Origin of the sequence: Granulicella pectinivorans (assembly GCF_900114625.1) — a bacterium.
Classification (GTDB): Bacteria; Acidobacteriota; Terriglobia; order Terriglobales; family Acidobacteriaceae; genus Edaphobacter; species Edaphobacter pectinivorans.
This window is the reverse complement of the sequence record NZ_FOZL01000001.1, coordinates 2,012,224-2,069,894: the sequence shown is the minus strand read 5'-3', so window position 1 is coordinate 2,069,894 and position 57,671 is coordinate 2,012,224. Positions and strand designations below refer to the sequence as shown.

The following is a 57,671-nucleotide window of genomic DNA, read 5'->3' as shown; positions in this document are numbered from 1 at the left end:
CGAAGTTCTGGAGGGCGCGTTCGGCGGGAGGGAGATGGGCGAGGTCGCGGTAGTAGAAGTCGAGGGGAAGGAGGGTCGCGTCGAGCTGGCTGGTGAGTTCGCGGGCGAGGGTGGTTTTGCCGGAGCCACTACAACCGGCGATGCCGATGACGAGAGGACGGCTGGGTAGGGTGAGTTGCATGGGTGGTTTGTTGCCCTCTGGTTACAGAGTATCGCCCACACACCCACATCTCAAACGTGAGATGTGGGCATCCGGTCTGGAGACCATGCGGCGTCGATCTGGGGGATGAGCGCGAGAAGGAGTGAGGTGAAGCGGGCTTCGGCTTTGAGGCCGAACTCCATGACCTCTTCGTGGTTGATGGCCTGGTCGAGTACGCCGGCGGCCATGTTGGTGACGAGCGAGAGGCCGAGGACCTGGAGGCCCATGTGACGGGCGATGATGACCTCATGGACGGTGGACATGCCGACGAGGTCGGCACCGAGGGTGCGGAAGGCACGGATCTCAGCGGGAGTCTCGTAGGAGGGGCCGAGAACGGCGAGGTAGACGCCTTCGGGGAGGTCGATTCCCTGCTTCGCGGCTTCCTTCTGAGCGAGTTCGCGCAGGGTCCTGGAGTAGGCGGCGCTCATGTCGAAGAAGCGCTGGGCGGCTCCGGGAACGAGAGCGAAGCGGGGCTCATTGGGGCCGAGGGCGGCGTTGGTTCCGGTGAGGTTGATGTGGTCGGAGAGTGCCACGAGGCCACCCTGGGTGTACGACGTGTTGATGCCGCCGGCGGCGTTGGTGACGATGAGGGACCTGCAGCCGAGTTGGCCGAGGACGCGGGTGGGAAAGGTGACCTCGGGCATGGCGTAGCCTTCATAGGCGTGGACGCGGCCCTGCATGACGGCTACCGGGATGCCCGCGATTGTCCCGATGACGAGCTTGCCGGAGTGTCCGGCGACGGTGGACTGCGGGAAGTGGGGGATGTCGGCGTAGGGGATCGCCGTGGCGTTTTCGACCTGGGAGGCGAAGTTACCGAGGCCGGAGCCGAGGATGATGCCGAGGACCGGGGCGGTCGAGGTCTGGGACTTGATGTAAGCGGTGGCGAATTGGGCGCGTGCGTAGAGGTCGGTCATTTTGGTTGCTCTGATTGTAAGCGGTTGCGCTGGGAGCCTCGCGCATCGACGCGTACGGTTCAGCGAAGTCTTCCACTATGTGCAGAATTGCTCAGTCTGGGTGAGTTTTAAATGTCATGCTGCTTACATATAGCATTCTCGATCTTTGGAGATGCGTTCTCCGCTGCCCTACGAACTCTGGAAAGAGGCACAGCAACGATGAACGGGGCCCGGGAAATGAAGTTCGATCCAGCCGATTTCCTCACGAAGGTGGGGTTGGGGCGAAGACTTGTCCAAGTTAAGGCCAAGCATGCCTTTTTCGTGCAGGGTGCGCCGGCAGACTGCGTGTTTTACCTGCAAAGTGGACGAGCCAAGTTGACGGTGGTGTCGAAGAACGGCAAAGAGGCGACGATTACTTTGCTGACTGCCGGGGAGTTTGTAGGCGAGGAATCGATAGCCGGAGCGGCGGGCTTGCGGATGGCCTCGGCGACGGCGATTACGGCCTGCCTGGCGATGAAGATCGAACGCGACGAGATGATCCGGATGCTGCATGCGGAGCACGCGTTCTCGGATCTTTTTCTGAAGTTTCTGCTGCAGCGCAGCATGCGGACGCAGGCGGACCTGATCGACCAGTTGTTCAACTCGAGCGAGAAGAGACTGGCGCGGATTTTGCTATTGATGGCGGAGTTCGGCAAGGTGGGTGAGCCGGAGACATTGATTCCGCAGATTACGCAGGAGACGCTGGCCGAGATGATCGGCACGACGCGGTCGCGGGTGAGCTTTTTTATGAACCGGTTCCGGAAGCTTGGGTTCATTGAGTACAACGGCAGGATCCGGGTGCATAAGTCGCTGTTGAATGTAATCCTGCATGACCAACTGCCAGAGCAGGGGAACGCGTCGCGTCCCACTCTTACAGAAGAAAATGAGCCGGTGAAGTCGGTGCGACGTGCGAAGAAAGTGCTTCTATCCTGAGCAATTTGGGGCATACAAGGGTTTTTGTGCATGGAAGACTGAGTTGGTCATGATAAACCTTTGTGCCGGGGGATCCCGATGCCGATAGCGAAGAAAAGAGTTTTGATCGTCGACGATGAACCCGCAACGCGGCTTCTGCTCGGGCAGATCTTTAGCGGCATGGGGCACGACGTGGCGGTCGCGGAGGACGGATTTACTGCGCTCGAAGCGATCCGGCAAGCAGAACCGGACCTGATTCTTTCCGACTTGAATATGCCTGGGATGTCAGGTTTTGAGCTTTTGTCGGTGGTACGGCGACGGCTGCCGTCGATTTATGTGATTGCTTCGAGCGGAGCGTATACGGGGGACAGCGTGCCGGAGGGCATCTCGGCGGATGCGTTCTACGAAAAGGCGACGACGCTGAAGGCTTTGTTCGAGATTGTAAAGGGGGCACTGGGAACGGAGGCTAGAAAGACGAGGCGTATCGGGTCCGAGGTCCCTGTCTGGCTGACGATGGAGGAGGGGCATTCGGCGGATAAAGAGTACTTCGTGATCTCGTGCACGGAGTGCCTACGGACGTTCTCGCATGTGCATGAGAAGGTCTTTGGCGTGGTCCACCATGCGGATTGCGTGCATTGCAAATCGCCAACGCCGTACGCGGTGGTGCGGCTTCTGGCCAAGGTGAATGAGCAGGCCTACCAGATGGAGTTGGATACAGCGGGACGCAGCCTGAGGGCCTAAGACGTTTGTACTGCCGAACGATCGCCCTGCACAGGCGGCGTTTCACCCGATTCTCGGAGTATGTTAAAGCCACGAGGTTTCCCCCTTATGGCTTTGCGCACCCTGTTTCTTGGCTGCCTGCTGGTTTCTCCGGCTGGCTTGATGGCACAGAAGTACCCGGCGATGCCTTCGGAGATGCCGTCCGAAGTGAAGATTCCGGCGGACGCGGCGGACTACACGCGGCGCGTGGTGATGATTCCGATGAGGGACGGGGTGAAGCTGAACACCGTGATCCTGGTGCCGAAGGGGGCAAAGGGCGCGGGGATTCTGCTGACTCGGACGCCTTATAGCGCGGTGGCGCTGACGACGAACAGCCTGAGTTCTCATCTTGGATCGTCGCTGTACGGGTATGACAATGCGACGGACGTGATTGTCGATGGCGGGTACATCCGGGTGGTGCAGGATGTCCGCGGCAAGTACGGGTCGGAGGGCGACTATGTGATGAACCGGCCGTTCAAGGGGCCGCTGAATCCCACGCCGGTGGACCACGCCACCGACACGTACGACACGATCGACTGGCTGGTGAAGCATGTGCCGGAGTCGAATGGAAGAGTCGGCATTATCGGGATCTCGTACGACGGGTTTACGTCGCTGGCGGCTCTGGTGCATCCGCACCCGGCGCTGAAGGTAGCGGTGCCGATGAATCCGATGGTCGATGGCTGGAAGGGCGACGACTGGTTCCATAACGGGGCGTTCCGGCAGCAGAACATGAGCTACATCTACGAGCAGGATGGTACGCGCGCGAACGATGCGCGGTGGTGGACCTCGACCTTCGACGACTACGACATGTTCATGCGCGCTGGGAGCGCGGGGGCGCTGGGACGCGAGCGCGGGCTGGAGCAGATGGGCTTCTGGAGGAAGATACTGGCGCACCCGGCGTATGACAGCTTCTGGCAGGAACAGGCGATGGACCGGATTCTGGGGGCACAGCCGGTGACCGTGCCGACGCTGCTGGTGTCGAGCCTGTGGGACGCAGAGGACATCTATGGGGCGATGGCGGTGTACCGGGCCATCAAGCCGAAGGACACGGCGGGCGATAAGGTGTTTCTGGCAATCGGCCCGTGGCACCATGGCGGGTCGATCGACGAGGGAAGCCAGGTGGGGAATCTGAAGTTTGGGGCGGATAGCTCGTACTACTTCCGGCAACATGTGCTGGGACCGTTTCTGGCGAGGTATCTGAAGGATGAGCCCACCGCTGCGAAGATCGCTCCGGTGACGGCGTTCGAGAGCGGTGCGAATGTGTGGCAGGAGCTTCCGTCGTGGCCGGTGGCGGCTCCTTCGGCGAAGCTTTATCTGCATGCCGGTGGCGGGGCTGGTTTTGAAGCTCCGAAGGCGGGAGACGCGGCGTTCGATGAGTATGTGTCGGACCCGGCCAAGCCTGTGCCATTTCGTGCGAGACCGATTCAGCCGGTGGGGTACGACCATGGGCTGACTTGGCCGGACTGGCTGACGGATGACCAGAGGGAGGCCTCCGGGCGCACGGATGTGGCGGTGTTTACGACCGACGTCCTGACCGCGCCGGTCACGATTGGCGGGGAGCCGATCGCGAATCTGGTGGCCTCGACGAGTGGGACGGATTCGGACTGGGTGGTGAAGCTGATCGATGTCTATCCGGACGAGGTAGCGGGACAGCCGAAGATGGGCGGATACCAGTTGATGATCGCTGCCGACATCTTCCGGGGGCGGTATCGCGAGAGCCTGGAGAAGCCGGCGGCGATTCCGGCGGGCAAGGCGGAGACCTACCGCTTTGCGCTGCCGACGGCAAACCATGTGTTTCTGCCGGGGCACAGGATCATGGTGCAGGTGCAGTCGAGTTGGTTTCCGCTGTATGACCGGAATCCGCAGACCTTCGTGCCGAGCATCTTCGAGGCGAAACCTGGTGATTATCAGAAAGCGACGCAGCGGATTTTTCATGCGGCGGGGGAGGCGAGTTTTATCGAGATGCCAGTGGTGGCGGGGAGATAAGCCTGGGCTAATATCTGGTATATGAAAAAGACGCGGCGGCAGTTTGCGGTAGAGGCTTCTCTGGTGGCGATGGGAGCCCTTGGGATTTCGGGCGAGGCGCAGGTTCCGGCTCCGCAGCAGCCGACTCCGGGAGCGCCACCGGCGTTTGGGACGGCTCCGCCGGTGGGTCCAGAGGTAACGGTGTCCACGTTCGCGGAGGCGGAGAAGCTGATGCAGTCGCCGCTCTCGGCCAAGGACAGGGCGGAGGCAGCGGGCAACTGGCGGCAGTCGATGGCAGCGGTGTACGAGCGGCGGGTTGGGCCGAGGAAGCTGATGCCGCTCGATGGGGAGGCTCCGGCTACGGTCTGGGATCCATCGCTGGGGATGCATGCAGGGGTGGGTGCGGCGAAGTTCGTGCGGAGCGCGGCTTCGGGAGCGGCTCTGCCGAAGGATGATGCGGCGATTGCGTTCTCTACCGTAACGCAGTTGTCGCGATGGATCGAGACGAAGCAGATTACTTCGGAACGGCTGACTCGGATTTATATCGCGCGGTTGAAGAAGTATGACCCCACGCTGCGATGCGTGATTACGCTGTGTGAGGAGCACGCGCTGGCGCAGGCGAAGGCCGCGGACAAGGAGATGGCGGCGGGTAAGTACCGGGGACCGCTGCATGGGATTCCATGGGGCGCGAAGGATTTGCTGGATACGGCGGGGATCAGGACGACGTGGGGAGCGGAGTTTTATCGAGACCGCGTGCCGGCTGTCGACGGTGCGGTGACGAAGAAGCTGAACGATGCCGGCGCGGTGCTGGTGGCGAAGCTGAGCCTGGGCGCGCTGGCGCTGAACGACGTGTGGTTCGGCGGGCAGACGATGAATCCGTGGCTGACCGAGGAGGGTTCGAGCGGGTCGAGCGCGGGGCCGGGGTCGGCGGTGGCGGCGGGGCTGGTGGGGTTTGCGATTGGCTCGGAGACGCAGGGGAGCATCGTGAGTCCGAGCATGCGATGCGGAGTGACGGGCTTCCGGCCGACGTATGGGCAGGTGCCGCGGACGGGCGCGATGGCGTTGAGCTGGACGTGCGACAAGCTGGGACCGATGGCACGCGGGGTCGAGGATACGATGCTGGTGTTGGCAGCGATCAGCGGGGATGACCCGGGCGATACGGCGAGTGCGGCCAAACCGGTGAGGTTCGATGCGGAAGCTTCGCTGGCGGGGCTGAAGGTGGGGTATATCCCTGCGTGGATGAAGGAGGCTCCGGCTACGGATGTGGACAGGGCGGCGCTGGAAGCGGTGACGAAGCTGGGGATGACGGCGGTGCCGGTCTCGCTGCCGGACTGGCCGTATGACTCGCTGAACGTGATCCTGTTTGCGGAGGCGGCGGCGGCATTTGAGGCGGAGACGCTGGACGGGCGACTGGATCAGTTGAGGATGCAGGTGCCGGATGCGTGGCCGAATACGTTTCGACAGGCGCGGTTTTTGAGTGCCGTCGACTTTGTGCAGGCGGACCGGATGCGACGGAAGGTGGCGCTGGAGATCGCGCGGATCTTTAGGGAGGTCGATGTGCTGCTGGTGCCAAGCCTGCGGGATGAGCAGTTGGTGATCTTCAACTTCACGGGACACCCGTCGCTGACGTTGCGGGCGGGGTTTGTGGAGGTGGGCGAGGCCCGGAGCGACTGGGCTCCGGATCCGGCGAGGCCACTTCCGAAGTTCACTCCGAAGCGGCGGGTTCCACATGGCGTGACGGTGGTGGGACGGCTGTTTGAGGATGGGTTGGTGGGGCGGGTCGGGATGGCGATGGAGAAGAAGTTTGGGGTAAGCGGGGAGAGGCCGAGGGGCTTTTAGGGGCGGGTGTACAGGACGCGGCCGGTGCGGATGGTCGTGCGGACGTCGGAGAAGGCCAGTGGATTCTGGGCGGGGTCGGAGCCGAGGACGACCAGGTCGGCAAGCTTGCCGGGGGCGATGGTTCCCTTCTCTGCCTGAACTCCGAAGCGAGCGGCAGGGGCGGTAGTGAGCATGCGGAGGATGTCCTGCGGGGTGAGGCCGGATTGGGTGAGGGCCTGGAACTCGTCCTGGGTGGTGTAGTCGGTCATGTAACCGACGTCGGTGCCGAAGAGGAGCTCACCGTGCAGGGCGTGGAACTGACGGACCTCGGCGTAGATGGGGTCCAGGTAGCGGGGGTTGGTGGTGACGGTGGTGCGGAACATCTTGAGGGTGGGGACCATGGCCATGTGGTGGTCGACGATGGTCTGGAGGAGCGCGGCGGTGACACCGTCGGTGGTGTCGGCTGCGTGGGCGAGGACATCGACACCGGCGTCGCGGGCGATGGTGACGCCCTCGAGATCGGATGGATGGGCGAAGACGAGCTGACCGTGCTGATGAGCGACGGATGCGGCTGCGGAGGCGTTCGCGAGGGGCATGGGTTTCACAATGCCGTGCTCGATGTAGGAGCCGGTGAAGAGCTTGAGGAGGTCGGCTCCGGAGGCGAAGTTGCGCTGCTCATCGCGGGCGGCCTGGGCAGGGGTGTCGGGCTGGGGCATGAGCCGGAGGATGAACCACGGGAGGGTGTCGCGGAGGTAGAAGGGGATGCCGTGCGGCGGGTACTGGGCGGCACCGGCTGTGTAGATATGCGGGCCGAGGAGCGTGCCGGTCTCGATACGGCGGCGCAGCGAAACGGTATCGGCCAGATTGGAGCCGAGATCGGCGACGGTGGTGAAGCCGCGGCTGGTGAGCATGTCGGCGAGCTGGGCGTTGAGGATGGCGGCAGGTTGGTACGCCGCGTTGGACCACTTGCGCTCGGTGAAGTGGACGTGGACGTTCCAGAACCCGGCGGTGACGGTGCAGGCATTGCAGGGGATGAGCTGGGCGTCGGCGGGAATGTTGATGGTATGGCCGACGGCAGCGATGCGGCCGTTGCGGATGAGTATGTTTGCGTGGTCATGCGGGGGTTCGTCAGGGGAGAGGTAGACGCGGGCATCGCGAATGGCGAGGGTTGTGGTGGGGAGTTGGAGGGGCGGGTGGGGGTTGCGGAGGGGATAGACGGCAAGGGCGTAAAAGGCGAGGGCAGCGATGCAGAGGGTGATTGCGAGTGTCTTGAAGAAGATTCTGGCGAAGCGGCGCATGGCAGTCTCCAGGGGGGCACTCTCAGGATGACGGGGAATGGCGGGTTTGGGAAGTGATGGATGTCATCTTCTTCGAAGAAGCAAGGCTAGAGCCACTCTTTCCCAGTTCGTCCACATGAGGAGGACGATGTTGGCTTCGACGGTGTCGCAACTGCGCACCCCGTGACCTGATGGAACAGTGCGCTACCAAGCCGAAACCGCCGCGTGGACTGCTCGAGAGCTGTCATGGGCGTGATTGCAGGACTTCGCCGATTACTTGAGAAGCATGGAGACGATGCTGGCGGACATGAGATTCGCCATCGTTCCGGCGAGCATCGCTCGGAGGCCGAGTTGGGCGAGGTCGTTGCGGCGGTTGGGGACCAAGGCTCCGATGCCACCGATCTGCATGCCGATCGAGCCCACGTTGGCGAAGCCGCAAAGGGCGAAGGTGGCGATCGAGAAGGAGCGTGGATCGAGGGTGGATTTAAGCTTGCCAAGCTCGGCGAAGGCAAGGAACTCGTTGATGATGGTGCGGGTGCCGAGCAGGTTGCCGATGGCCCGACAGTCGTGCCAGGGGATGCCGATGAGCCAGGCGATGGGGGCTCCCACGACGCCGAGAACGTTGTTGAGTGAATGCGGGAACGGGATGTGGCCGTGAGCCCAGGTGAAGTTCGAGATGCCGAGCATGATGGCGTTGAAGAGGCCCACCAACGCGACGAAGCTGATGAGCATAATGGCTACGTTGAAGGCGAGCTGGCCTCCGTCGATGGTGCCGCGTGCGATGGCGGCGATGAAGTTCTCGTTGGCGTGCTCTTCGTTGGGCGGCATCTTGACCGTGCCGGCGGTGGCGGGGACTTCGGTCTCGGGAACGAGCATCTTGGCGACGAGGATGGTGCCGGGAGCGGTCATGATGACGGCCGAAAGCAGGTCTTTCGCGTTGATACCGAAGAGGATGTACGCGGCCATGATGCCGCCCGAAACATGAGCCATGCCGGAGGTCATGATGGTCATGAGCTCGGAGCGGGTGGCTCCGGCGAGGAACGGGCGGATGGTAAGCGGGGCTTCGGTCTGGCCCATGAAGATGCTGGCGGCTACGTTGGTCGATTCCGCTCCGCTGGTGCCCATCGTGCGCTGCATGATGAAGGCGACCACCTTGATGATCTGCTGCATGAGACCGATGTGGTACAGGATGGCGAAGAAGGCACTGACGAAGATGATGGTCGGCAGCACGGCGAAGGCGAAGACCGCCGCCGGGGTGCCGGGGATGCCAAGATAGCCGAAGACGAGGCCGGAGCCGTCGGCGGCGTGGCCCAAGAGGCCGGTGATGAAGTCGGAGACGGACTTCAGGATGACCTGGCCGGTGTTCCACTTGATGACCGCGAAGGCGAAGAGAATCTGCAGGCCAAGACCCCAGGCGATGGTGCGGAGCTTGATGGCGCGGCGGTTCGTCGAGAAGGCGTAGGCGAGACCAAGAAAGGTGATGAGACCTAGAAGTCCGGTGAAACGGGCCAAGGAGTACTCCTTATTCGAAAGACGCAGCCACGTAAAGACGAAGATGTCGTTTCACAGGAGTGTAACGGATGCGACAGGCGAAGCGGGAGATTTGCTTCGGCTATGGCGCAGGGTGGAAGTGGATGCTGGCTTCGAGACGGGCGAGCATGGGGGTGAGGATGAGGACCAGGAGCGGTACGGCGATGACGGAAAAGACCGCCCAGACGATGAGGGCGTGCCACTCCCAGGTCCAGAGGAGACGGGTGGTGTCGATGGGGTGATGGCGCACGGCGGAGAGGAGCGCCTCACGATGGAGGGGCATGTGTCCGGTGTGAAAGACGTGGTTGCCGATGCGGATGAAGACAAAGAACAGGGCGATTTCAAGGGGATACGACAGGTGCGTGGCGAGCTGGGAGGCTACGAGGTTGAGGCGGAAGAGGCCGGCGGCGAGGAGCGAGAGGAGCGTCGTCGAGCCGAGCAGTGGGTTGACGCCGATGGCAAAGCCGACCGCGATGCTCCAGGCGAGCTTGCGCGGGGTGGAGCCGCGACGGAGAAGGTCGACGAGGGGGTGGACGACGCGACGTTGGAAGAGGCTGCCGGTGGGCGGGGTCGATTGCGTCGGGAGGTAATTTGCCACAGAGACAGGATAGACTGCGCGGGAGGGGTTTGCCGTTAAGATGGCGACCGAGGGGGTTCCATTTGTTGCGTGTGACGCGAGGGGTGAGGTTCTTTCGTTCGGCGGGGCGAACCGTGATTTTGCTGGGCATGTTTTTTTATGCGGCCATGGAGCTGATCATCGGCCGGCCAAAGACACGGGTGGAACGGGCGGAGTGGCTGCACCGCTTTTGTGCGCGGGCGATGAAGCGGCTGGGGGTGAAGGTCGATGTGACGGGGCGGCCTCCGGAGCGCGGAGCGGTGATCTCGAACCATCTGAGTTACGTCGATATCGTGACGATGGCGGCGCTGCACCGGGTCGTGTTCTGCTCGAAGGCCGAGATTGAGCACTGGCCGGTGATCGGGTGGATGACGACCATGGCGGGGACCGTGTATGTCGAGCGCGGGCGCGGTGGATCGGCTTTGAAGGCCTCCGCCGGGATGAAGAAAGCTGCCGATGCCGGGTTGCCGGTGGTGTTCTTTCCCGAGGGCACGACATCGAATGGGACAGGTCTGTTGAAATTTCGGTCGGGGCTACTGGCGCAGGCGATGTTGAGCGGCGAGTCCGTGACGGCGGCGTTCATCCGGTTTTCTCTGGACGAGGACAATGGCCCGGATGTGTCGGTTGCGGACGACATCTGCTACTGGGGCGACCGCAATATGCTGGCGCATATCTGGAAGTTTCTGGGGCTGCGTGGGGTGAGGGTCGCGGTAAAGTTTGCCGATGCGCCGATCCAGTTCTCGAGCGATACGCTCCACAGGAAGGCTGCGGCGGCGGAGGCCGAACTGGCGGTGGCGGAGCTGGGTGGGATTAATGTGAAGGTGCTGGAAGAAGCTTTGATGACTTCGGACTAAGGCGTGTCCTCGCGTTGCGAGGGAGCTGCAGCTTGCTACGCGGGGTGGGAAGTTTTACCCTAACAACCTTATGTCGAATAACCATCCAAGCGGGCTGACCCACGGCGAAATCGCCGATCTGCGGGCTGCGGCTGCGCGTGTTGCAGAGAACTCCTATTCGCCCTACAGCCATTTTCGGGTTGGGGCCGCGGTTTTGTTGACGGATGGCACCGTCGTGACGGGCGTGAACGTAGAGAATGCGTCGTACCGGTTGACGACCTGCGCGGAACAGACGGCGATCAGCGCAGCGGTCGCAGCGAAGGGACCGGGGATTCGGCTGAAGGCCGTCGCGGTAGCGAACCTGAATGGCTCGGCGTGCATGCCGTGCGGGGCCTGCCGGCAGACGATTCTGGAGTTCGCGGATGCGAACGTGCCTGTCTTCTATCCGGGCGAGGGTGGGGTGGACGCGGAGTCGACCGTAGCGCGGCTGCTGCCGGCGGCGTTTACGCTGCAGCATCTGGCGGGTGCGGAATGATGCATCCGGGCGTTATTCATCCAATTGACGTAATCCTGCACAAGCGAGATGGGCTGGAGCTTTCGGACGCGGAGATTCAGGGGTTCGTCGACGCGATTGTGCAGCGCACCGAGAAGAATGTACTGGTGACGGATGCGCAGATCGCGGCGTTCCTTATGGCGGTCTTTCAGCGCGGGTTGAGTGCGCGAGAGCTGGCTACGCTGACCAGAGCGATGCGCTACTCGGGTGAGGTATTTGCTCGAACGGGGCCGGGGTTTCGCGTGGACAAGCACTCGACCGGGGGCGTGGGCGACAAGACGAGCCTGCTGATCGCGCCGATCGTGGCGGCGGCGGGGTTGATCGATCCGATGATCTCCGGACGGAGCCTTGGGCATACCGGTGGAACCTTAGACAAGCTGGAGACGATTCCCGGGTTTTCGACGCAGTTTTCGGTAGCCGAGTTTTCGCGGATTCTGGGCGAATGCGGATTCGCCATGGCGGGGCAGACGCCTACGCTGGTGCCGGCGGACCGGATTCTGTATGGGATGCGGGACCATACCGGGACGGTCGAGTCGCCGTTTCTGATTACGGCCAGCATCATGAGCAAGAAGCTGGCGGAGGATCTGGACGGCCTGGTGCTGGATGTGAAGGTGGGGTCGGGGGCGTTTATGCCGACCTATGAGGCCTCAAAGTACCTGGCGGAGCTGATGGTGCAGACCGGGGAGGCCTCGGGGACAAAGACGGTAGCCGTGCTGACGACCATGGACGAGCCGCTGGGTCGGTTTGCGGGGAACTGGGTCGAGGTGTGGGAGTGCGTGGATGTGCTGCAGGGCCGGCGGCACCCGATGAGCCGGGACATGATCGAGCTGTCGCTGGTGCTGGCCGGGTGGATGCTGTTTCTGGGGGGAAAGGCGATGACCCCGGAGGAGGGCTCTGCGCTGGCGGATGAGCTGTTGTCTTCAGGGAGGGCTTATGAGTCGTGGCTCTCGATGGTGAAGGCGCAGGGTGGAGATATTTCGGTGTTTGAGGATCCGGCGGCATTTCATCAACCCAAGGCCCGGCGGGTGCTGAAGGCTTCTGCTTCGGGCTATTTTGCGGGGATCGACTGCCGGGAGGCGGGTTGGGCGGTGCAGCGCCTGGGGGCAGGGCGGGTTGTCCCAGGCGGGCCGGTGAGCACGCATGCGGGGATCGAGATGCATGTGAAGCTGGGAGACACCGTGGTAGCTGGGCAGGATTTGATCACGTTGTTCGCGGAAGAGGAAGCTCTGCTGGCGGAGCCGTTCGGGATGCTGGAGCGCGTGGTGAAGATCTCCGCGGAGAAGCCGGTGGTTTCGGCTCTGGTGCGTGAGGTGGTTCGGAAGGGATAGCGGCAGACCTTCTCGCTAGGGGTGGAAGCTGATCAGTTCGATGACTCGTCTTCCAGCGCGCGCGACGTAGCAGAGCGTGTAGACGGTGCCATCCTCGGCGACGGCGAGGCTCTGGGGCGCGCTGGCGGGTTGGCCGTTCTCCAGCAGGATGAGCCCGTGGTCTTGGTACTTGTGAGCTGCCAAGTCGTAGGTGATGAGGTGGGCACCTTCGCGATGGCCTGGGCCTGAGGCCGGAGTCTTGCCCGGAAGGGGTGCGCCGGTGAGGTAGTAGAGGGTGTGCCCGTCGGCGGCTAGGACGAGACCGAGGTAGCCGTATTCGAACTGATCGAGCATACCGCTGGCCTTCGAGGGCTCGGACGTGAGGCGTTCGAGAAGCTTGAAGGATCCCGCATTGGGATTGATCTGGAAGAGGTAGCCGGAGCGACCGTTGACGCCGTAAATTACATTCTTTGCGGGATCCCAGACGGCTGCCCGCCAGTTGTAGGCCATGCCGTGCTGGGTCGGGTCCAGGGTGCCGAAGTAGTCTTTCTTCAGGGTGATGCCGTCGAGGGTGTCGATGGTCTCGGTATCGTAGTGGTAGCGGTGGATGGCTCCGTCGGGCGTCGAGAAGTAGGCGGTTCCGTCGCGTGGGTCGATGACGATGCGGCGACAGATGGAGCGATAGTCTTTGCCGAGTTCTCCAGTCTCTCCTCCATGAAAGAGAGTTCCGAGATCCTTGATGCCGCTGCGCGTCTTAAGGTCATAGGTGAGGAAGTGACCGGTGGGCCAGGTAATGCCGTACAGGCGCTCGCGCTGTGTGTCTAGGTTCATGGTGATGATGCCCTCGCCGCGGGGCGCGATGCCAAGGTTCTCAAACTTTCCGGTGGCCAGGTCGTAGGAGACAAAGTGGCCGCCGGGGTAGGGCGCATAGCCGTCGGGTGCGTCGGCTGTTCGCTCCACTCCTTCGGCATGCTTGTAGTAGCCAAGGTGAGTGGAAAAGTAAAGCTTTCCCTTATGCTCGACGAAGCTAACGTGGCTCTTGCCTTGGGCGACGGCCTTGGTCTTTCCCTGGCCGACGACGTCGTTGAGGTCGGCAATGTGGGTGACGGCTTTGGTCTTGGGGTTGAACGAGTACATCTGGCCGGCGGAGTTGTACTCCGGCGAAGAGAGCACGTAGTAGACGGTTCCATCGTGGGCGACGGTGATGCCGTTCCAGGCTTCGCCGCCTTTGGAGGCTTCGGGAAGGTGGGAGTTGTAGACCGTCGCGCGGAGGATAGGAGCATCGGCGGCCTGTGCTAGCGTGATGAGGGGCGCACCAAGGGTGACAGCAAGCACGACGGATCGGAAGATCGTAGCGATATTCATGAATCGGTCCTCGTTGAGCAGTCTTCGGAAACAGCAAATCGAACACGATTGGCTCTGTGCGTTGAAGCGAGGCTTCTCTCGAGCGACGCGGACAGCATGGTCTTATGATCCTGAGTAGTGTGTCACAGGGTGGAGCGGCTCGTCGAGCACCACACTCCACCCCCGCCAAGGATGGGGCAAGCGAGCGGGCTACCGGTCACTGGGGGCCCTTGTACTCCTGGACGGGGTCGCCGCTGCGGAGCCAGGCGGTGTAGATGAGGTCGCGGAGCTCGATGGCTCCGGCAGCCAGACGCTCCTCGGTGAAGGCCTTGCCCTCGGCGGTGCCGGCGCCGGTGAAGGCTCCGGCCTTTTCGAGCTGGTAGGTCTTCTCGACGTCGGAGTTGGTGTGGCGGAGGTAGGCGAGGTAGTCGGCCCACTCGTCATTCAGGGCCTTGGGACGGGAGGCGGCGACGAGGGGGGCTACATCGGCGGGTTTGATGTTGGCCGTGACGTAGATGGACTCAAACTGCGCATGGATGGTGTGGGCGGTCGAGTAGCCGTTGGGGTTGGGGCCGGTCCAGCCGTTGTACTGGATGGTGGTGTGGAGGGGTTGGGAGCCGTCGGCGACGTAGTGGCCGAGCCAGCCGGCGTAGAAGAGGATGGCCATCTCGGCGGGGCGGGTGTCCTGGTTGGCGGCGACGAGGCGGCGGTAGTCGCGAAGTGTGGACTTGAGGCGCTCGTAGACCTCCTCGACCTGGTAGGGCTGCATGCCGACCTTCTCCGGGGTGAGGGGGATGTCGGGGTGCGCGGGCTGGGCGGCGGCGAGGGCGCGGATGAAGTCGTAGCGGCGTTTGGGGAGGGCGCCGGCGTAGTCGGCCCACTCCATGTCGATGAAGTGGTCGGGGGACTGGGTGGAGGAGAGCTCCTCCTCGGCGCGGTTCTTCCAGCGGTCCGGCTCTGGGCCGAGGTACTCGATGGTGTCGATGGCCTCGCCGTTGCGGAGGAAGGCGGGGACATCCTGGGGAAGGTAGAGGGCGGCGAGGCGGTTGATCATGAGGTGGCCGTCGCGGCCCCAGCCGTAGGCGGGCTGGAGGGCTAGGAGGGGAAGGAGTGCTGCGGCGGCTAGCTTTGCGCGAAGGTGGGTGGGCATGGAGGAAGTATATTCGCGTCGTTTGGACGACGCGGAAAGGCCACTGCGGATCCCTGTGAAGATGACGAGCAAAGGGCCGGAAGGTCGCGCTAGACCAGAACGGGGGGCCCCTCCACGGATTCGCTCCCGAAGACTCTGCGGTAGCGGGCTACGAGATCGGCGGGGCCGGTGGACTTGTTGGCGTTGTCGGAGAGCTTGACCGCAGGGATGCCGTCCACCGTGATGAGCTTGCAGACGAGGCTGATCGGTTCGAGGTCGTGCTCGTTGCGGGGGTGGCAGTCGCGGAAGTCGTTCGTCAGCAGCGTGCCCCAGCCGGCCGAGAAACGGATGCGTCCGTGGAAGTAGTGATGGAGGTCGATGATCTCGTCGACGTCGAGGCCGTCTGACGCGATGAAGCGTTTCTTGCGGGCGTCGCGGCCGCGGCTGGTGAGCCAGGCACAGTACTCGTCGCCGGCGACGAAGGGGTCTTTGGAGTCGGCGCGCTGGCCGGTCCAGTCGGCGACCCAGTCGGGGGCTCCAGCGAGGAACTGCGTGGAGCCGAAGGTGTCGGGGAGCATGACGAGGAGCTCACCGCCGTAGCTGCGGGCCCATAACTCCAGCACCCGGTACTGGCTGGCGCGTAACTCGTCGTCCGTGCCCTTTGAGGCGAGGGCGGCCAAGGCCATCGGGAGCTCGTGGGCGTTGGTTCCGATGGCTTCGAGATCGTGCTTGTAGGCAAGGAACGTGTTGGACGAACCGGTGAGGGATGCGCCAAGCGTCTTGCGCATGGCCTCGACGACGTACTCCTGCCAGAGGAAGGAGTGGCGGCGGCGGGTGCCGAACTCCGAGATCCGCACCTCCGGGACGACGCGGAGCTTCTCGATCTTGTCCCAAAGGCGGGTCTTGGCGCGCGCGTAGAGAACGTCGAGTTCGAGCTCGGAGAGACGGGCGAGGGCGGAGCGGGTACGCATCTCGGAGACCAGCGCGAGGGCGTAGACCTCCCACATGGTGACCTCGGTCCAAAGGCCGGTGAAGGTAATGTGGAGCTGGCCGTCGGACTCGGTGACGACGTACTCGGAGAGTCGAAAGTCGTTTTCGAGCCAGAGGAGGAAGTCGGGCTCGAAGATGAAGCGGGTGCCGTAGAAGGTGTTGCCGGCGAGCCAGACGAGCTCCGACCGGCGGAAGCGCAGGCCACGCACGTACTCCATCTGGGCGATGAGCGATTCGACCGGCACGTGGTCCGCGAGACGGACGCTGGTGGTCCGGTTCAGGACCGTGCTGGTGACCTGCGTGGCGGGGAAGTTCTTCCAGATGAACTGGAGCATGAGGAGCTTGTAGAAGTCGGTGTCGAGCAGCGAGCGGACGATGGGGTCGAGGCGCCAGTTATGGTTGTGAGCTCGCTCGGCGAAGTTGACGTTCATGCCTCAAGTTTAGCGATAGAGAAAAGATTGTGGGGAAGCGCGGGAAAGGCGGGACAAAGAAGGAAGAAAAATGACAAGGATGCTTGACATCTTCGTCTCATGGGCTGTAAAGTCAGCTTGTCTTTTAGTAAAGGAAACCAACTATGAATTGCTTCCCGAAGAATGTGGCACAGAGGCGGTATTTCTTTCGGTTATGGCCGGCGATGGGGGCTTACGTGGCGTTCTTGTTTCTGGCGATGCTGATCGTAAAGCATGGGCATCCGCATGGCGCACTGGTGGTGTACGGGCTGGCTGTGCTGCCTGCGCTTCCCCTTGTCGCGGTGCTGGTGATCGTGGGGATGTACCTGATGGAGGAGCCGGACGAGTTTGAGCGGACGGTGATGGTGCAGTCCATGCTTTGGGCGATGGGCGGGGTGCTGGCACTGACGACCGTGTGGGGCTTTCTGGAGATGTTCGCCGAGACCTCTCCGCAGCAGGCGATGGCGGTGGGACATCTGCAACCGTTCTGGCTGTTTCCCTTGTTCTGGATGCTGGTGGGGATCTCCACGCCGCTGGTGCGGTGGCGTTACCGGTAGAGCCGTGGCTGTCGCGAAGATGGGGCACCCATGCTGTTTGTTTGGATTCGCGTAAGGAGATGAGTATGCCGTTTATGCCGACGAAGGAAGCGAAGATACGGTACCGGACACGGGCGATTCCGCTGCTGGTGGTGATGATTGGATTGCACTTCGGGGTGCATTGGGTGTTCGACACGAAGCATCCCACGGGAGCGCTGGGTGTTGGGCTGGCCCTTCTTCCTCCGCTGTCGCTGGTGGTGCTTGGAGGCTTGATTGTGCAGTTTTTGAACGCGGACCGGGATGAGGTGCAGATGGCGTACCGGCGGCATGCGGTGGCCTGGGCCACGGGAGGGCTGCTGGCCGTGGCGCTTGTGTGGAACGGGCTGGGTGTGTACGGGTTTGCGTCGGAAGTGGCTCCGGGTATGGCGCTGCCGGTCTTTGTAGGCTTTCTGCTTGTCGCGGGCATTGCGCTGAAGAGGCAGTATCAATGAACAACCGTCTGAAGGTGTTGCGGGCGGAGAGGAACTGGTCGCAGGCGGATCTGGCACAGAAGCTGGAGGTCTCGCGGCAGTCGGTAAACGCGATTGAGACGGGGAAGTTCGATCCGTCGCTGCCGCTTGCGTTCAAGCTGGCGCGGCTCTTCGGAACGACCATTGAAGCGATCTTTTTGGAGGAGTAGGGATGACATTCCGTTCGATGATGGCGATGGTGGTTTTTGGGGCGGCTTCGCTTCCCTGTGCGTTGGCGCAAGCGCCGACACGGTTTACGGTGACGGTCGAGGGGAAAGGTCCGGATGTGGTGCTGCTTCCCGGGCTGGCCAGCTCGCGTGCGGTGTATGACGACGAGGCGAAGCTGCTGACTCCGCATTACACGCTGCACCGGGTGCAGATCAATGGATTTGCGGGCTCTCCGGCGGGGCCGAATGCCGAGGGGCCTTTGCTGATGCCCATCGTCGAAGAGCTGCATGGATACATCGCGGCGAACAAGCTGCATCCAGCGGTGATCGGGCACTCGCTGGGCGGATTGCTGACGCTGATGCTGGCGGCAAAATATCCGGGGGACATAGACAAGATGATGATCGTCGATGCCCTTCCCTTCTACGGACTGGTCTTCAACAAGGACGCCACGGTGGAGATGCTGAAGCCGCAGGTGGATGCGATGGCCGGTCAGATGCTGGCGATGCCGGACGATCAGTTTGCGGCGATCCAGCCGATGGTGGTGAAGACGATGGTGAACTCACCCGAGGGCCAGAAGGCCGTCGCGAAGAGCTCGATTACCTCCGACCGCACGGTGTATGTGCATGCGATGCAAGAGGACATGGCGACGGATGTGCGGCCCAGCCTCGCCTCGATCAAGACGCCGGCCGTGCTGATCTATCCGTTCGACGGTACGGTGGTAAAGGACCCGGCGCCGATCACGGCGGTCTATACGAGCGCTTATGCGACGATGCCGCAGATCCGGTTCGTCAAGGTGGACAACTCGAGGCACTTCATCATGTACGACCAGCCGGCGGTGTTCGATGCCCAGGTGCAGGCGTTTTTGAAGTAGGCGGGGCGACCGCACGCCAGGCGTAGCGAGGATCAAAGAGAGGAAAGACGGATGCGCACAGGCAACAGCGAGAACGGATGCTCGTGTCTTTGTATGTTTTTCTCCGCTTTTTATCCTTTTGATCCTCGTTACGCCTTGCATTTCGTTTCTGGCACCGATTGGGCATCCTCTATGGCACGGGATGTGAATTCTGCGTGAAACCTGCATCCGGCGTGGCTTTCGCGATAAACTGAAAGGCGATATGACTACGAAAAAAGAGCTTCTCTCCGCCCAGATTCAGCACATCGACATCAAGCAGCACAACGTTGTTTCGCTGGTCGATGCCATGGCCTCGATGGCCTTCACCTCACGCGACACGGCGCGCGCCGCTTCGATCTACGACATGATGCTGCGGGATACGGAGTGCGGCGTGATTCTGTGTCTCGCCGGATCCATGGTCTCGTCGGGCATGCAGAAGCTGTTCGTCGACCTGATCCGCAACAACATGGTCGACGCCATCGTCTCCACCGGCGCGAACATCGTGGACCAGGACTTCTTCGAGGCGCTCGGCTACCGGCACTACATCGCCAGCGATGCGTACAAGTACGGCGAGCACGACGGGATGCTGCGCGAGATGAAGATCGACCGCATCTACGACACGTTCATCGATGAAGATGAGCTGCGCGTATGCGACGACGTCATGGCGCAGATCACGGACTCGCTCGAGACGCGTCCGTACAGCTCGCGTGAGTTCATTCGCGAGATGGGTGCTTACCTGGTGAAAAATGGCCGCACCCCCGCCCAGGGCAATAACGATTCGGTCATTCTGGCTGCGTACGAGAAGGGCGTGCCAATCTTCTGCCCGGCCTTCTCGGACTGCTCGGCGGGCTTCGGATTCGTCGCTCACCAGCATGCGCGTCAGGGCAAGCCGATGGTCTCGATCGATACGGCGAAGGACTTCTACGAGTTGACGAAGCTGAAGCTTGAGAACCCGACGACCGGCCTGCTGATGGTTGGCGGCGGCGTGCCGAAGAACTTCGCGCAGGATATCGTGGTGGCGGCTGAGATTCTTCTGGGCGACGATGCGGAAGTCTCGATGCACAAGTACGCGATCCAGATCACGGTTGCGGATTCGCGCGACGGCGCTCTATCGGGCTCGACGCTGAAGGAAGCCAGCTCGTGGGGTAAGGTCGATACGCTCTATGAGCAGATGGTCTACTCCGAGGCGACGCTCGCACTGCCTTTGATCGCAGGGTATGCGTACCACAAGAACGCCTATGCCGAGCGCACCAGCAAGGCGTGGAACGAAGTGCTGGACCGCGCGGCTGTCGCCGTTTAGTTTTTCCTCACCACACAAGCAGGAGCAGGGACCGTGTTATCGAGACGGAACCCTGCTCCTTCTTTTTTTGAGCATCACCGGTTGTCTTCTGCTTTCATGGGTCTAGGTCGTCTTTCACCGGGCTTTCGGGATACCATCACATCAGTTCATGACTCCCCTCCTTCCCATCTCCGTCGTGGCTTTGCTGGGTACGACGGGTGGTTTTGCCTATGGCTGGTCGAAGGAGCGGAGGGCGAACGCGCTGCTGCGGATCGAGTTGGAACAGTCGCAGTCGAAGGTGCGAAGCGATGAGTTGCAGCTCTCGCAACGGTCGCAACTGGACACGATCAAGGACGAGTTTATTTCGACCGTCTCGCATGAGCTGAGGACGCCGCTGACGAGTATTCGAGGGGCGCTCGGGCTTCTGTCGGCTGGATTGATGGGCTCGCTCGATGCGAAGGCGCACAACCTGCTGCGCATTGCGGTTACGAATACGGACCGGCTGATCCGGCTGATCAACGACATCCTGGATCTCGAACGCATGGAGTCGGGCAAGGCTTCGCTGCAGTTGAAGCGCTGTTCGCTGAGCGAACTCGTGCAACAGGCGATGGACACGATGGTGTCGATGGCGGAGGGTGCGGGCGTGAAGCTGGTCTTTGCTCCGGCGGCTCCTGCGCCTCCCCCGGCGGTGCGTCCGGGGTCGGGCGAGCGGCTTGCCGCTGGGGAAAGAGTGGTCGACCGGCGCGGGATGATCGCCGCCGAAAACAGGCGCGAGCCGACCAGACCCGATGACAGGCGTTCCGACGGGCGGCGCGTAGAAGGCGTCGAGCGGAGGAAGAGCCGCGATGGGCTGAGCGGCCCGGTGCCTTTGTTCTTCGATGGAGACTCGGACAGGATCTTGCAGGTGTTGATCAATCTGCTGTCGAACGCGATCAAGTTTTCACCGCCCAACTCAACAGTGACGATTTATCTCGAGGCGGCTCCGGACCTGCTGCATCTGCGGGTGACGGATGAGGGTCGCGGCATTCCAGCAGACAAGCTGGAGACGATCTTCGACCGGTTTCAGCAGGTGGAGGCGACCGACGCCAGGCAGAAGGGCGGCACGGGGCTTGGGCTGGCGATCTGCCGGTCGATTATCCAGCAGCACGGCGGGGCGATCTGGGCGGAGAGAAATCCGGTACGCGGCGTGAGCCTGTGCGTGGACCTGCCACGGATCAACCGCGCGACCGACCAGATTACGCGCTCGACGGTAGATGCGCTGGGGGGCTCGCTCCCGAAGACCGAGGGCTCCGTGCTGGTGTGCGACGACGACCAGGGCATTCGTACCGTGGTGGCCGAGCATCTGCGGAAACAGGGGTACCGGGTGATTGAGGCCTCGAGCGGCGAGGAAACCCTGAAGCTCGCGGAGCAGCAACCACTGGATGCGATCCTGCTTGACCTGTACATGCCCGGCCTGAGCGGTTGGGAGGTGCTGCAGCGGCTGAAGAATACGCCGGCCACGGCGAGTATCCCGGTGGTGATCCTGAGCGTCCTGTCGCCCGCAGAGCGGCCCGGAATCATTGGGGATGCGCAGGGATGGGTGCAGAAGCCGTTCAACGAAAATCTGCTATTTGCAGAGCTGGGTCGCGTACTGCACCCGGATGGCGGCCCCGGACATATCCTTCTGGTGGAAGACGACCATGACCTGGCAAGCATCGTCATCGCGGGCTTTGAAGAGGCGCATGTGCGCATCCAACATGCGGCGACGAGGCAGCAGGCGATGGACCAGTGCAAGCTGGAGAGGCCGGACCTGCTGATCCTGGACCTCACGCTGCCGGATGGCGATGGGTTCTCGCTGGTGGACTGGCTGAGGCAGCAACCGGAGCTGAAGACGCTTCCGCTGGTGGTGTACTCGGGCCGCGAGGTGTCGGAGGGTGAGCGGATGAAGCTGCGGCTTGGGCCGACACAGTTCCTGACCAAGGCGAAGGTGCAGCCGCAGGAGGTAGAGGAGCTGGTGTTGACGATGGTGCATAAGCTGCGTCCTCCTGCGCCGGTTGTTGCGGACGATGCGAAGACTGATGAACTGGGAACGGCTTAACGCGAGGAGGCGACAGTGCGGCGGATTTTGATTATTGACGATGAAGACGATATCCGAGAGGTAGCCGGTTTGTCGCTGGAGGCGACCGCCGGATGGGTGATTACGACGGCGTCGTCGGGTGCGGAAGGGATCCAGGTGTGCGCTGCGGCGAACCCGAAGCCCGACGCGATCCTGATGGACGTGATGATGCCCGACATGGACGGCCCAACCACCTTCCGGAAGATGCAGGAGACGCCCGGGGTTGCGGGGATTCCGGTGGTGCTGCTGACAGCGAAGGTGCAGGGCGTCGACCAGAGGCGGTTTGCCGGGCTGGGAGTGGCCTCTGTATTGTTCAAGCCGTTCGATCCTCTCACGCTGGCGCAGCAGATTGCGGATGTGCTCGGGTGGCCCAGTGTCTGACGCCGCAGCCAAGACGGCGGCGCTCCTCGCGACGATGTGGGAGAAGAATCTCCCCGTGCTGCGTGAGCGGGTTGCAGTACTGGACCGTGCGGCGCAGGCGGCTTTGGCCGGGGCCTTGCACGACGAGCTTCGGGTGGAGGCGGCAGCGGTCGCACATAAGCTGGCCGGATCGCTGGGGATGTTCGGGTATCCGGAGGGGACGCGCGTGGCACGGGAGCTGGAAGTCGAGCTGGGTGAGACGAACACGACGAAGGCTGCCCGGCTTGAGGAACTTGTTCACACACTTCGAGCAGTTCTGCCTTTATAGTTTCATCCGGGTGTGTGCATCGCGCCACACCCGCAAGGAGATAGACCGTGGAGATCACCGTACGGAGCCTGTGGACGATCGTCCACGGCATGGGATTCGGAGCGTTGTATCTGCTTGCCTGCTCGGGTGCGCTCATTGAGCTGCACCAGTACGCCACGTCGGCGCATTCCGCACCGCCGACGGCCGGCCACGAGCGCTTCATGCGGATCTACCTGATCACCATGGCGGTTCTCGCCTGGGTTGCGGTGCTGACCGGAACGTTCCTCGTCTACCCTTGGTACCGCGCCGCCGCGCCTGCCGGAACGATCGACCTCTCGGGGTATCCGCAGAAGCTGCTGATGGCTCATGCCGCGACGTCCGGATGGCACTCGCTGGGCATGGAGTGGAAGGAACACGTCGCGTGGTTTACACCGATCGCAATCACGATGGTAGCGTTCGTCTTGATCAAGTATGGCCGCGATCTCAGGAATCACCGGTCTCTTCGCGCCACGCTCCTCGCCTTCACCGCCGCCTCCTTCCTCGCGGCGGGTGTGGCTGGTTTCTTTGGAGCGATGATCGACAAGTACGCCCCCGTTCAAGGCGGGGCGACGATTTCACTGAGCCACGGAGAGGGCAAATGAACGAACGAGGTCCAGAGACTGCAGGCATGACGCCCTCGATTCCCAATGGATCCGCCGCAGCCGCCATCCTCTCCGCGGGGATCTGCACCTTTGTGTTTTCCGTGGTGGCGTTCGCCGGCGATAAGTCGCCTGCGATCAAGAACGGCCTCGTCTTTTACAAGCCGACCGGCGCGCTCTCCGGCGTGGCTACGGTTGCCGTTGGTGTCTGGATTCTCTGCTGGGTCCTGCTGGAGTGGCGCTGGGGCAGCAGGTCCGTTGCGCTGAAGAGCATCTGCACGACCTCGCTGGTGCTGCTCGGTCTGAGCCTGCTCCTGACCTTTCCTCCCATCGTGGATCTGCTATAGACGTATCTCGATCTACTTTTGCGGTGCCGTGAAGATGTTCTTTGGACACATGGCGTGGACGCCAACGTTTCCGTCTACGAGTTGCGTGATGTCCAGGTCAACCGCCACGCTCGCGAGCATGTAGGCGTCGTCGCGGGTCATGTGCTTCTCTTCGACGAGGAAGTCGATCATGTCGCGCAGCGCGTGTTCGGTGGCCTCCTTGAGGTCGGGGCTGAACCCCATGGTGATGTAGTGCGTCGGGGTCTCGGCGCGCGGCCAGATGAGCGGCTTCTTCTTGTGAACGACGAACCGGAACGTGCCGGTCAGAAAGGTCTCCATGGCGGTGATGTCGACTTCGCCATTGCCCTGTCCGGCGTGGCCGTCTCCGGCGACGAAGAGGGCTCCCCTGGCCGAGACCGGAATGTAGAGCGTGGTACCGGCCACGAGTTCCTTGTTGTCCATGTTGCCGGCGTGCGAGAACGGCGGTGCGCTATCGACGCGGCCTGCCGACGGCGCGACGCCCATCGACCCGAAGAACGGATGCAGCGGGATATCGATGCCCGGAGCAAAATGCCCGAGCATCTTGGCGCGGTCGAGCGGGATGAGGCGCTGGCGGCTGTATGGGAACTCCATGGGGAGGAAGCCGCGGTGCAGGCCCAAGCCGTTGCAGGCGAAGTTGGCATCGATATCCACCTTGAGAATCTGCACCTCGAGGACATCGCCAGGCTCCGCACCTTCCACGAAGACGGGGCCGGTGAGGATGTGGCCGCCGGGGCCTTTGTCCTTGTCGGGATAGCCTTTGTAGACGTCATCGTTGTAGGCGGGAATGTCCTCGGCCTTGATGCCTCGGGCGATGAGGCGATCGGTGGGGCCGCAGGTGGAGAGGGTCTGGATCTTGACGGTCGCGCCCGAGGGCACGGTGAGCGCAGGCTTGACGTTCGCGGCGTAATGACCCCACTCTACGGTGGAGGGTGTGGCGAGAAGAGTGTAGTCCTGGGCGTGCAGTGCGGAGGCAGCGAAGAGGATCGCGGAGAACAGGCGGGTACGGCGCATGGAGAGGCCTCGCTGGAGAGTGATGAGACCTTTGATATATCACAGGCGCCGTCTTCTGGCCGAATGCACTCTCTGCAAGTCCTAGCTGCGGAATATGTTCACGAAGCCGGCGACCGCCAGGAAGATCCCGGTGAACGCGAGGCCGGCGAGCGAGACGAAAAACAGAGTCAAGCCTCCTATGACGATCTCATGACCCCAGCGGGCATGATGCGCGACCGTAATTCCGGCGAGGACACAGACTCCTAACCCAATGCCCATTCCGTAGGCGCAGATCGACATCACGCCGGATCCGATGCCAGGGCTTTCGTCGTTCGACACGTAAGGTATATCCATCTCCAGGTTCGCGGTCCACAGAAGAGAGTGTTGACGAGCGCACGGAGAGGCCTGTGGTGCTGAACTCGATGAGAGGCAAGCCAGCGATGATAGACGCGAGCGCAAGAATGCCGCCCACGGCTTCGCGGATGCGCAGGAAGAGGACGAAACCAGCACCGCAGGCCAGGATGTGAGGGAGCTTGAAACTCTGGATGTACCCGTAAAGAGAGTTTATCCCGCGTTGGCGCGAAATCCATCGAGCTTCAGCGTGATATCTGACGCTTTACGATGACACTGGAAAAGTGTTGTGCTCGCTGTATTTTGAGCTATTTAGCCCGTCTCGCCAGCCAGTCGACGAGTTCCAGGCCGGCGGCGTAGGTGTCGATCGATGGCACGAGGTTTCGGCCATCGGTGTACTCGTTGTAGAGCCATGGGTCGACGACGGCGTAGACCGTTCCCTTCCCGTAGTGCGCGACGGCCATCATGGTGTCACCCTTGTCGATGAGGATCGACCTGGCCGCGCCCGAGACTGTGATGGTGCAGGTGTCCTTCATGTAGGTGTGATGCTCCTGCTTGAAGATGCCGCCGGTACCGGCAGGAATGGTGAGGAGGCCGGGGGTCTTGTCGGCGGTGAGAACGTGGTTGCGCAGTACGGGGTTGAAGTGGATGCCGAAGCGATCGCCGAGTGCGTCGAAGTGCGCGAACTCGGCGTTGGGGCCATCGTTCTGCATCAGAACTAGCGTACCGCCGGCCTTGACCCATGCGGCGATGACGTCCACCGAGTGCGCGTCCATATAGTTTGGGCTGGGGTTCTTCGACGGGATGTCGGGCGAGGCGAAGACATAGATGCTGGCGTGCTTCAGATCGTCGGCGGTGGGTGCGGTCTTCTCGGTGGCGAGCTTCATGCCGTAACGCTGGAACATGCGTCCGAAGAAGGAGAAGCCGTTATTGGAGTCGTCGTCCCACTTGTAGTGGAAGAGCTCGGTGCCACCGGCCGGGTTAGGGCGGGTCTGGGAGTTAAAAAACGCATCGACCAAAACCGTTTTGTTCCGGGCGATGGCCTGGGTGGATGCCTGCTCCATCTCACTGCCGGCCATCAGGAAGGCTCCGATGCCCTTCGCGTCGTTTGCGATGACGGGCTCGTGGGTGTAGTAGTCAAACGTGCCGGAGCGGTAGGGCTTGCCGCCGAGTCCACCGACCTTGACGGTGCCGTTGAGGGTAAGCGTGCCATCTGCTTCGGTGACGACGAACTTCTTCTGGATGCCGTCCCATCCGCGGCGCGCGGCGGCTTCATCGGCCTGCGGCAGGTATCCCATGCGAACACCCTTCGCGAGCGTGTAGACGAACATACTGGAGGCGGAGGCCTCAACGTAGTTGCCGGGCTGAGCGGGCTTGTTGAGCACCTGCCACCAGAGTCCGATGGCGGGATCCTGGAACTTCACGATCGCCTTTGCGGTGCGGTCGAGCGCGGCGAGGAGTGCCGGGCGCTGGGGGTGGTCGAGGGGAAGCCAGTCGAGCACGTCGACCAGCGCCATGCCGTACCAGCCCATGGCGCGTCCCCAGAACTCAGGGCTGAGGCCTGTGGTCTTGTCGGCCCAGGGCATCTGCCTGGACTCGTCCCACCCGTGATAGAGCAGACCGGTTTTGGCATCGCGCATCTTCTGGTCGATGAGGAGGAACTCGTGAGCCACTTCGTCGAAGGCTTCAGCCTCATGGAAGGTGGCGCCATACTCGGCGAGGAACGGACCGGCCATGTAGGCTCCATCCAGCCATACCTGGTTGGGGTAGATGTCCTTGTGCCAGAAGCCGCCGGAGGGTGTGCGCTTCTGCAGGCGGAGCTGGTCGCGCACGTACTTCGCGGCGAGGTAGTACTTCTTCTGCTGAGTGACGCGGTAAAGCGTGAGGAGGTTCTGGCCGGTCTTGATGTTGTCAAGGGAATGCGCGCTGGCGGGATACCCGAGGATGGGCGTGGTGCCAGTCGCGTCGCCGTCGATGTGAGGATCGATGGTCGCCTTCAGGTAGGTGAAGTAGGCGGGGTTGCCCGTGGTGTGCCACTCGGCGGTCATGCCGTCGAGCAGGACGCCTTCTTCGTAGGTCCATTTGCCGGGGGAGCCAAGCGTGGGGAGCATCGCCTTGGGCCATTTGGCAACGACGGTGTCGGCCATAAGTTGCGAAGGGGACGCGGGCTGCTGCGCGATGGCGGGAACGGCGGCGAAGACGAAAAGAACGGCGGCAAAACGCATGGCAACAGCATACCCGCTTTGTCCTGCCGGGCGGGTCCGCTGCGACTGGGACGGTGCTTGGAGTTTCGCTTCCGGCCGGCAAGAGCACCACGCGAAGAGGATCGTCGTTAGTCGCACTCCAACGCGGTCCACACGGCTGCGTTGGTGCCGTTGGCTCCGGTGATACTGAGATCGACGAACGATCCGGCTGCGATGGGAATGGACGATGTCGAGACGCAGGAGCTGTTGGAAGAGACGGAACAGACGAGGGTTGAATCTGTAAGCGATGTCGGCGTCGCACCCGTGCGGAGCGTGATTGTGATCGTGTTGGCCTGCTGCGAGTACGCGGTCAGACGCGAGGCGGTGCAGGCTCCGGGAACCCAGGTGATGGCCGTTGCGTCTTCGTTCAGCGCGGCGTTGGGGCCATTGAGCGCGTAGAACTTCGTATTGAACGAGACGGAGTGGAGGATGGAGACGAAGGGAATGCCGCTCAGGGTCTGGGTGCCTCCGGATCCGGTACCGTTGGTGCCGGGAGCGCCCTGCGGCAGGGTGAAGTTGAGGACTGCGGCGGTGGGTGTGCCGGTGTTGGTGACAGAGGCCTGCGAGCCGGGTGCGCTGGTCGTGACGGTACCGATGGCGATCGTGGCCCCGGCTCCGGTGGGACCCGCGGGGCCGTAGGGACCGGTCGCTCCGGGAAGTCCCTGCGGGCCGTTGAAGCCCTGCAAGCCTTGCGGGCCTTGAGCTCCGGCGGCTCCGGCCTGGGCGAGGAGGCTCCAGGAAGCGGGGCTGACGTCCGGGGGACGGCCCGTGTTGGCGGCAAGCGCGATATAGCTGGAGCCGAGGTAGGAGACGGCGGATCCAACGGGATAGTTGACGGTCGTGAGCCATGCCCCGGCGAAGGTGACGGGCGGTCCCTGCGGGCCTTGTGGGCCCTGCACGCCCTGGGCTCCGGTCGCGCCGGTTGCGCCCGGGGCTCCGGCTGCACCGGTCGCTCCGGTGAGTCCCTGCGCCGCGAGGACCGCCCAGGACGCCGGGGAGAGTCCAGGAGTGTTGCCATGGTTTGCCGCGGTCAGCGAGACATAGGTGGATCCGCCGAAGCTGACGGCGTCGTTGAGCGCATAGTTCGTGGTGGAGGCGTAGTTCCCGGTGTAGGTGACGACAGCGGGCCCCTGCGGGCCGGTCGCTCCCGTGGCTCCGGCGATTCCTTGTGGCCCCGGAAGACCCTGCGGGCCAATGCTTCCCTGCGGGCCCGTGGAGCCCTGTGCGCCGGTTGCGCCGGGGGAGCCGGAGGCAGCGAAGAGACTCCAGGCGGTGGGGCTTTGATCGGGCGTATTGCCGTGGTTGGAGGCGATGAGCGAGACGTAGGCTTGTCCGTTGTAGAGGACGCCGTCGGCGATGGCGTAGTTCGTTGCGGACCGATAGGGACCCTGCCAGGAGAGGCCTGCCGGTCCGGGGACACCCTGCGGGCCCATGGGGCCGGAGAGTCCTTGTGGGCCGGGAGTGCCCGGAATGCCCTGGGCTCCGGCTTGTCCGGCGATGCCCTGGAGCCCCTGATCGCCGCGCTCCCCGGGTGGGCCGACGGAGCCGGGCAGTCCCTGCGGGCCGGTGGGGCCCACTGCGCCGATAGCTCCGGGCGAACCGGTAGGCCCACGCTCGGAGAGGAAGCCCCAGTCGTTGGGACTCTGGTCCGGCGTATTGCCGTGGTTGGCGGTGTGAAGCGAGGCGTAGGTGGTTCCCTGCCAGAGGACGACATCCCCCAGCGTGTAGTTGGTGGTGGAGGCATAGGCACCCTGGTAGTTGAGCCCCGGAAGACCCTGCGGTCCGGTGGGTCCTTGTGGCCCGGTGGTCCCGGGTGTGCCCGCCACGCCGAAGCCGGGTGGGCCTTGCTGGCCCGCGGGTCCGGTTGAACCTGTGGGTCCCGTGGCACCGACCGCTCCCAGGGCCAGGATGCCCCACTGCGCAGGGCTGAAGGCGGGCGTGTTGCCGTGGTTCGACGCGATGAGCGAGATGTAGCTGGAGTTCTGGTACGAGACGATGTCGTTCGCGGCGTAGTTGGCAGTGGACGAGTACGTGCCCTGATACGGAAGAGTGCCGATGGAGAGGCCCGGCGGTCCGGTCAGGCCCACCGCACCGGTCGCTCCCGTGGCCCCGGTGGCCCCTTTCGCTCCAGCGACGCCCTGTGGGCCCGCTGGGCCGGGTGCGCCTGCGACGCCTGCCGGACCGGCGACTCCGGGCGATCCTGCTGGGCCAGCAGAGCCGGTGGCACCCGTCGCTCCGGTGGGGCCTTGAGAGACGAGGCCGATGTCCAGAACGGCCGGGTGCGCGGTGAGGTCGTTCTCCTTACTGTCGAGCTGGAGGGACGCAGTGGCGGCGGTGAGGGCAAAGCCGTTGTTCGTCGTGGGGCTGGCGATCCAACCCTGAACGAGACTGGTGACGTCGATGGCAAGGTAGGCCTCGGCCTGGGTGACGTTGACGGTCTGCACGGCGGTGCCGAGCGTCGGGATCGTCGCGTAGGTGACAGAGGACTCCTGCCAGGCGCTGGTCACGGGCTGCAGGCTGACGAGGCCGGCGGTATCGAGGCGGTTGACGTAGAGGCGGAGGATAGCGCGGGAGACCTGAGCGGAGGTGGTTCCGGCGGGCAGCAGGCCGAGGTCGAACTGGAGCAGCGTGGTGTAGCCGCCGCCAACGGTCAGGTTCGAGAGGCCGCCGGCGTTGACCGTGGGCTGTGCGCTGCTGACATGGGTGTCAGCGATTAGGGTCGCTTCCGAGGCGTGGGCAGAGCGCGCGAAGAACGCGGCTGCGCATACGACGAGGATCCGTGACAGTCTTCCCATTCCCTCTCCGGGACTGCTCTGCGTGGAGGAATTTGTATCTGGTACCAGCTTACCGCTGTAGATTACTGCGGATCGACGAGTGAGTGATAGAGGGCAGCCGTCTGGCTGGCGATAGCCGACCAGGCGAAGGTATTCTCCACGCGGCGGCGGCCGGCCTCACCGAAGGCTCGGGCCTTGGCGGGGTCTTCGAGGAGCGCGGTGATCTTCGCGGCCAGATCGCGGGAGAACTGCTCCGGGTCGACCGGGAAGGTGGTGACGGGGTCGGGCTCGAAGGGGACGAGGTAGCCGGTTTCACCCTCGACGACGACCTCCAGGATGCCTCCGGTGGCCGAGGCAACCACGGGTGCCTGGCAGGCCATGGCCTCCAGGTTGATGATGCCGAAGGGCTCATACACCGAGGGGCAGCAGAAGACGGCACACTGCGAGTAGAACGCGATGGCCTCGGACTTGGCTACCATCTGATCGATCCAGAAGATGTTGGGGTTTTGTTTGCGGGCCTCTTCGACCTTGGCGCGCATCTCAGCGGCGATCTCCGGGGTGTCGGGCGCGCCGGCACAGAGGACGACCTGGGTGCCTTCCGGCAGGTACTGGATCGCGTCGACCAGATGCGTGACGCCCTTCTGGCGGGTGATGCGGCCGACAAAGAGTACGTAGGGTTTGGTGGGGTCGATGCCGTGCCTGGTCAGGATCTCGGGTGCCGATACGCGCTGGTACTCGTCGAGGTCGATGCCGTTGTAGATGACGTGAATGCGGGCCTCGTCGACCTCGGGATAGGCCTTGAGGATATCGGCCTTGGTACCGTGCGAGACGGCGATGATGGCGTCGGCGTCGAGAATGGCAGTGCGCTCCATCCAGCTCGACATGGCATAGCCGGAGCCGAGTTGCTCCGCCTTCCAGGCGCGCAGCGGCTCGAGCGAGTGGGTCGTCAGGACGAAGGGGATGTTGAAGAGCTTCTTGGCCCAGAAACCGGCCATGGAGACGTACCAGGTGTGGGTGTGGATGATGTCGATCTTGCCGAGCGAGGTCATCTGCAGAAGATTCAGCGAGAGGGATTCGAGCGCGGCCTTGAACTTGCCATCGGTCTGGAGCGCGTCCCATGGCTCCTCGCCGATGACCCGGAGAGCCTTGGTGGAGATGTCCTGCTTGCCCCACGCGTGGACTTCGACTTCGATGATCTTGGCGAGTTCGCGCGAGAGGTACTCGACGTGAACGCCGGCGCCGCCGTAGACGTTGGGTGGATACTCTTTGGTCATTAAACCGACGCGCATGTTACTCCCTGTTCCTGGTGAGGTGAGGCTGAGGAAATCGTACACCGGGAGGCAGATGGGCCTTGGGCGAAGGGCGGAAAAGGCGAACTCCCTTCGACGGCAAGGCGGAATCCCGCAATACTTTGTGTTTATGTAATCAAAGAATCGATCGTTTACTTTGACAAGGTGCTATCATCAGGCCGCAGGATGAGGCGACTCGAGCATGACAACGCCTTTCATTGGGACGTACGACTACCGGCTTGTAGCACTCTCCGTGTTGATTGCGATGCTCGCGGCTTATGCTGCCCTCGACCTTGGGGGCAGGGTCCGGATTGTGAGTGGCCGTACCCGGGTCGTATGGTTGCTGGGTGGAGCCACGGCGATGGGAACCGGCATCTGGGCCATGCACTATGTGGGCATGCAGGCCTTCACCCTCCCGATGCCGATGCTTTACAACTGGCCGACCGTGCTGCTGTCTCAACTTGCGGCGATTCTAGCTTCGTGCGTGGCGCTCTTTGTCGTGAGTCGTGAGACGATGGGAACCTTTCGGACGGCGGCCGGCAGCGTGGCGATGGGGCTGGGGATTGTGTCCATGCACTACATTGGCATGCGTGCCATGCGGCTTCCCGCAAGGATCGTCTATGCCCCGGGGCTGGTCCTGCTGTCGATGGTGGTGGCGATCGCGATCTCGTATGTCGCTCTCCGCCTGGCGTTCGCGTTGAAGAAGGCCGATCCGGAGTGGGGGTGGCGCAAGGTGGGCGGCGCCGTCGCGATGGGCCTGGCAATTCCGGGGATGCACTATATCGGCATGGCAGCGGCGACCTTCGTTCCGGGGACGCTCTCCTCCAATGGGCTAAGGTACTCCATCAGCGACTCTACCCTGGGGGTAACCGGCATTGTGACGGTGACGGTTGCCATTCTGCTTTCGGTGTTTGCCTCTTCGGCGGTGGACCGGCATCTGCAGGGGCAGGCGCGGCTGGTGGCAGAGAGTCGCAGCCAACTCCAGAACGTCTTCGACAATATGGCGGAGGCGGTTCTGATGGTGGACCGGAGCGGCAGGCTGATCGAGTACAACCCGGCAACCGTCACGATGTTCGGGCTGGTGGAGCAGACCGGGCTCTTGAAGAGCGATATGACGACCCTGATGGCAAACTCCGTGGCTTACTCACCGACCGGCGGGAAATTGACCGTGGAGGAGCGGCCCATGAGTCTGGCGTTTCGTGGAATCTATGTCAAGAACAAGGAGATCGTCTACCGGCGGAAGGATACGGGAGCGCTGCTGTATGCAGAGTCTACGGTGGTTCCAGTCCCGGGAGATGATGGAAAGCCGATCCGGTATATAGTCACGGTACGCGACGTGGGAGAACGGCGAGCCAAAGATGAGGCGCTGAAGTGGCTGGCTGCGATCGTGGAATCGTCCGAGGATGCCATCGTCGGGAAAGACAACAAGGGCATTGTGACGAGCTGGAACCGCGGCGCGGAGAAGATCTTCGGTTACACAGCCGCAGAGATCATCGGCCAGTCGATCCTGCGTCTTCTTCCAGACGACCGCAAGGAGGAGGAGAACGAGATTCTGCGGCGTCTGCATCTTGGAGAGACGGTCGATCACTTCGCAACGGTGCGGGTACGAAAGAACGGCGAGAGTATTCATGTTTCGCTGACCATCTCACCGATCAGGGACGCAGATGGGAAGTTGATCGGGGCATCGAAGATCGCGCGCGATACGACCGAGCAGATACGGCTGGAGCGCCAATTGCACCAGAGCCAGAAGATGGAGGCGCTTGGGAATCTAACGGGAGGAGTCGCTCATGACTTCAACAATCTGCTGGGTGTCATCTTCGGGAATCTCGATCTTCTCGAGCGCCTGGTAGCGCAGGATGAAGCGGCGCTGAAGCGTGTGCATATCGCTCAGAAGGCAGCGAACCGGGGTGCGGATCTGACACGGCGCCTTCTGGCTTTCTCCAGCAACATGGGCCTGAAGCCGATGGCGTTGATTCTGGACCATTCGATTCGCAACGCGCTTGAGTTGACGACGCGTGTGATCGGTCCGCATATCCGCATCACGTCGCACTTCGGCGATGACCATGCGCAGGTGTTCGTAGATGCCAGCGCGCTGGAGAGCGCACTGATCAACGTGATCGTGAATGCGCGGGACGCGATGCCGAATGGAGGAACCATCACGGTTTCGACGGAGATCAGCGATCTCGAAGAGAGCTATCTCCCGGTGCAGACGGGGGAGATGAAGGCGGGGCGCTATGCTCGCATTTCAGTGACCGACACCGGAACGGGTATGTCGCGCGAGACGCTGCTGCATGCGTTCGAGCCGTACTACACGACGAAGCCGAGGGGCAAAGGGACGGGGCTCGGTCTGGCGATGGTCTATGGGTTCGCCAGGCAGACCGGCGGCGCGGTGAAGCTCTATAGTGAGGCGGGGTATGGCACGACCGTGACGCTGTATCTTCCGCTGGCAGAGAACAGGCATGCGGTCACGCCGCACCGCGTCGAACAGAAGCACCCTGTGAATCTGGCTGGCAGGGTGCTGGTGGTGGACGATGAGTTGGATCTGCTGGAGATTGCGGCGATCTACCTGCGAGACATGGGATACACCACCTACCAGGCAGAGGACGGGCCAGGTGCGCTCGCAGTCATCGAACAGGCGGGCGAGATGGATCTGCTGGTGACGGACATCATCATGCCGGGGGGAATGAATGGCGTCGAGCTTGCCCAGCAGGTGAAGCAGCGTATGCCCGCGGTGAAGGTGGTGTACTGCTCGGGTTTCCAGGCAGATGCATTGGAAGAGCAGAATATGCCGCTCATTGATGGACCGTTGTTGCAGAAGCCGTATCACCGGGCGGAGTTTGAGGGAATGATTCGTCGCGTGATGGACAAGACAGTGGGCCAGGAAGTGGTTTGAGGAGGATGGACTTGAAGACCTCGGAGCAGGACAAGCTCTAAAAAGTGAGAGAGACGATGACGATCAAGCCGAGCATTCTGGTCATCGATGACGATTTCGATATTTGCGAGTTCGTCTCCGCGACCGCGGAAGCGGTGGGGTTGAACTGCCTTGCAACGACACAGATCCCGGAGTTCCTCCAGGCTTTGACGCCGGAAACGGCTCTTATCCTGCTCGATCTGGTCATGCCGGAGACCGACGGAGTGGAGCTATTGCGGTTGCTGGGTGAGCAGCAATGCAAGACCGGGATCGTGCTGATCAGCGGCGTGGGAAGGCGCATCATGGAGACCGCCGAGGAGATGGCGAACGAACTCGGACTGCGTGTCGTCGGTCATCTCGAAAAACCGTTCCGCATGACCGAGTTGGAAGCGATGCTGAAGAAACAAACGCTGCCGGATGGGGCAGCGAAGATCCATACACACACCCGAGCCTCCGCGCAGGCGAAGATCGCGATGACGGACGTGGAACTTCAGAACGCGATCCTGAATCAGGAATTCATCCTGTACTACCAGCCGCAGATTGACATCAAGAGCGGCGCCGTCAAGGGGGTGGAGGGTCTGGTGCGTTGGCAACATCCCAAGCACGGGATCGTCTTTCCGGACGACTTTATTCCAAGGATGGAGCAGATAGGACTGATCGATCCCCTCGGATGGATCGTGTTGATGCGCGGGCTTACGGATTTGAAGCAGCTGATGGAGAAGGGTGGCAGCAACCTGAGGTTATCGCTGAATGTATCGGTATCGTCGCTGCACGACCTGCGTTTTCCGGACAAGATGGCGGCACTGATTCGGGAGTCCGGTGTCAAATCGAACCAGGTGATTCTGGAGATCACCGAGAGTGGGCTGATCAAGGAGCTCGCACGTACGCTGGACGTACTGACCCGTCTGCGGCTAAAGGGTGTGCAGCTTTCGATCGACGACTTTGGCACGGGGTACTCGATGATGCAGCAGCTCAACCATATTCCAGCAACAGAGCTGAAGATCGACAAGTCCTTCGTACAGAATATGAGCGAGACGGATCGCGATCGCGTGATGGTTGCGAAGACGATCGAGATTGGACATGAGCTTGGGATGAAGGTTGTCGCTGAAGGAGTCGAGACCGCAACCCAGCTTGAATTTCTCCGTCTGAATGGATGCGACATTGCCCAGGGATACTACGTCAGCAAGCCGCTCCCGTTGCCGGAGTTTCTGGATTGGGTCGAGAAGTACCGCGCCGGGCGGGAAAGCGAGTGATTCCGCCTCGAAGACGGACTCGACGGGGATACATCAGGATGAGCCATGCTGGTTGGATGATTTGCGACCAGATATAGTGACCATGAGGATTTGACCATGGTGAAGAACACTCCGGGGGAGCACCCGCTGCCCGAGACGCTGGTGAACGTATCGCGTTTGATTACGGCTTATTACACGCTGAAGCCGGATGTTTCCATCCCCGCGCAGAAGGTCGCGTTCGGCACCAGCGGGCATCGCGGCAGCGCCTTCGCTACCTCGTTCAACGAGGACCACATCGCCGCCATCACGCAGGCGATCTGCGAGTTTCGCAAGGACGACGGCACGACCGGGCCTCTGTTCCTCGCGCAGGATACGCATGCGCTCTCCGAGCCTGCGTTCGCGACGGCGCTTGAGGTGCTCGCGGCCAATGGCGTAGAGACGATGGTCGACACCGACCTGGCCTATACGCCCACGCCGGCGCTCTCGCACGCCATCCTGACCTACAACCGCGGTCGCAAGATCAACCTGGCGGACGGCATCGTGATTACGCCCTCGCACAATCCTCCCGAGGATGGCGGGTTCAAGTACAACCCTCCCTCGGGCGGTCCGGCCGATACCACCGCGACGAAGTGGATCGAGAATCGCGCCAACGAACTGATCGCTGGAGGGCTGGCGGGCGTGAAGCGGGTTCCGTACAGCAAGGCGCTGGGGGCTGGGACGACACACAGGCATGACTACATCACAACCTATGTCGAAGACCTGAAGTCCGTCATCGACTTCGATGTGCTGGCCGGCTCGACGCTGAAGCTGGCAGTCGACCCGCTGGGCGGTGCGGGCGTGTATTACTGGCCGCGCATCGTGGAGCGGTATGGCCTGGGCCTCGAGGTGCTGAACAAGAACGTCGACGCCACCTTCCGGTTCATGACCTGCGACTGGGATGGCCGCGTGCGCATGGACTGTTCAAGCCCCTTTGCGATGGCCTCCATGATTGCGAACAAGGACAAGTATGACGTCGCGTTTGCCGCCGACACCGACCATGACCGGCACGGCATCGTGACGAAGAGCGCCGGCTTGCTGAATCCGAATCACTATCTCGCGGTGTCGATCCAGTACCTGTTTACGAACCGCCCGCAGTGGAGCGCGCAAGTCGGCATCGGCAAGACGCTGGTGAGTTCGAGCATGATCGACCGCGTGGCCAAGGGGCTTGGACGTCCCATGCTGGAGGTGCCGGTGGGCTTCAAGTGGTTTGTGGAGGGGCTGATCGACGGCACGCTCGGCTTCGTGGGCGAGGAGTCGGCGGGAGCCACGTTCCTGCGGCGGAATGGCGCGGTCTGGACGACCGATAAGGACGGCCTCATCCCCGGGCTCCTGGCAGCGGAGATGACGGCGCGCACCGGCAAGGATCCGGGCGTGCTCTACCAGGAGCTGACGGCGAAGTATGGCGAGCCGGTCTATCAGCGCATCGACGCGGTGGCGACGAAGGAGCAGAAGGCGAAGCTGTCGAAGCTCTCTCCCGCGCAGGTGACCGCAAAGGAGCTGGCCGGGGAGCCGATCACCTCGATCCTGACCGAGGCTCCGGGAAACCATGCGCCGATCGGCGGGCTGAAGGTGACGACCGAGAACGGCTGGTTCGCGGCGCGGCCCAGCGGTACCGAGGACGTCTACAAGATCTACGCCGAGAGCTTTCTCGGGGCGGATCATCTGAAGAAGATTCAAGGCGAGGCGCAGGCCCTGGTGGGGGCGGCGATCGCGTAGGGCGAACCGCAGGGGCGACGCGTCAGTTGGAGAAGATACGTCGCCCCACATGTCCCAGCAGAGCCATCTTGACCCCGAGCCCGAGCGTCGGGAAGAGCTCCGCGACGACTTCCTCGATGCGGACGGTCGAGAAGATCAGCACACAAAAGAGTTCGCCGCCCGGCAACACGCCACCGAAGCCGATCACCGACCGCACACCATAGGGAATCACGAACTCTTCCTGCGCCGGCACAAAGCGGCTTCCACGCGCCTCGATGACATGGAAGACGTTGAACGACCTCCGTTCAAGCGCGACCAGCCTGTCCGGAACCTGTTCCTGCAGGTTCTCGGCCTCAAGACCCATCTGCTCAATCAGCCTGGCGATCATGGGTGCTTCGGCCATCATCGTCGCGGGAATCGCCTTGTGGGCCTTTGATCGGTGACGGTCGTTCCACTCCGGCCGCACACCGCGCGAGGCGAGCAGAACGAGACACGGCATCGACGGCTCGAGCTCCGCGCCGTCCATCCCGGCCCGCGCCGCCTGCTTCAGGTCGTCCGGCAACGCGCCGTAGCGTTCCGTTTTGAAACATCGCACCAGGGCACACGCGGACTCGCCCTTGCCCTCCTGCAGGAACGCCTTGTACAGGTAGGCCACAACCTCGTTCGCAGCCTCTTCCATCGAGTTGCTGCGGCGGCCAAGATGCCGTAGCGACTTGCTCGCCGCGATCATCTGGCTCTGGTCGAACTTCTTGAAGTCATACACCGGCGGCGGTCCCTCTTTGCCATCGTACCCGTCCACCCGCAAGAACACGTTCCGATTGTTCGGCGCACGGTACTGGCGCATCGCATTTCAACCGGCCGCACTTTCCTTTGACGGCTTACTGCCGTAACATTCAGGTTTGCAGTAATCATTACCCTGAGATCAGTACCGAGGTTTCCCTTCCGCGATGAGCTCCGATTCCGGCCAGATTCTCCCGCACGCTGCCTCCGAAGCCGACCTCAAGGTCAAATGCCCGAAGTGCGGTGAACTGCGCGGCTCCCGCGTCAAGCGCAGGGGCTTTGTGCAGAAGCAGATCATGCCCTTCCTGGGCTACTTCCCATGGGCCTGCGGAGCCTGCCGATTCACCTGGAACAGCAAGATTCGTGGCGAGAAAAAGATCAAGCGCTATGGCATGAAGGGGCCTAAAGCCTACGTCGAGCCAAGCTTCGACTTCGCCGCGCGGCAAGCCCAGCCGGTCTCTCCAGCCGCCGGTCCGCGGCCCATCCAGCACCAAAACCGCTTCGACGACGATACGCACGAAGACATCGGCGACTAAACGCTTCTGTCTTAGTTGCTCTTCGGCGACCCCAGATCCAGAGGCTTGGCCGACACAGGCAGCATCTCGGCCACACCCTCCTGCACCTCCCACCCGGGAAGCTCCTGCGAGCCCGTGATCAGGCGAGCACCGTCACTGAAGGTCACGTAGGTCCACGCCCACTGGCGAAAGACACTCAGGCGGTTGCGGAAGCCGATGAGGAAGAAGACGTGGACCACCAGCCAGGTCATCCAGGCGGGAAAGCCGCTCCAGTGCGCCTTGAACGGCCACTCGATCTTGGCCACGGCAGCCTTGCGCCCGATCGTCGCCATATCGCCCTTGTCGAAGTAGCGGAAGCCGGGATCCTTCCTCGGACCGTCGGACCCGCGCTCCTCCGCGAGCATCTTGCCGATCCGCTTTGCCGCGTACGCGCCCATCTGCATGGCCGGCTGAGCGACGCCAGGGACCTGCTTGCCGTCCTGCTCGACGTGCGCAAGGTCGCCGCAAATATAGATCTCCGGATGCCCCGGCGGGTTCAGGTACTTGTCCACCAGCACGCAGCCCTTGCGGTCCGTCTCGAAACCAAGCAGCTTGCCCAGCGGTGACGCTTGCACACCTGCCGCCCACAGCGTGCAGACAGAGTCGATCTTTTCGCCGTTTGCGATCACGTAGCCCGGCTGGATATCGGTGACATGCACCCCCAGCCTGACCTCAACGCCGAGCTCCGCCAACTGCCTTTGGGCAGCCGCCTGCAGGTCCGGCGGATACGCCGCCAGCAGCTTTGGCGACCCCTCCACAATCATTACCTTCGCGGTCGATGGATTGATGTGCCGGAAGTCCTTCTTCATGTACAGCTTCGAGATATCCGAGATCGCACCGGCAAGCTCCACGCCCGTGGGACCGCCGCCCACCACCACGAAGTTCAGGCCCGGGTGCTTGCCAGTCTCCAGCATCTGTCGCTCCGCCAGCTCGAACGCCAGCAGCACGCGCCGCCGAATCTCCGTGGCATCTTCCACCGTCTTCAACCCGGGAGCCAGCTTCGCCCACTCATCGTTGCCGAAGTAGGAGTGCGTCGAGCCCGTCGCGACGATCAGGTAGTCGTACTCGAGCTCCGAGCCCGACTTCAGCTTCACCCTGCGGTCGGCGACGTCGAAACCGACGGCCTCGTCCATCAGCACGTCGATGTTCTTGTGCTCGCGCAGAATCGACCGGATCGGCTGGGCGATATCGGCCGGCGACAACACCGCCAGCGCCACCTGGTACAGCAACGGCTGAAACGTGTGATGGTTCTTCCGGTCCACCAGCGTCACGTCGATGGGCATATGCGCAAGCCCCATCGCCGCGTTGATACCGCCAAAACCGCCACCCAGTACCACCACACGCTTCCGCACCAATCCCTGTCCTGCATTCGCCATGAGTTTCCTCGCTGCTCTCATTCCATCAGATGCAGGAGCAGGAGCAAACGAACTTCCGATCGTGCGACTGCTAAGGCACTATCGACATGGACGTGCTAAAGAAGCCATGGTCGCCCGCCGTCAGTACGATCCCGGTCGTCTCGCCTTCACCAACGGCCACCAGAGGAGTCACCTGGATCAATCCGTCCGCATCCGTGGTCGCGGTCGCCGTGGACGTCTGCAGCAGAGGCCCAACCGGACAGCGTCCCGTATCCGGGCAGCTCACATAGCCATGCACAGCCTGACGGACGGCCACGACCGCACCGGCGATCCCATGCCCCGCGCCATCGACGACCCGGGCGACCACCGGATCGAACGCCCCACCCACCGCCGAGACCTGTCCACCGCCGCTCACCACGGCAATCTGCCAGACAGCTTCGTCCACCGCGACCGCCGAGAATGTCGCGCAGACGTTCCCCCACGCGCACGCGGTGCCAGAGGCTGTGGCCCCAGCGGGGAGAGGCCCAAGAGACGCCCCGTTCGGAGCCGTCGCCATCCCAACTCCGAACGTCCAGTTCACCGGCTCAGCGACAGGGACACCATCCACCGTCGCGATCGCCTGCGGAGCCCAGTTCACCACCGCCCCGGGCGCGACATACTCCACGGCCCGCACCATCGTGACGGCCCGCAGATGCTCGACCGCAGTAAACGACACCGCAACCACCCCGCCTCCCGCCGAGGCTCGTAACGCCACCGTTCCAGCACTTAACGGCGTCACGGTCGTCGACACCATCCCCCCGGAATCGGCGGTCATGACACACAACGACGTTCCGCATGCCCCCAGCGACGCTCCCGTCGCGGTCAACGTCACCGGTACACCGGCAGCCGTCGTCACCCCGTCGCCAAGGAAGACCTTGATGCGAAGCGGCATCGCCGCCACGTCCCCCACATAGGCTCCATTGCCCGGAATCGACAGCACTGTCAGCACATCCACCGGGGCCGCCACCGCCGTAAACGATCCGCTCACCGCCCCACCGCCAGCCGATGCCGTCAGCCCCACCGTCCCGACGATCGCGGGCGTCACCGCCGTCGAGACCACGCCGGTCGCATCCGCCGTCAACACGCACGATGCGCCTCCACACGCCAAAGTGCCTCCGCTCGCCGTGATGGTCACCGCCGCGCCCGCCCCAGGCGTCCCATCCCCCAGCACTACCTTGACCACGAACGACCCGGAGGCCGCCACGCCGACATACCCTCCGCTCCCGGGAACCGAGACCAGGCTCAGCACATCCGGAGGGATCGCCACGGCCGTCAACGAGGCGCTCACGCTGCCGCCGCCAGCCGACGCCGTCAACACAACCAGGCCTGCCGCCACCGGCGTCACCGCGGTCGAGACGACTCCCGAGGCATCCGCCGTCAACACGCACGAGGCCGCACCGCAAGCCGCAAGAATCCCATTCGTAGCGGTGACCGTCACCGCTGCTCCAGCCGCGACCGTGCCATCCCACAACACAGCCGCTACCCGGAACGCTCCGTGCGCGACCCTTCCCGGGTATCCGCCACTCGCCGGGATCGCATGGACGGTCAACACATCCGGAGGAAGCGAAGTCGCGGTAAACGACGCCGTCGCCGTCCCGCCAACCGCCGCAGCCGCCAGCCCGACCGTTCCCATGGCCGTGGGCGTTACCGCCGTCGAAACCATGCCCGAGGCATCCGCCGTGACGACGCACAACGCCAACCCACACGCCCCCAACGTCCCGCCCACCGCCGTCAGCGTCACCGCCTCCCCGGCTGCCGCCGTGCCGTCCCAACGCACCGTCTTCACAGCAAACGGCAACGATGCAGGGCTTCCGGCCATTGCGCCGTCCGACGGAGCCGAGACCACCGTCAACACATCGGGCGAAAGCGCGGACGTAAACGTGGTCTGCGTGGCGGATCCACCCGAAGACGCTGCCAGCAAGATCGTACCCACCACGGTCGGGGTCACCGTCGTGGACACCATGCCCTGAGCATCCGTCGTCACATGGCACGAGGCCGCACCGCACGCCCCCAGCACGCCTCCGGTCGCCGTCAGCAAGGCAGCCGCGTTCGCCGATGGTGTTCTGCCGTCGCCCATCATCACCTGCACCGCAAACGGAGCAGCAGCCACTTTCCCCACCGCGGATCCGTTCGCCGGGGTCGACGTTACCGTCAGCGTATTGGGCGGCATCGGCAGCACGCTGAACGTCGAAGTCGCCTGGCCTCCGTACAGCATGAACGCCTGAATCGTGTTCGTACCGCTCACCAGTGGCGTCACAGTCACGGTAATCCGTCCGTTCGCGTCCGAGGTCTTGCCGCACACGGTTCCGCACAACGGGCTCAGGGTAGCCTGCGGAGACTGAAGGATGACCACCACCTTCGGCTCCGGCGTCAGCCCATCGCCGCGCAATACCTGCAGGGTGTACTGATTCGCCGCAGGGACTCCCACGTAGACCTTGCCCGACGGGACCGAAACGACCTTCAGGATGTCCGGAGGCATGGACAGCACGCTGAACGAGGTTCCCAGCGAACCGCCGCCTGCCGAGGCGTAGATCGACACCACGCCCGGGGCCACCGGCAGCACCAGCGTGGACACCATGCCCTGCGCATCCGCCGTCATCCCGCACGTCGGCAACCCACACGCCATCAGCGTGCCGATGGAGGTCGTCATGCTCACCGCCGCGCCCGCTGCGGGCGTCGCACCGTCCGGGCCGATCACCTGCATCGTGACCGGCGACGTCGTCGGAACACCGGCATACGACGGCCCCAGAGGCACCGCCACAAGGCGCAGCGTATCCGCCACCGCAGCGAACGACGTGGTCACCGAAAGCCCCTCAGCCGTGGCTCCCATCCCCACCGTTCCCGCAGCCGACGCCGTCACAGCCGTCGCCACCAGCCCCGCGGTGTCTGTCTTCACCACGCACGCGACAGCCCCGCACACCCCCAGCACTCCGCCCGCCACAGTGAGCGTTATCGCGGCGCCCACCACCGGCGTCGTACCATCTCCCCGGACGAGGCGCACGCTGAAAGCTCCCGGCGCAGCCACGCCAGCCAGCGCGAAACTGGCCGGAACCGACATCACTTCCAGCCGGTCCGGCAGCGGCGCCGTGGTCGTAAACGCCGTCTGCACCCGTCCTCCGCCCGCCGCGGCTGTAAGCGTCACCGAACCCGTAGCGCCCGTTGCCAGCCCCGGAATGACTCCGCTCGTCACCATACCAGCCGCGTCCGCCGTTAACATGCACGAAGAAGCACCACCGCACGCGGTGAAGGCTGCGCCAGCCGCCGTCAACGCAACCGCAGCACCCGCGGCGGGGGTCACCCCATCGCCCAGGATCGTCTGCACCTGAAAGACCTGCGCGGCAGCGGTCCCCATCGTTGCGCCGTTCCCCGGGGCCGATACGACGTGCAGCACATCCGCAGGCATCGCCACCGCGCCGAACGAGGCCGAGACCGATCCTCCGCCCGCCGTGGCCTGCAACGAGACCAGCCCCGGCGCATGCGGAATCACGGTGGTCGCCACCAGGCCCAGTCCATCCGCCGTCAACACGCAACTCGAAGCACCACCGCATCCGCCCAGTCCGGCACCCGCCGCAGCAAGCGACACCTGAGCCCCCGCATCCGGCGTCACGCCATCGCCGAGCATCGCCTGCACAATCAGAGGCAAACCCGCAGCAATCCCCACGTAGGCCAGCCCCGCGGGCAGCGAGGTCACCCGCAACACATCCGCCGCACGGCTTCCCGCCACAAACGACGCTGTGGCCGTGGCCGCCCCCACCGACGCCGCCAGCGCGACCGTTCCCCCCAGCGACGGCATCACCGCCGTCTTCACCATCCCCGCCGGGTCCGTCGTCAGCGTGCAGCCAGACGCTCCCCCGCACCCCATCAGCACGGCTCCATGGGTAGCCGAGACCGTCACCCCCACGCCCGCCGCCGGAGAAACGCCATCCGCCAGCAGCACCTTCACCGCAAACGACGCACTCGTCGCGATGCCCAGCAGGCTCCCATCCGGTGGGACCGAAATGACCGACAACACATTCGGCAACACCGTCCCGCTGTACGCGATGCCCCCGCCGATCGTCGTCGTGCCCGCCGTGGACAGGTCCGTCACCGTTACATCCGCAGCCGCGATAGGCCCTGCCATCGCCGGAGCCACCGCCACGATCGTGTTCGCCGACCAGCTTGTCACCGTCGCCGCCACGCCGTTCACCGTCACCGCGTTCCCGCTGCGAAAACCCATCCCGGTAATCGTGATGACGCCTCCACTGGCAGGCACCACGGCCGGGGTCACGGTATCCGCGTAGAGCACGCGCGCCTTATACGCATAGTCCGGACGCCCGTCCCCGCGAGCATCGCCAAAGCCCATGCGCAGCGTACGCGCCGATGGATTCACGATCGTCAGGGCCGTCATCCCGAGCGTCTCCGTATTCAATGGAGTCGATGCACTCGCCACCGTGGGCAGCGTACCGGTCCCGTCCGTGCCAACCCAGACGCCGAAGATAGGCTGCATCTTCCCGGTGGTTGCGAGCCCCTGCTCATCGAGCGCCGTCATCTCCACCGTCAGCGTGCGCCCGGCCTTCACCGCCAGCTTCGACCAGGCGGTATGCGCATAGCCGCACATCGCCCCCTGCCATGTGCCGCTCGGGTCCACACTCACCGGCGCCGCCTCCGTCCCATCCCCCGCCGCCGTGCATGCCGCCACCGCATTCGTCACGCCGATGTTCACCGTGGCCGCGTAGCGCGTCGAGCCGATCGTAGTCATCCAGTTCACGACCGACCCCGATGGCGTAACCTGCGCCAGCCCACCATAGGGCCCTACGCCGTACTGCCCCACATACAGCGGATTCACCGGCTCGGCCGTGATGTAGACGTTCTCGTACCAGGTCTGCTCCAGGGGAATCCATGGCAGATCGTACCGGCCCTCGTAAGGGTTGTAGAGATATCCCTGGCTTCCCTCCACGCTGGTCCCCTTGGCCGCGACGGGCGTCGCTCCCTGCCGTTGGAACCGGTACCCCGATACCGCCGACGTCTCCTCGAACATATCCATCACCAGCGCGGAGATGTTGAACCGATGCTCCACCAGGTTCACACCCGCCATGCCCTGTCCGTTCGGAAACGTAAGGTTCCCCGAGATCGGAGCCGCACTCTGAAACGAGTACGTCTTCCCCGCATCCGCCCCGCTCTCCGGATACATCGACACCATCGTCGCGATGTCGTCCGGACGCAGCACCAGCGGCTGCGGCAGGCACTGGTAGGCGTATGGCCCGCACATGACGTCGATGGGATGCATCACCGGCCAGTGCATCGCCTGCGCCGCCGTCGGCTGCGGCGTACCGGTAAAGACGTTCTCGTTCAACTGCGACCAGCCGACGCCAAGGATCCGCCCAAACGCCCGCACCAGCCGGTAGGTCAGCTCCTTCTGCATCTCGGGAGCCGCGCCCGTGCAGCGCCCGTTCACGACGAGCAGCGCATGCGTGATCTTCCCCGCCGACGAGATACCGTCGACGCTCTCCGTCACCGCCGTCTGCCGGCAGTTGCCCGGATCGCTGGCCCCACCGCCGAGCAGCGTATCCGTCACCGCACCGTCCGCGTCGTAGATCACCGCCACGGGGATCGACGCCGCGTTCGAAGCCTGCACATCGGCCGGAAACACCGGCCCGCTCGCCCCCATAAAAACGTTCGAACCATTCACATCCTCCCCCAGAACGCCTGCCTGCGAGACCACCATCGCCGAGACCGATACATTCCAGGATGCCGCCGCCGTAGCAACCAACGCATCCGCCGCCGCATGGTTGACAGAGACGCTGAGATCCCCGGGGTCCGTGGAGTATCGAAGATTCGTCGTCCCCCAAACCACCGCATTACCCGCGACACTCGACGAAAAATAAGGAGCCCCAGCCACCCAGCGAGGTCCACCCGCAAACGCCGTTGTCACCATCAGCAACAACAAGACCGCCGCGAGAACCGGGCACCGCCTATCGCGCCCCATTCCGCCGAGCCTCCCAGCCCCGCATCAGCCCCACAACCTCCTCAACCGCAGCCGGCCCCGACGCAGCCGCAGGCGCAACCCCCTTCACCACCCTTCCCTGCTCCGAATACATGGAGCCACGCAGCGTCCTGGCCTCCAACCACCGGAGATCGACGCCGTCGCCAACCGGAATCGCACCATCCAGCCCATCGACCGGCGAGCTCAGCCCTCCCGGCCCAGGCGCATGCAGGAGCATCAGCCGCCGATCCCCCACGCGATACCGCGCCCCATCCCGCCAGAGCCCCGCCCACTCCTTCACGACATACGTGCCGCCACCCGCCCCGCGTACCGCGTCCGAGACCGCAAACTCAACCTCCACGACGCCAGAAAGCCCATCCCCAGGCAGCCGTACCGCCGTAACAACCCCGCAGAAGATCACCGCCGCCCGCTCCGACATCTCCTCCAGCACGGCCTGGCCCGTAGGCAGCGGAGCGGGATACGCCCCCTGTCCATCGCGCAGCGTCGACTGCGTCGGCGGCCGCAGCCCCACCTGCCCCCAGCCGGAACCCACCAGGCCAGCCGTAACCACGCCCACAAAAAAAGCCCTCATGCCGCACCTCCGTCCTTCTCCTTTTCGTCGGAGAAGCACGTTGGGACGGCATGTGAGCGATTTCGCAACACCCGTAACGCGGTGTTAGATCTCCGGATAAAAGTCGAAGAAGGCCTCGATACTCAGGCGAAGCTGGGCCTCGATCGCCTCCCGGCTGCCCTCCAGAATATGCATCGTCACATGAGCTTCATTGCCGTTCTTCAACGCCAGCGTCGCATCGCCCACACTCGCTACCTCATCGGAGGGCAGCAACCGCATTCCATATACCAAGGTCAGATTAGCCATACGCCATTCTTTCATCCTGACGTGCAGCCTGCGCGGGCGGCGGTCACAGCCCCTGCGTCAGGACATGAATCTTTTTCCCCCACGGCGCATTTACACTAAGGGTACTTCTTATGTCCGATCAAACCGTACGCGACACCGTCATCCTCGGCTCCGGCTGCTCCGGCCTCACCGCCGCCATCTACGCAGGCCGCTCGAACCTCAAGCCGCTCGTCCTCGAAGGCCACGAGCCCGGCGGACAGCTCTCGATCACCACGCTGGTCGAAAACTTTCCTGGCTGGCCCGAAGGCATCCAGGGCCCCGAGCTCATCGAAAACATGAAAAAGCAGGCCCAGCGCTTCGGCGCCGAGCTGTCAATGGCGCACCTCGTCTCCGCCGACCTGACGAAGTACCCCATCGAGCTCAACCTCGGTTCGCACATCGTCAAGACCCGCACGCTGATCATCGCGAGCGGCGCGAGCGCCCGCTGGCTGAACCTGCCGTCCGAGCAGGCCCTCATCGGCCACGGCGTAAGCTCCTGCGCCACCTGCGACGGATTCTTCGCGCGCGGCAAGGAGATCGCCGTCATCGGCGGCGGCGACAGCGCGATGGAAGAGGCTCTCTTCCTCACTCGCTTCGCCAGCAAAGTGACACTGATCAACCGCACCGCAAAGTTCCGCGCCTCACCGATCATGCTCGAACGCGCCATGGCCCACTCCCAGATCGAGTTCATCTCGAACACGATCGTCGAAGAGGTCCTCGGCGTGGAAGAGAAGGACGTGAAGGGTCTCCGTCTGAAGAACACCGCGACCGGCGTGGAGTCGATTCTCCCGGTCTCGTTCATGTTCCTCGGCATCGGCCACATCCCCAACGCCAAGATGTTCGAAGGCCAGATGGACCTCGATGAAGACGGCTACATCCTGGCCAAGGACGACGTCTACACCACCCTCAACGGCGAGATCATCAAGGGCGTCTTCGCCGCCGGCGACATCAAGGACCGCAAGTACCGCCAGGCCATCACCGCCGCCGGCAGTGGCTGCATGGCTGCGCTCGAAGTAGAGAAATTCCTCGAAGAACACGGCCGCTAAGCCGCATCGCACGACAAAGGCGTGAGGCCAAGGCCTCACGCCTTTGTCGTGCTTCCTTCTAGTCAAGCCACGACTCCCGAGGACTCGCAAATAAAAACACCCTCACCACAGATCGTCCAACGCCTCCGCGAAGCCCCAAACTGCTTCGATCACACGCCGCAACGCGGTATCCTCTCCCCATGGAGCGCGCCCGCCCCAAAACGCCCACCCTGGAAACCCCGCGCCTCCTCCTGCTCCCCCTCACCCTCGAAGACGCCGAACAGGCTCAGCCCCTCTTCGCCCACTGGGAGATCGTCCGCCACCTCGCCTCGCAGGTTCCCTGGCCCTTCCCGCCCGACGGCTGCCACACCTTCTATCGCGACACCGCCCTGCCCGCCATGGCTCGCGGCGACCAGTGGCATTGGTCCATCCGCACCAAGGCAAATCCCCAGCAGATGATCGGTTCCATCGCCCTTGTCGCCCAGCCTCAGACCCCGGGCCACAGGAACAATCGCGGCTTCTGGATCGGACAACCCTACCAGCGTCACGGCTACGCCACCGAGGCCGCCGTCGCAGCCACCGACTTCTGGTTCGACGTCCTCGGCTTCCCCGACCTCACCGTCCCCAAGGCCCACGCCAACGAGCCCTCCCGCCGCATCTCGCAGACGACCGGCATGACGCTGCTCCGCACCCAGATCCAGCAGTTCGTCTGCGGGCCACTTCCCACCGACATCTGGCACCTCACCGCCGACCAGTGGCATCAGCACCGCCCCCGGCCTTAGCACCTACGGCCTGTTCATCGCGAACGGAACCTGTTTCCCGATCAGCCTGAACCCCAGCAGCACCGCTGCCTTCACCCACCCGCGCACCTGGTTCCGAAGCTGCTGCTTCCACAGCATGTACTTCCAAAACGGCTGCACCCACCGCTCCGAGATCCTCTTCTCGTCCCTTACCCGCACAACCGCCGCAATCAGATGGTTGAACGCCACCTCCGGCGCGAACCACTGCTCAAACGCCGCCCGCGCCAGCCTCCCCCGCTCCACGTTCTCTCCCTCATGCGCCACCACGAGCGCTTCCAACTCCCCCAGTTTTTTCTCCGGGACCATCAGCGCGAAGCTCTCCCAATCCGGGCCCTCGGGCGGCAGATACCCGTCCGCCATCACCACCGGAGCCACCCCCATCTCCATCACCTCGAACAGCCGGATCGACCCGGCGCTTCCGCCCCGCGGACACAGCCCGAACCGGCTCGCCGCAATCGTCTCCGCGTACTTCTTCTGCCGCTCCTCGCGCCCCGGCTGCGACGGATCCCAGTGATAGTAGTGCGACGTATTCTCAATCAACACATCCGGTCGCCGAAACTTCGACTTGTAAATCCTCTTGCGCAGCAGCGACGTCGACCCGCCGGCAAACGAGAGCAGGTACCTCTTCTCGACGTCCATCGGCCCCACAAACGGGTTGAACCGGTTGATGTACGGCGCGCCCTTGTAGCGCTTCCAGTCGATCCACCTGGGCCTCTCCGCGGCCGCGTAGAGCCCGGGCAGCAGAGGCACAAAACCATCGTCATCGCTGTAGATGAACGTCTTCTCCGGGTACCGCCTCGGCAGAGGGCTATCCACCACGCCTCGGCCGCGCTCATGCCATCCGCCCACGAAGAGGATCAGGTCGGCACTCTCGGGATCGTCCACCAACGTATGGAGCTTCGGCTCCGCGCTGGCCACAATCCGCAGCATGGCGTCGTAGCACTCCTGCCGCAGTCCAACCAGGTGGATCTTCATCGCGTCTCCAGCCGTCCGTTCGAATAGCCCGTTCTAGCGCTTGACTATAGCACGCACCACCCTGCCCATGGGGTTCGTCCAGCCGCCTAAACACCGCATATTTGCAGGGAATTTGCCCCATGCGTGACCTCCCGCATCGCATCCTCCATGCTGCGGTGGCTATAATGTTTCGAACGAGTCTGTACGTCTTCACGACCGTTCACGGAGCACGCAATGCCCTTACAAACCACCGAGCACATCTGGCACAACGGGAAACTCATCCGCTGGGAAGACGCCAACATCCACGTCATGTCCCACGTCATCCACTACGGGTCCTCGGTCTTCGAGGGTATTCGCTGTTACCAGCAGCCCACCGGCGCCGGCGTATTCCGCCTGGATGAGCACATGGCCCGCCTCATCGATTCCGCGAAGATCTACCGCATGCCGCTACCGTACACGGTAGAGCAGCTATCCGCCGCCGTCGTCGACGTCATCGAAGCCAACGGCGTCACGCCCTGCTACATCCGCCCCATCGCCTTCCGCGGCTATGGAGAGATCGGTGTCAACCCGCTCAAGTCGCCGGTCGAGGTCTACATCGCGAACTTCCCCTGGGGCAAGTACGTCCCCGGCAACGCCGGCGCGGATGTCTGCGTCTCCTCCTGGTCGCGCCTCGCCCCCAACACCATGCCCTCGCTCGCCAAGGCCGGTGCGAACTACATGAACTCGCAGCTCATCCGCATGGAGGCCGAGGTCAACGGCTACGACGAAGGCATTGCGCTCGACGTCAACGGCTACCTCTCCGAAGGCTCCGGCGAGAACCTCTTCCTCGTCCGCGGCGGCGTCCTCTACACCACGCCTCTGGCGAACTCGGTGCTGAACGGCATTACCCGATCCTCCGTCGTCACCATCGCGAAGGAGATGGGCATCCCCGTCGTCGAGCAGGCTCTCCCCCGCGAGATGCTCTACATCGCCGACGAAGCCTTCTTCACCGGCACCGCCGCCGAGGTCACGCACCTCCGCTCGGTCGACCGCATCCTCGTCGGCGACGGCACCATGGGCCCCGTCACCAAGGCCATTCACGACGAGTTCTTCGCCCTCGTCAACGGCACCAAGCCCGACCGCTACAACTGGCTCACGCCGGTTGAAGTCAAGGTTCCCGTCACCGCGTAAAAAGCAGCACGGCACCGGCAAGAGCAGCGGCACATGCCGCTGCTCTTGCCATTTTGAGCGAAGCGAAGAATCCCCGTATTTCGCCCGTAGCCCCGCATTCTTTCCGCTCCAGTGATCGCAACGCGACGTTGACAGCCTCGATGCTATGCTCGTGCCATGCAAAATTTCTTCTCCATCAAAGATGAATGCGGCGGAAAGATCGTGTTGGGCCTCATGGCCGTGGCCCTCCTCATCGGGCTCGCTCACGAGGGCTTCCTCGTAGGCCGCTGGCTCGCGGTTGCCTTCCATCACTCCTAGCAACGCCTGGAACCAGGCTCTGCGCCTCTGCCGCAGCCCAGCAAAAGGCCGACCGCATCGTCATCGAAAAATCCCAGCATCGCATGACCCTCTTCGCTGGCCCCACCATCCTGCGCATCTACCGCATCGCGATAGGCCGAGGCCCCACCGGCCCTAAACTCAGCAAGGTGATCACAAGACTCCCGAAGGCGATTACACCGTCGACCAGCACAACGCCAACAGCAGCTTCCACCGGGCCCTGCACATCTCCTACCCCAACACGGAAGACCGATCCCGCGCCGCAAAGGCACACGTCGGCCCCGGCGGAGACATCATGATCCACGGCCTACCGAACGGTCGGGGATGGATCGGTCGAGCCCAACGTCTCTACGACTGGACCGACGGCTGCATCGCGCTCACCAAGGAAGAGATGGACGAAGTCTTCGCGTTAGCCCCAACGGCGCCAAGGTCCACATCCAACCCTAAGCTCGTCGAACAAATCTCGATTCTGAGAGTCAGGTTTCCAAACCGCCACCCGTCTCAAGGGCGCGCTTGGCCATTCCACCACGCCAGCCCATCCGGCTCCCGCCCAGCCTCGATGGTAGCCACCCGCTCCAGCGTCCTCAGATCCACCACCGCCACAAAATGATCCCGTGGGCAAGCCACAAACGCCCTCTTCCCATTCGGCTCCAGCGCAATCCCCGAAGCCCCCTTCTCCTCGATCGGCACCCGCTTCACCACGCGCCTGGAAGCAGCATCGATCACCACCAAATCTTTCCCCCGATGCGTCGTCACCAGCACCCGCCCGCCATCCACCGTGAACTTCAGCCGGTTCGCCCCCACCACACCAGCCGGAATCGTCTCCACGATCTTCTCCGCCGCCAGCCCGATCACCGAGATCGTCCCATCATCGTTCCCCACCCATGCCTCCTTCTCATCCGGTGAGACCGCGAACCCCTCCGCCTTCTCCCCCACGCGCACCAGAGTCTGCTTCCACGCCGCCTGTGTGTAGTCTGCGATCACCCCAGCCGCCAGCACAGGCCTGATCATCACGCGATCGAACAAACTCATCGTCCCCGACCCCGGATTCGAAGCCAGCACCTTCGCCCCGTCCTTTGACACCCACACCACATGGGTCATCTCCTGCCCGGTCCCCAGCACCGCCTCCACCTTGCCCGTCGCCGCGTTCATTACCCCCAGCGCCTTGGACCCCTCGGCCGTAAACCAGATCTTTCCGTCATGCACCATCAGGCCATGCGCACCCAGCAGAGGCGTCACATCCACGGGAGGCAGCGCCTTCCGGCCAATGAGATCCACCCGCGCCAGCGTATGCAGCGTAGCCTCCTGGTAGTTCGAAACAAACGCCGTCCGCCCATCCGGCCCCACCACCACCTCATGCGGATCCTGCCCGATCGGCACCTGCGCCAATACCTTCAGCGATGCGCCATCCACGATCGCCAGCGAGCGCGTCTGCTTCGTCACCACAAGCAGTTCACCCTGCCCGAAACACACCCCGAACCCCGCCGCCATCCCCAACGCAACCAGAAGTCTTCGCATCGCTCCAGCCTAAACCAGCCATGAAACGGTGCGCCCCACAAACCCTACCCCACCGTCAGATACGTCTGGTAGGTCTCGCGGCCAATCCCACAGAACGTCCTCATCTCCACACCCTTCCCCACCGTCCAGACGCCACTCCCCGCAGGCCGTACCCCCAGCAGATCCTGCCTGGTCAAAGCAGGCAGCTCGTTCCCCATCGCAAACAGCACCAGAGGCCCCTTCACCAGGGCCACCGTCTCCGGATGCCGCGCATCGATCGCCTCCAGACGCGCCGGCATCTCGAAGTGCAGCTCCACCTGATCGCCACTCTGCCAGCGCCGCGAAACCGTTCCCCAGCCCCTCGTAGCCGTCAGCGGCTGCGCCTTCCCATTCACCCGCACCACGGTCGTCTTCGAGAACGCCGGCACCCGGAACCGCAGCGCAAATGCACTCGGCCGGGTCATCTCCATCCGCAGCGTCACCCTACCATCCAGCGGATACCCACCCGCCTGCACCATCTTTCCCCGAACCCCATCCGGAGTCGTGAACGAAAGCGTCGAAGGCACATAAAGATTCACGAACACACCCTTCGCATCGCGGAAGTACGTCGACACCCGATAGTCCGCCGTCACCTGCCCGATCGTCCCCGAGCAGCACGGCCACTTGTCGTTGTGGTAAGCCTTCCTCCCATTCGCCCCAAAGTCCGAGTAGTAAAAGCTCGTGCCATCGCTCTCGAGCGGCAGCGCACCCAGGATCGTGTTGTACATCACCCGTTCCATGCTGTCGCCATACGCCGCATCGCCCGTCACCCGCAGCAGCGAGCGCGTCACCTTGAAGTGCGCATACGATCCGCACGGCGTCTCGAAGCTGGCCTTCGTATGCGTCAGCGATCGGTATAGCTTGTCTCCGCCCGCGTGATCGAATCCCTCCTGCGGTCCCCATCCGCCCGTCGCGAAGCTCTGCTCCCTGATCATCCGGAAGCCGTTCGTCACCGCCCGCAGATACTTCGTATCGCCGCTATCGAGATACGCCTGCATCCCCGAGTTCAGCGAGTTGCAATACGAATAAGCATGATGACCATCCAGCACATTCTCGTTCCGCGACAACGGATCGAACCACGTTCTGTCCAGCAGATACCGCTTCGCCAGCGAACGATAATCCCCCATCCCCACCCGCGTAGCCAGAAACAGATTTTCCGGCAGCGTATAGCTCTCGTCCCACGTAAAGTCCTCGGTCGACCGCTCGCCATTCGAGATCCGCCACGCCTTCTGCTCATCCCGGTCCAGGGGCCGCGGTGGAAGATGCGGTCCCGCCGCCTCCGCCGTCCGCGCAAACAGCTCCTTGGCCTGCGGCAGATCGGCATACCGATACGCATCCAGCAGCCCCACGTTCAGCTTCTCGTACACATATGCGGGAAACCGGAAGTTCGTATAAAACTTCCCCGTAATTGTCGCTCCGTACATGTCCAGCAGACGCACCAGCTTGGCGCGCACCGCAGGATCGCGATCCGCGGCATACGTCCGCGCAAAGCTCGAAACCCACTGCCCGAACGTACTGCCCGGGCAAAACCCATGCGCTCCCCCCACGCCATTTGTCTTGTCCGAAGGATCCACATAGTCGTACCAGCCACCCATATCCGGCCCCGGTGCCGCCATCCCCGCGCGCACGCGAAACGGTTTCAGCAGCCCATCTTCATCCAGGCCCTGCAGCGTGGCCTGCGTCGCCCGGAACTGCTTCTCGTTCAGCGTCTCCGCCCCCAGCGACACATCCCCATAGCCGAACTCGTCGATCTCGAGCTTCGGCGCACCCGTCTCCGCCGCCCAGCCCATCCGGCCGGCAGCCGCCGCCATCGCGGCCGTCCCGACAAACGTTCTCCGGTCAATTCTCATGGCCGCCATTATAGGGCGTTCACAAGCCGATTGACCGCTTCGCACCGAGCTCCCAATGGCCAGTGTGGGATGCATACCCAACACCGGCAAAAACCATCACCCCCCGGCACGAACGGATGCCCGCAGGGAATCGTCGCAGCGCAGATCCTACTTCGGAGCCACCAGAAACTCCCCAACAGGCAGCACATGGTGCGTAAACCGAGCCTCATACACCGTGCCCTTGAAGTAAAACAGCCGGTTGATCCGCACTCCCAGCGAGCTATGCCCCGGCAGTTGCGGCGTCAGATGCACCGCACCCTCCGCCTGCAGTACACCATCGACATAGCTCCGCAGCGTAGTCCCGTCATACGTGGCCGTAGCCGTATGGAACGCTCCAAACGGATGCATCGTCTCCGGCGTGCAGGGCAGCAGCGTAATGTGCTCATCGTCCTTCGCCGAAACACTCGCGAAGCTGTCCAGGCACCACTGCGAGCCATGAATGCGAATCTCGAAGAGATTCCGCATCGTCGGAATGTCCTTGCCCGCCGCATCCACAGGCTGCAGATGAAAGATGCGCTGCTCGGTCTGCCCATCCGCATCGGGCCGGAACACCATCTCCCACGTCCACGTCCTCGCGCCCGCCAGCGGATGCGTCGGAAAGAACAGAGCATCGCCTCTGCCGTCGAAGTGAACGCCCTGCGCCGTAAACTCCGGGTGCCCCTCGATGCTTGGCTGCAACGCCTTGATCGCCGCCGGCTGGTTCAGGTGCCAGACAGTCTGGTCCTGGGCATAGGCATGGGAATGGAGCGACGAAGCAAACATCACGGCAGCAAGAAAAGTAAGCGCGCGCATAGGCCTACGATTCTAGCGCTCACCATGGACAAGCCGTCACTGCCGAAGCGAACTCCCTCCATGAACGATCTAAGGCTGCTCTGCCGCAGTAGGCTCCCCGACGATATCCGGCCCCAGCTCCACCTGCGTGCGGATCACATCGTTCGCCACCAGCCGCCCAAAGTACCTCTGAGCCCCGGGATTCAGATGCGTCCGATCCGGTCCCGCCGGCTTGTTCCCCGTCGCGCTCGCCTCCGCCTTCGCATCCGGATGCGTCTCCGCATCGAACCCATCCGCCTGCTCCTGCGTCATCTTCAACAGGATCGCCGTCGAGATGGCATTCAGGTCCACCACCGTCACATGCTCCTGCTCGCCCACACGCTTCGTCGCGGCGACATACGCCTTCAGATCCTGCACCAGCACGCCGTTCTTATAGCTCCGCCGCGACAGGCTCGTCACCAGAATCGGCACCCCCTGCTGCGCGCGCACATCCGCAACATACCGCCGCAGATTCGCCGGGAACGTCGTCTCCGGATCCGTCTCGCGCTCAGGCCCCTTGCCTGGCATATCGTTATGCCCGAACTGGATGAAGTAGTAGTCCGCATGCTCCCTCAGCGCCTTCTTCCAGGCCCCTTCGTCGAGAAAGCTCTTCGACGACCGCCCGTTCAGCGCCATGTCCAGACACGTTACATTCGGCGTCACCACCGCGCAGAACCCCGGCCCCCAACCGCCACCGGTGGCCACCGTCGAATCCCCCACCAGCACAATCTTGATCGGCGCGCCTTCAAATACCTGCATCGCCTTCACGCCGTCAGCAGGCAGCTCCGCCGGCTGAGGCTTCACATACTGCGACAGATTCGGCACCGCCTTCGCCAACCCCAGCGCCACCATCCGCCCAAACGTATACGAGCCCTGCCAGTTCAAATGCGTCCTGTCCGGAATCGTCTTTCCGTCAGCATCCTTCTTCGTAATCCCAAGCCCGTTCGCCTTGGCCTCCGTCATGTTGTCGAGGTACGCAATGCTCTGCGTCTGCAGATCGATCAGCGGAACATGCTTCTCCCCCGCGACCTTCGTCGTCACGGCAGCGTGCGCCGTCAGGTCCGAGTGGATCTTCCCGTCCGGGCCATAGTAGCGGCGCGTCAACGGCGTAATCAGCACCGGCACCACGCCCGCCGCACGCGCCTGATCCACAAACCTTCCCAGATTCACCTCGTACTGCGCGATCGGAACCTGCCGGTCGAGATGCTCCTTCGACTCCATGTCGTTATGCCCGAACTGGATCAGCATGTAATCCGGATGCAGCGCCAGCGCCTTATCCCAAAGACCCTGCTCGCGGTACGTCTTCGTGCTCGCCCCGCCCTTGGCCTGGTTCAGGCACTCCACCTCGGCCGTCAGGTTCGCACAGAAACCGCGCCCGTACCCCGCCGTATCGGTCTGGGTCGAATCGCCGATCAGCGCAATCCTGACCCTGTGCGCAGGCTGCGCGGAGAGCGTAACGGCAAGCAAAAAGAGGGCGGCATACAGCAGACGTGGCATAACGAAGGGTATCCTCGCGTTGATCTTACCCCGTCCCCCGCCCACGCCCCGGTGTGAATCAGCAAGAGATAACGTTTTCTCAAAACCCTGTGCGTTGTACGGACGAAATGGCCGCTTATCGCGCATCTAGGTTGACAGCCCTAGACGAGCGGAGAAGAATTACCTGCATGGCTTTCGAGAGGCCCCGAACCACTATGAAAACAGACAAGATCACTCCCGTCCAGACTCCCCTCACCACCAACAAGCACCTCATCCGGTGGGTCGAGAAGATGGCCGATCTGTGCCAGCCCGCCGGAATCCACTGGATCGACGGCTCCGAGGCCGAGAACGACTGGCTCTGCCAGAAGCTCGTCGACGGAGGCACCTTCACACGCCTCAATGAAGAACTCTGGCCCGGATGCTTCTACGCCCGCTCCGCCCCCAACGACGTCGCCCGCGTCGAAGACCGTACCTTCATCTGCTCCCTCTCCAAAGACAACGCCGGACCCACGAACAACTGGCAAGACCCCTTCGTCATGCGCCGCAAGCTCAAGCAGATCTTCAAGGGCTCCATGCGCGGCCGCACCATGTACGTCCTTCCCTTCTCCATGGGCCCCATCGGCTCGCCCATGTCGCAGATCGGCGTGCAGCTCACCGACTCCGCCTACGCCGTCGTCAACATGCGCATCATGGCCCGCATCGGCAAGGCCGTCTTCGCGGAGATCGACAAGGACGTCAAACGCGTCGTGCCCTGCCTCCACTCCGTCGGAGCGCCTCTCGCCCCCGGCCAGCAGGACGTCCCCTGGCCCTGCAACGACGAAAAAT

General features: G+C 63.3%; 49 protein-coding genes and 1 pseudogene (2 of these 50 only partly in view). 27 read left to right on the top strand and 23 right to left on the bottom strand.

Annotation, left to right across the window (positions count from 1 at the left end; translation table 11 throughout):
* Both udk and BM400_RS08315 read right to left on the bottom strand, forming a co-directional pair.
* A protein-coding gene (gene udk, locus BM400_RS08320) for a uridine kinase (RefSeq protein WP_089838387.1) crosses the window boundary here: on the bottom strand, positions 1–181 show its beginning. The gene continues 449 nt to the left of window position 1, outside the view; 181 of the gene's 630 nt are visible here — the first part of the coding sequence; it begins with the start codon at positions 179–181; the stop codon falls past the left edge of the window.
* 50 nt (positions 182–231) lie between these two features.
* Entirely contained in the window at positions 232–1,113 is an 882-nt protein-coding gene (locus BM400_RS08315; RefSeq protein ID WP_089838385.1) for a purine-nucleoside phosphorylase, read from the bottom strand.
* Positions 1,114–1,311: 198 nt separating this feature from the next.
* Here BM400_RS08315 and BM400_RS08310 point away from each other — a divergent pair, with 198 nt between their 5' ends.
* The 4 genes from BM400_RS08310 to BM400_RS08295 all read left to right on the top strand — a co-directional run bounded on the left by BM400_RS08310 (position 1,312) and on the right by BM400_RS08295 (position 6,606).
* A complete protein-coding gene (locus tag BM400_RS08310; protein WP_089838383.1) occupies positions 1,312–2,064 on the top strand; it encodes a Crp/Fnr family transcriptional regulator in 753 nt (250 codons plus the stop codon).
* 78 nt (positions 2,065–2,142) lie between these two features.
* The gene (locus BM400_RS08305; protein ID WP_089838380.1) at positions 2,143–2,784 is read left to right on the top strand and encodes a response regulator; all 642 of its coding nucleotides are present in this window, start codon (positions 2,143–2,145) and stop codon (positions 2,782–2,784) included.
* Between the two features lie 87 nt (positions 2,785–2,871).
* A complete protein-coding gene (locus BM400_RS08300; protein WP_089838377.1) occupies positions 2,872–4,788 on the top strand; it encodes a CocE/NonD family hydrolase in 1,917 nt (638 codons plus the stop codon).
* A 21-nt stretch (positions 4,789–4,809) separates the two neighbouring features.
* Complete coding sequence (locus tag BM400_RS08295; protein ID WP_089838375.1) at positions 4,810–6,606, top strand: amidase; 1,797 nt, start codon at positions 4,810–4,812, stop codon at positions 6,604–6,606.
* On the opposite strand, the gene BM400_RS08290 is transcribed toward BM400_RS08295, so the two are convergent.
* From BM400_RS08290 to BM400_RS08280, 3 genes are all read right to left on the bottom strand, one after another.
* Positions 6,603–7,883 carry an amidohydrolase family protein gene (locus BM400_RS08290; RefSeq protein WP_089838373.1) on the bottom strand — a complete coding sequence of 427 codons (1,281 nt, stop codon included), beginning with the start codon at positions 7,881–7,883 and terminating at the stop codon, positions 6,603–6,605. The two genes, BM400_RS08295 and BM400_RS08290, sit on opposite strands and share 4 nt — an antisense overlap.
* Before the next feature lie 252 nt (positions 7,884–8,135).
* Entirely contained in the window at positions 8,136–9,374 is a 1,239-nt protein-coding gene (locus BM400_RS08285) for a NupC/NupG family nucleoside CNT transporter (RefSeq protein WP_089838372.1), read from the bottom strand.
* 100 nt (positions 9,375–9,474) lie between these two features.
* The gene (locus BM400_RS08280; RefSeq protein WP_245781752.1) at positions 9,475–9,990 is read right to left on the bottom strand and encodes a DUF2062 domain-containing protein; all 516 of its coding nucleotides are present in this window, start codon (positions 9,988–9,990) and stop codon (positions 9,475–9,477) included.
* Between the two features lie 71 nt (positions 9,991–10,061).
* Here BM400_RS08280 and BM400_RS08275 point away from each other — a divergent pair, with 71 nt between their 5' ends.
* From BM400_RS08275 to BM400_RS08265, 3 genes are all read left to right on the top strand, one after another.
* Positions 10,062–10,862: a lysophospholipid acyltransferase family protein gene (locus BM400_RS08275; protein ID WP_245781975.1), complete on the top strand. Its 801-nt coding sequence runs from the start codon at positions 10,062–10,064 to the stop codon at positions 10,860–10,862.
* A 70-nt stretch (positions 10,863–10,932) separates the two neighbouring features.
* The gene (locus tag BM400_RS08270; RefSeq protein ID WP_089838367.1) at positions 10,933–11,376 is read left to right on the top strand and encodes a cytidine deaminase; all 444 of its coding nucleotides are present in this window, start codon (positions 10,933–10,935) and stop codon (positions 11,374–11,376) included.
* Positions 11,373–12,722, top strand: coding sequence for a thymidine phosphorylase (locus BM400_RS08265; protein ID WP_245781751.1), 1,350 nt, complete (start codon positions 11,373–11,375; stop codon positions 12,720–12,722). The genes BM400_RS08270 and BM400_RS08265 overlap by 4 nt, the downstream gene beginning before the upstream one ends.
* Before the next feature lie 15 nt (positions 12,723–12,737).
* Here the strand turns inward: BM400_RS08265 and BM400_RS08260 are convergent, their stop codons facing one another.
* The 3 genes from BM400_RS08260 to BM400_RS08250 form a co-directional block, all read right to left on the bottom strand.
* A complete protein-coding gene (locus BM400_RS08260) occupies positions 12,738–14,066 on the bottom strand; it encodes a hypothetical protein (RefSeq protein WP_089838365.1) in 1,329 nt (442 codons plus the stop codon).
* A 196-nt stretch (positions 14,067–14,262) separates the two neighbouring features.
* Positions 14,263–15,195: a phospholipase C/P1 nuclease family protein gene (locus BM400_RS08255; protein ID WP_089838364.1), complete on the bottom strand. Its 933-nt coding sequence runs from the start codon at positions 15,193–15,195 to the stop codon at positions 14,263–14,265.
* An 89-nt stretch (positions 15,196–15,284) separates the two neighbouring features.
* A complete protein-coding gene (locus tag BM400_RS08250) occupies positions 15,285–16,595 on the bottom strand; it encodes a nicotinate phosphoribosyltransferase (RefSeq protein WP_089838362.1) in 1,311 nt (436 codons plus the stop codon).
* A 143-nt stretch (positions 16,596–16,738) separates the two neighbouring features.
* On the opposite strand from BM400_RS08250, the gene BM400_RS08245 reads away from it, so the two are divergent.
* The 10 genes from BM400_RS08245 to BM400_RS08200 all read left to right on the top strand — a co-directional run bounded on the left by BM400_RS08245 (position 16,739) and on the right by BM400_RS08200 (position 23,741).
* Positions 16,739–17,170: a hypothetical protein gene (locus tag BM400_RS08245; RefSeq protein ID WP_089838360.1), complete on the top strand. Its 432-nt coding sequence runs from the start codon at positions 16,739–16,741 to the stop codon at positions 17,168–17,170.
* A gap of 74 nt (positions 17,171–17,244) precedes the next feature.
* A complete protein-coding gene (locus BM400_RS08240) occupies positions 17,245–17,640 on the top strand; it encodes a hypothetical protein (RefSeq protein WP_141223851.1) in 396 nt (131 codons plus the stop codon).
* The gene (locus BM400_RS08235) at positions 17,637–17,828 is read left to right on the top strand and encodes a helix-turn-helix transcriptional regulator (protein WP_089838357.1); all 192 of its coding nucleotides are present in this window, start codon (positions 17,637–17,639) and stop codon (positions 17,826–17,828) included. The genes BM400_RS08240 and BM400_RS08235 overlap by 4 nt, the downstream gene beginning before the upstream one ends.
* A 2-nt stretch (positions 17,829–17,830) precedes the next feature.
* Positions 17,831–18,697: an alpha/beta fold hydrolase gene (locus BM400_RS08230; protein WP_089838355.1), complete on the top strand. Its 867-nt coding sequence runs from the start codon at positions 17,831–17,833 to the stop codon at positions 18,695–18,697.
* Between the two features lie 241 nt (positions 18,698–18,938).
* A complete protein-coding gene (locus tag BM400_RS08225) occupies positions 18,939–20,015 on the top strand; it encodes a 1,9-bis(guanidino)-5-aza-nonane synthase (protein ID WP_089838353.1) in 1,077 nt (358 codons plus the stop codon).
* A 148-nt stretch (positions 20,016–20,163) separates the two neighbouring features.
* On the top strand, positions 20,164–22,071 hold the full coding sequence (locus BM400_RS08220; protein WP_245781750.1) for an ATP-binding response regulator: 1,908 nt from the start codon (positions 20,164–20,166) through the stop codon (positions 22,069–22,071).
* 15 nt (positions 22,072–22,086) lie between these two features.
* A complete protein-coding gene (locus BM400_RS08215) occupies positions 22,087–22,470 on the top strand; it encodes a response regulator (protein ID WP_089838351.1) in 384 nt (127 codons plus the stop codon).
* Positions 22,463–22,777, top strand: a complete 315-nt coding sequence (locus BM400_RS08210; protein WP_175528929.1) for an Hpt domain-containing protein — start codon at positions 22,463–22,465, stop codon at positions 22,775–22,777. The genes BM400_RS08215 and BM400_RS08210 overlap by 8 nt, the downstream gene beginning before the upstream one ends.
* A 47-nt stretch (positions 22,778–22,824) precedes the next feature.
* Positions 22,825–23,397, top strand: a complete 573-nt coding sequence (locus tag BM400_RS08205) for a hypothetical protein (protein ID WP_217644093.1) — start codon at positions 22,825–22,827, stop codon at positions 23,395–23,397.
* A 26-nt stretch (positions 23,398–23,423) separates the two neighbouring features.
* Positions 23,424–23,741, top strand: a complete 318-nt coding sequence (locus tag BM400_RS08200; RefSeq protein WP_175528928.1) for a hypothetical protein — start codon at positions 23,424–23,426, stop codon at positions 23,739–23,741.
* Positions 23,742–23,753: 12 nt separating this feature from the next.
* On the opposite strand, the gene BM400_RS08195 is transcribed toward BM400_RS08200, so the two are convergent.
* The 5 genes from BM400_RS08195 to glgA all read right to left on the bottom strand — a co-directional run bounded on the left by BM400_RS08195 (position 23,754) and on the right by glgA (position 31,409).
* The gene (locus BM400_RS08195; protein ID WP_089838346.1) at positions 23,754–24,773 is read right to left on the bottom strand and encodes an acetamidase/formamidase family protein; all 1,020 of its coding nucleotides are present in this window, start codon (positions 24,771–24,773) and stop codon (positions 23,754–23,756) included.
* An 81-nt stretch (positions 24,774–24,854) separates the two neighbouring features.
* Positions 24,855–25,091 carry a hypothetical protein gene (locus BM400_RS08190; protein ID WP_141223850.1) on the bottom strand — a complete coding sequence of 79 codons (237 nt, stop codon included), beginning with the start codon at positions 25,089–25,091 and terminating at the stop codon, positions 24,855–24,857.
* Positions 25,092–25,411: 320 nt separating this feature from the next.
* Positions 25,412–27,328: a glycoside hydrolase family 88/105 protein gene (locus BM400_RS08185; RefSeq protein ID WP_089838342.1), complete on the bottom strand. Its 1,917-nt coding sequence runs from the start codon at positions 27,326–27,328 to the stop codon at positions 25,412–25,414.
* Positions 27,329–27,435: 107 nt separating this feature from the next.
* On the bottom strand, positions 27,436–30,141 hold the full coding sequence (locus BM400_RS22795) for a DNRLRE domain-containing protein (protein ID WP_089838341.1): 2,706 nt from the start codon (positions 30,139–30,141) through the stop codon (positions 27,436–27,438).
* A 62-nt stretch (positions 30,142–30,203) separates the two neighbouring features.
* The gene (gene glgA, locus BM400_RS08175; protein WP_089838339.1) at positions 30,204–31,409 is read right to left on the bottom strand and encodes a glycogen synthase; all 1,206 of its coding nucleotides are present in this window, start codon (positions 31,407–31,409) and stop codon (positions 30,204–30,206) included.
* 202 nt (positions 31,410–31,611) lie between these two features.
* On the opposite strand from glgA, the gene BM400_RS08170 reads away from it, so the two are divergent.
* The 3 genes from BM400_RS08170 to pgm all read left to right on the top strand — a co-directional run bounded on the left by BM400_RS08170 (position 31,612) and on the right by pgm (position 37,307).
* The gene (locus BM400_RS08170) at positions 31,612–34,302 is read left to right on the top strand and encodes an MHYT domain-containing protein (RefSeq protein WP_089838338.1); all 2,691 of its coding nucleotides are present in this window, start codon (positions 31,612–31,614) and stop codon (positions 34,300–34,302) included.
* A gap of 56 nt (positions 34,303–34,358) precedes the next feature.
* Complete coding sequence (locus tag BM400_RS08165; protein ID WP_089838336.1) at positions 34,359–35,573, top strand: GGDEF/EAL domain-containing response regulator; 1,215 nt, start codon at positions 34,359–34,361, stop codon at positions 35,571–35,573.
* Between the two features lie 96 nt (positions 35,574–35,669).
* Positions 35,670–37,307 carry a phosphoglucomutase (alpha-D-glucose-1,6-bisphosphate-dependent) gene (gene pgm, locus BM400_RS08160; RefSeq protein WP_089838334.1) on the top strand — a complete coding sequence of 546 codons (1,638 nt, stop codon included), beginning with the start codon at positions 35,670–35,672 and terminating at the stop codon, positions 37,305–37,307.
* A gap of 22 nt (positions 37,308–37,329) precedes the next feature.
* Here pgm and BM400_RS08155 read toward each other — a convergent pair whose 3' ends face one another.
* The gene (locus BM400_RS08155) at positions 37,330–38,130 is read right to left on the bottom strand and encodes a hypothetical protein (RefSeq protein ID WP_217644092.1); all 801 of its coding nucleotides are present in this window, start codon (positions 38,128–38,130) and stop codon (positions 37,330–37,332) included.
* Positions 38,131–38,233: 103 nt separating this feature from the next.
* On the opposite strand from BM400_RS08155, the gene BM400_RS08150 reads away from it, so the two are divergent.
* On the top strand, positions 38,234–38,602 hold the full coding sequence (locus tag BM400_RS08150) for a hypothetical protein (RefSeq protein ID WP_089838332.1): 369 nt from the start codon (positions 38,234–38,236) through the stop codon (positions 38,600–38,602).
* 11 nt (positions 38,603–38,613) lie between these two features.
* Here BM400_RS08150 and BM400_RS08145 read toward each other — a convergent pair whose 3' ends face one another.
* The 4 genes from BM400_RS08145 to BM400_RS08130 form a co-directional block, all read right to left on the bottom strand.
* Complete coding sequence (locus tag BM400_RS08145) at positions 38,614–39,996, bottom strand: NAD(P)/FAD-dependent oxidoreductase (protein WP_089838330.1); 1,383 nt, start codon at positions 39,994–39,996, stop codon at positions 38,614–38,616.
* Positions 39,997–40,066: 70 nt separating this feature from the next.
* Complete coding sequence (locus BM400_RS08140; protein WP_089838328.1) at positions 40,067–45,979, bottom strand: beta strand repeat-containing protein; 5,913 nt, start codon at positions 45,977–45,979, stop codon at positions 40,067–40,069.
* Positions 45,966–46,568 (bottom strand): hypothetical protein, encoded by a 603-nt coding sequence (locus BM400_RS08135; protein WP_089838326.1) that lies wholly within the window; start codon positions 46,566–46,568, stop codon positions 45,966–45,968. Before BM400_RS08135 ends, BM400_RS08140 begins: the two co-directional genes overlap by 14 nt.
* A gap of 84 nt (positions 46,569–46,652) precedes the next feature.
* Positions 46,653–46,853 carry an allantoinase gene (locus BM400_RS08130; RefSeq protein WP_089838325.1) on the bottom strand — a complete coding sequence of 67 codons (201 nt, stop codon included), beginning with the start codon at positions 46,851–46,853 and terminating at the stop codon, positions 46,653–46,655.
* Positions 46,854–46,963: 110 nt separating this feature from the next.
* On the opposite strand from BM400_RS08130, the gene trxB reads away from it, so the two are divergent.
* The gene (trxB, locus tag BM400_RS08125) at positions 46,964–47,917 is read left to right on the top strand and encodes a thioredoxin-disulfide reductase (protein WP_089838323.1); all 954 of its coding nucleotides are present in this window, start codon (positions 46,964–46,966) and stop codon (positions 47,915–47,917) included.
* Between the two features lie 179 nt (positions 47,918–48,096).
* On the top strand, positions 48,097–48,678 hold the full coding sequence (locus BM400_RS08120) for a GNAT family N-acetyltransferase (RefSeq protein WP_089838320.1): 582 nt from the start codon (positions 48,097–48,099) through the stop codon (positions 48,676–48,678).
* 3 nt (positions 48,679–48,681) lie between these two features.
* Here BM400_RS08120 and BM400_RS08115 read toward each other — a convergent pair whose 3' ends face one another.
* On the bottom strand, positions 48,682–49,671 hold the full coding sequence (locus tag BM400_RS08115) for an exostosin domain-containing protein (protein ID WP_089838318.1): 990 nt from the start codon (positions 49,669–49,671) through the stop codon (positions 48,682–48,684).
* Positions 49,672–49,884: 213 nt separating this feature from the next.
* Between BM400_RS08115 and BM400_RS08110 the strand changes: the two genes are divergently transcribed.
* The 3 genes and pseudogenes from BM400_RS08110 to BM400_RS22960 all read left to right on the top strand — a co-directional run.
* Positions 49,885–50,820: a branched-chain amino acid transaminase gene (locus tag BM400_RS08110; protein WP_089838316.1), complete on the top strand. Its 936-nt coding sequence runs from the start codon at positions 49,885–49,887 to the stop codon at positions 50,818–50,820.
* Positions 50,821–50,976: 156 nt separating this feature from the next.
* Entirely contained in the window at positions 50,977–51,117 is a 141-nt protein-coding gene (locus BM400_RS21995) for a hypothetical protein (protein WP_175528927.1), read from the top strand.
* A gap of 175 nt (positions 51,118–51,292) precedes the next feature.
* Positions 51,293–51,745, top strand: a pseudogene (locus tag BM400_RS22960) (L,D-transpeptidase family protein); the annotation flags it as partial.
* On the opposite strand, the gene BM400_RS08100 reads toward BM400_RS22960, so the two are convergent.
* The 4 genes from BM400_RS08100 to BM400_RS08085 all read right to left on the bottom strand — a co-directional run bounded on the left by BM400_RS08100 (position 51,637) and on the right by BM400_RS08085 (position 56,867).
* Positions 51,637–52,653 (bottom strand): YncE family protein, encoded by a 1,017-nt coding sequence (locus tag BM400_RS08100; RefSeq protein ID WP_141223849.1) that lies wholly within the window; start codon positions 52,651–52,653, stop codon positions 51,637–51,639. The pseudogene BM400_RS22960 and the gene BM400_RS08100 sit on opposite strands and share 109 nt — an antisense overlap.
* Before the next feature lie 44 nt (positions 52,654–52,697).
* Positions 52,698–54,521, bottom strand: coding sequence for a beta-L-arabinofuranosidase domain-containing protein (locus tag BM400_RS08095; protein WP_175528926.1), 1,824 nt, complete (start codon positions 54,519–54,521; stop codon positions 52,698–52,700).
* A gap of 147 nt (positions 54,522–54,668) precedes the next feature.
* Complete coding sequence (locus BM400_RS08090; RefSeq protein ID WP_089838309.1) at positions 54,669–55,352, bottom strand: LamG-like jellyroll fold domain-containing protein; 684 nt, start codon at positions 55,350–55,352, stop codon at positions 54,669–54,671.
* A 69-nt stretch (positions 55,353–55,421) separates the two neighbouring features.
* Positions 55,422–56,867, bottom strand: coding sequence for a GDSL-type esterase/lipase family protein (locus BM400_RS08085; protein WP_089838308.1), 1,446 nt, complete (start codon positions 56,865–56,867; stop codon positions 55,422–55,424).
* 194 nt (positions 56,868–57,061) lie between these two features.
* Between BM400_RS08085 and BM400_RS08080 the strand changes: the two genes are divergently transcribed.
* Positions 57,062–57,671 carry the 5' end (the start) of a phosphoenolpyruvate carboxykinase (GTP) gene (locus tag BM400_RS08080; protein ID WP_089838306.1) on the top strand. 1,220 nt of this gene lie beyond the right edge of the window, so 610 of the gene's 1,830 nt are visible here — the first part of the coding sequence; its start codon is at positions 57,062–57,064; the stop codon falls past the right edge of the window.

What these genes read in the sequence shown, in the direction of transcription:
- BM400_RS08315 (WP_089838385.1), bottom strand. Translation starts at nt 1,113, where the DNA reads ATGACCGACCTCTACGCACGCGCCCAATTCGCCACCGCTTACATCAAG.
- BM400_RS08310 (WP_089838383.1), top strand. Translation starts at nt 1,312, where the DNA reads ATGAACGGGGCCCGGGAAATGAAGTTCGATCCAGCCGATTTCCTCACG.
- BM400_RS08305 (WP_089838380.1), top strand. Translation starts at nt 2,143, where the DNA reads ATGCCGATAGCGAAGAAAAGAGTTTTGATCGTCGACGATGAACCCGCA.
- BM400_RS08300 (WP_089838377.1), top strand. Translation starts at nt 2,872, where the DNA reads ATGGCTTTGCGCACCCTGTTTCTTGGCTGCCTGCTGGTTTCTCCGGCT.
- BM400_RS08295 (WP_089838375.1), top strand. Translation starts at nt 4,810, where the DNA reads ATGAAAAAGACGCGGCGGCAGTTTGCGGTAGAGGCTTCTCTGGTGGCG.
- BM400_RS08290 (WP_089838373.1), bottom strand. Translation starts at nt 7,883, where the DNA reads ATGCGCCGCTTCGCCAGAATCTTCTTCAAGACACTCGCAATCACCCTC.
- BM400_RS08270 (WP_089838367.1), top strand. Translation starts at nt 10,933, where the DNA reads ATGTCGAATAACCATCCAAGCGGGCTGACCCACGGCGAAATCGCCGAT.
- BM400_RS08265 (WP_245781751.1), top strand. Translation starts at nt 11,373, where the DNA reads ATGATGCATCCGGGCGTTATTCATCCAATTGACGTAATCCTGCACAAG.
- BM400_RS08260 (WP_089838365.1), bottom strand. Translation starts at nt 14,066, where the DNA reads ATGAATATCGCTACGATCTTCCGATCCGTCGTGCTTGCTGTCACCCTT.
- BM400_RS08255 (WP_089838364.1), bottom strand. Translation starts at nt 15,195, where the DNA reads ATGCCCACCCACCTTCGCGCAAAGCTAGCCGCCGCAGCACTCCTTCCC.
- BM400_RS08250 (WP_089838362.1), bottom strand. Translation starts at nt 16,595, where the DNA reads ATGAACGTCAACTTCGCCGAGCGAGCTCACAACCATAACTGGCGCCTC.
- BM400_RS08245 (WP_089838360.1), top strand. Translation starts at nt 16,739, where the DNA reads ATGAATTGCTTCCCGAAGAATGTGGCACAGAGGCGGTATTTCTTTCGG.
- BM400_RS08240 (WP_141223851.1), top strand. Translation starts at nt 17,245, where the DNA reads ATGCCGACGAAGGAAGCGAAGATACGGTACCGGACACGGGCGATTCCG.
- BM400_RS08235 (WP_089838357.1), top strand. Translation starts at nt 17,637, where the DNA reads ATGAACAACCGTCTGAAGGTGTTGCGGGCGGAGAGGAACTGGTCGCAG.
- BM400_RS08230 (WP_089838355.1), top strand. Translation starts at nt 17,831, where the DNA reads ATGACATTCCGTTCGATGATGGCGATGGTGGTTTTTGGGGCGGCTTCG.
- BM400_RS08225 (WP_089838353.1), top strand. Translation starts at nt 18,939, where the DNA reads ATGACTACGAAAAAAGAGCTTCTCTCCGCCCAGATTCAGCACATCGAC.
- BM400_RS08220 (WP_245781750.1), top strand. Translation starts at nt 20,164, where the DNA reads ATGACTCCCCTCCTTCCCATCTCCGTCGTGGCTTTGCTGGGTACGACG.
- BM400_RS08200 (WP_175528928.1), top strand. Translation starts at nt 23,424, where the DNA reads ATGACGCCCTCGATTCCCAATGGATCCGCCGCAGCCGCCATCCTCTCC.
- BM400_RS08195 (WP_089838346.1), bottom strand. Translation starts at nt 24,773, where the DNA reads ATGCGCCGTACCCGCCTGTTCTCCGCGATCCTCTTCGCTGCCTCCGCA.
- BM400_RS08185 (WP_089838342.1), bottom strand. Translation starts at nt 27,328, where the DNA reads ATGCGTTTTGCCGCCGTTCTTTTCGTCTTCGCCGCCGTTCCCGCCATC.
- BM400_RS22795 (WP_089838341.1), bottom strand. Translation starts at nt 30,141, where the DNA reads ATGGGAAGACTGTCACGGATCCTCGTCGTATGCGCAGCCGCGTTCTTC.
- glgA (WP_089838339.1), bottom strand. Translation starts at nt 31,409, where the DNA reads ATGCGCGTCGGTTTAATGACCAAAGAGTATCCACCCAACGTCTACGGC.
- BM400_RS08170 (WP_089838338.1), top strand. Translation starts at nt 31,612, where the DNA reads ATGACAACGCCTTTCATTGGGACGTACGACTACCGGCTTGTAGCACTC.
- BM400_RS08165 (WP_089838336.1), top strand. Translation starts at nt 34,359, where the DNA reads ATGACGATCAAGCCGAGCATTCTGGTCATCGATGACGATTTCGATATT.
- pgm (WP_089838334.1), top strand. Translation starts at nt 35,670, where the DNA reads ATGGTGAAGAACACTCCGGGGGAGCACCCGCTGCCCGAGACGCTGGTG.
- BM400_RS08155 (WP_217644092.1), bottom strand. Translation starts at nt 38,130, where the DNA reads ATGCGCCAGTACCGTGCGCCGAACAATCGGAACGTGTTCTTGCGGGTG.
- BM400_RS08150 (WP_089838332.1), top strand. Translation starts at nt 38,234, where the DNA reads ATGAGCTCCGATTCCGGCCAGATTCTCCCGCACGCTGCCTCCGAAGCC.
- BM400_RS08145 (WP_089838330.1), bottom strand. Translation starts at nt 39,996, where the DNA reads ATGGCGAATGCAGGACAGGGATTGGTGCGGAAGCGTGTGGTGGTACTG.
- BM400_RS08140 (WP_089838328.1), bottom strand. Translation starts at nt 45,979, where the DNA reads ATGGGGCGCGATAGGCGGTGCCCGGTTCTCGCGGCGGTCTTGTTGTTG.
- BM400_RS08135 (WP_089838326.1), bottom strand. Translation starts at nt 46,568, where the DNA reads ATGAGGGCTTTTTTTGTGGGCGTGGTTACGGCTGGCCTGGTGGGTTCC.
- BM400_RS08130 (WP_089838325.1), bottom strand. Translation starts at nt 46,853, where the DNA reads ATGGCTAATCTGACCTTGGTATATGGAATGCGGTTGCTGCCCTCCGAT.
- trxB (WP_089838323.1), top strand. Translation starts at nt 46,964, where the DNA reads ATGTCCGATCAAACCGTACGCGACACCGTCATCCTCGGCTCCGGCTGC.
- BM400_RS08120 (WP_089838320.1), top strand. Translation starts at nt 48,097, where the DNA reads ATGGAGCGCGCCCGCCCCAAAACGCCCACCCTGGAAACCCCGCGCCTC.
- BM400_RS08115 (WP_089838318.1), bottom strand. Translation starts at nt 49,671, where the DNA reads ATGAAGATCCACCTGGTTGGACTGCGGCAGGAGTGCTACGACGCCATG.
- BM400_RS08110 (WP_089838316.1), top strand. Translation starts at nt 49,885, where the DNA reads ATGCCCTTACAAACCACCGAGCACATCTGGCACAACGGGAAACTCATC.
- BM400_RS21995 (WP_175528927.1), top strand. Translation starts at nt 50,977, where the DNA reads ATGCAAAATTTCTTCTCCATCAAAGATGAATGCGGCGGAAAGATCGTG.
- BM400_RS08100 (WP_141223849.1), bottom strand. Translation starts at nt 52,653, where the DNA reads ATGCGAAGACTTCTGGTTGCGTTGGGGATGGCGGCGGGGTTCGGGGTG.
- BM400_RS08095 (WP_175528926.1), bottom strand. Translation starts at nt 54,521, where the DNA reads ATGAGAATTGACCGGAGAACGTTTGTCGGGACGGCCGCGATGGCGGCG.
- BM400_RS08090 (WP_089838309.1), bottom strand. Translation starts at nt 55,352, where the DNA reads ATGCGCGCGCTTACTTTTCTTGCTGCCGTGATGTTTGCTTCGTCGCTC.
- BM400_RS08085 (WP_089838308.1), bottom strand. Translation starts at nt 56,867, where the DNA reads ATGCCACGTCTGCTGTATGCCGCCCTCTTTTTGCTTGCCGTTACGCTC.